The sequence below is a fragment of the Olivibacter domesticus genome (assembly GCF_900109575.1).
Classification (GTDB): Bacteria; Bacteroidota; Bacteroidia; order Sphingobacteriales; family Sphingobacteriaceae; genus Olivibacter; species Olivibacter domesticus.
On record NZ_FOAF01000001.1, the window covers coordinates 777662 to 835332 of the forward strand.

Sequence of the window (57671 nt, forward strand, 5' to 3'; positions counted from 1 at the left end):
GTTACGGAACAGGGTAGTGGCCTATATGGAGGAAGGAGAAAAAATATGGAACACCAACATTCCTGTGATCGTCCTGCGATTGGCAGACCTGACCAAATCCCAATATGCCCTTACCGATCTGGAAGAGAAGGACAATGAAAAGACAAAACGCAGGGGCCAGAAACCTGGCTAAGGCAGCCCCTTTTTTGAATTGAAAATAGAAGGTTAAAATCAGAAAACAGACATATGAATATTGAATTGAAAAATATCCAGCACACCGAGGAGCCTTATCCCGGATACCAACTGCTGCCTCAAAAGGGCGATCTTTACATCAACGGCACCCATGTGGGCGATTTTATCAGCACCGGCATAGGCCGTTCCTGCTTTTACAATGCCAAAGATCAGGAGGCTGCTATGTTAATTGAAGAGGCAGAAAAAGATTTCAACAGGCAACCTGAAATGTACTTCCCCTCCTTGTCTAATGACACCCGTGGCATCTATTTCCAGCCGTCCATCGAGCTGGAAATCATGAAGGAGCTCTTCAAGTTTAACCAGCAGGAAAGAGAAAACAGCACCCTTGAATATTGGGATCTGGTAGCCGGAAAACAGGCAGACAACATCGTGGTAGGTAATCCTGACAGCTCACTGGTCACCCACTCTCTCCCCAGGCCTACCGCCGTGTTGGTGGAACATCCCTCCCTGACACATATGCTGATGAACTTCATTGAGCACCAGGTCATGCCCACCCTTGGAGAGGGGGATCGGATATTAAATCACAATATCCCTGAAAAGACGTTGGAATGGTGCGGGTTAAAGCCCTATCAATATCTTTCAGCGATTGGTATAAAGGAAGATAATACCGGCCACCGCATGAAAATTGAAGCTAAAAACATCCAGCATGAAACGTTGTTGCCCCAAGGCCCTCGAGCATTTTGCTGTGATATCTACATTGATGGAATCCCTACAGGATATTGTTCCAAATATGGTACAGGAAAGCAAACCCATATCCTTCCCATAGTAACCGGGGATAAGGATGCAGTAGCTATGCTCAAACTGGCAGATGCCATTTGTAGTAAGCTGCCCACAGAGATTGCTCCACGCTCCTTAAATAATAGCAAAAAAGATTTTCCAACTGCCCTGGCTAGGTTTCTTGAAGGAAAGATCGGTGAGGTAATTGAACAACAGGAAGCAGCCAAGTTTGTCCTGGAAGAGCAGGTAGACAGCATCGTGATCGGTAGACCTAGCCTCCCCAACCTGTCATTTAAACTTTCAAGGCCAATTGATATGATTGTAGCAGACCCTTTTCAATGGTACCAGATCAGTGATGTGCTCCGCAGGAAAGTCCTTCCAAATATGGGAACAGATGAAAAGGTGTTAAACACCAATATCCCCGAGGCTGTTTTCAAATTGGCAGGACTGAAGGATGGACAATATACCCTATCCAATGGGCACCAAAAGGAGGACAAAAAGGCGAGGCACAGCAGTCAGAGACCTGGTTAAGGCATGTCCTTGCTAAGACAGAAAATTTAACGTGAACTTTTTGGAACGTGACATATGAAAATTGAATTGAAAAACATCCAGCATACGGAGGAACCTTATCCTGGACAACACCTGCTGCCCCAAAGGGGAGATCTATACATCAACAATATCCACGTGGGCGATTTTATCAGCACTGGTATCGGCCGTCCCTCCCTTTACTATGCCAAAGATGAAGATGCGTCCATTTTAATTGAAGAAGCAGAAAAATATTTCAATAGGCAACTCGAAGTCTTTCACCCCTCCTTGCCTATCGGCAACCGTGGCCTCTATGTGCAGCCGTCCATTGGAGTGGAAATCATGCAGCAGCTCGTTAAGCTCCACCGGCAGGAAATGGAAAACAGCATCCTCGAATATTGGGATTTGGTGGCCCAAAAGCAGGTAGACAACATCGTGGTAGGTAATCCTGATGGCTCACTAGTCGCCCACGCCCTCCCCCAGCCCATAGCCCTGTTATTGGGTCATTCCTCCCTGGTAGATACATTGCATTATTCTATCCACCGGGTCATACCTTATATGGGTGAGGGTGACCGGATAGTAAACGACAATATCCCTAAAGAGATGCTGGAATGGTGCGGGTTAAGGCCCCATGAATATCTTTCAGCGGTCGGTATCAATGAAGATAACACCGGCCACCGCATGAAAATCGAAGCGAAAAATATCCAGTATGAAACGCTATTGCCCGAGGGAGAAATACTCTACGCCTGCCACCTTTACATCGATGGTATTCATCTGGCCTATGGCTCCAATTTTGTGCCCGGAAGGCAAGCGTTTCTTTATCCTGTAGAGAAGGAAGCCATCCCCCAGTTGAAACAGGCAGATGCCATTTGTAAATGGCTTCCACAAAGCGTTCAATCCCCTGCTGCAGATCAAACCGAAGGAGGTCATCTGTCCGCACTTTGCAAACTGATGGAGGAACAGGTGAAAGAACATATTAACCAACAGGCAAGCGTCAGGTTTGTCCAGACCAATCAGGTAGACAGCATCCTGTTCGGTACTAATGGGGAACCTAGCTTCTCTGTTAAACTTTTCGCACCTGTTGACGTGATCCTGGCCGATCCCCAGAAATGGCATCAGCTTACTGATGTGCTGCACAACGCCGTGCTACCCTACATGGGTCCGGGTCAACGGGTACTGAACACCAACATCCCGGACGCAATATTTAAAAAGGCAGGCCTGCGGGATGCGCAATTTACCCCTTCAACGGCTGATCTGAATGCTACCCAAATAAAGAAGCGTGTAGGGATGAAACCCCGTTAACCCTTCGCCCTCGCCGCTATCGTTAAAGGCAGAACCTCCTTAAAATATGTGGAGGATTGCCTTCCGCTTTTCAAGGGTCTATTTTTGTATGAACATTTGTGTGTGTAAGGATTTAGTGGGTATGGAAAACAAATCAGAAATTAGCCTGCAAGCTATCAAGGAAATGAGAATGGTGGACTACTTAGCCAGCCTCGGCATCCATCCGGCTAAACCACCCAAAGGAGATGATCATTGGTACCTGTCCCCCCTCCCAGGACGCAAGGAGGAAGAGCCCTCCTTTAAGATAGATGATAAAGATAACTGTTGGTTTGATCATGGCCTCGGCATAGGCGGCAATCTGGTTGACTTTGGCATCCTCTACCACCGCTGTGACGTGAGTGAATTTAAGGCCCGGATGCAGGGGCCTTCTTCCTTTTCTTTTCATCAGCCGCCCAAACCATCCGAAAAAGATCGCAGAAAACCGGCACCGAAAATTGAAGTCGTTAACGACAAACCATTGAAAAGGTACCCCCTGCTGCAATACCTCCAGCAGCGCCACATCGATATCGAAATAGCCCGCCTTTATTGCCGTGAGGTGACCTATCGTTTAGGGGAGAAGGAATACTATGGAATAGGCTTCAAAAATAACTCCGGAGGTTTTGAAATCCGCAATAAATATGTGAAGGCGGCCAGCACTCCCAAAGATGTAACAAGCATCTCCAACGGCCATCCACTGGTCAATGTTTTTGAAGGTCAATTTGACTTTCTCTCCCACATGACCCTTACTAAAAACGACCCCCTGAGCCGACAGGATTTCCTTATCCTGAATGGCACCGGCATGTTCAAATATGCCCTCCCCTTTTTAGCAAGTCATATCCGTGGCCACCTCTTTCTGGATAATGGAACGGGAGGGGATCGCCTCACCCAGGATATCAAGAAAATATTCCCTGAATATGCAGACATGCGCCAGCTCTATAAAAACTACGGGGATTACAATGACTGGCTCTGTGAGGTAGGTATCGTCCAGCGGCAGCGGAAAGGGCTTAAACGATGAACGCCTTCAGCAATCTCCACATAGCCTGTCCCCCTCAAAAGCTTCAGCAATACCCTGCTGTAGCATTTCAGATTGCCAGCTCCTGCAATCGGCAAGATGTCCCGTTGGCTGCCAACGGAATCTTGCCCCGCAATGCCTCGGAACTCGGCGCGGGGGGAGCTGAAGCCCTGGAATGTCCTTAAAAACGTAAAAATGAATAGCTGATGAATGACAAAGTGAAGAACAGAGACCGACGGGTAACCATCCGGCTGACGGAGCAGGAATACGGAAAAATACACTCCCAATGGACAAACAGCACCTGCCGCAAGCTTGCCGATTTTATCCGGCGCAGGCTCTTCGGCAAAGCCATCGTAACGACCTATCGTAACCGCTCCCTGGATGATTTCATGGCCGAGATGGTGCAACTGCGCAGAGAGCTGAACAGCATCGGCAACAACTTCAACCAGGCCGTCCACAAACTGCACATGAGTGACACCGATGCCGAGGTGAAAATGTGGCTCCGCATCTTCAAGAAAGATCGCCTGACCCTGCTCAACCACACCGAAAAGATCAAGGAAAAAATCAACTCAATAGCCGACCAATGGTTGCAATAATCAATTCCTCCAAATCCTTTCACCGGCCTTTCAATTACAATGAAAATAAAGTGGCCGAAGGGGCTGCTACCTGCATTGCCGCTGAGGGTTATCCCAAGGATCTAGCTGATCTCAGCCTTTCCAATAAACTCAACCTGCTGCTGCACCAGTCTGCCCTGCATAAAACGGTAGAACGACCGGCCATTCATATATCCCTCAACTTCGATCCCTCGGACAAATTAACAGATGAGAAAATGACCAAGATTGCCGCCGACTATATGCAGCGCATTGGTTTTGGCGGGCAGCCCTACTTGATTTACAGACACAAGGATACGGCACACCCCCACATGCATATCGTAACGACCAAAGTCAAGGGCGATGGGATGCTCATCCCTACCCAATACATAGGCCGCGATAAATCGGAACCGGCACGTATAGCCCTGGAAAAAAAGTATGGCCTCGTCCCTGCCCAACGCGACCAGCTAAAGGCGCTTTACAGGCCTGAACCCGTGCAGGCAGCCAAGGTAATTTATAGCAAATCAAAAACACGCGCAGCCATACAGAATGTATTAAATGGAACGCTGAGCGAGTACCGTTACGCTGGGCTGCCGCAATTAAACGCCGTCCTCCGACAGTACAACGTGCAGGCCTTCCGTGGATCAGAAAACTCCCGCACCTATAAGCATGGCGGCCTCTATTACCGGGCGCTGCAGGACGGTGAACCGGCAGGGAAACCTATCAAAGCAAGCGACCTGTTTGTAGAGATGAGCAAAGAGGAAGATGCCTTTAATAATAAACCTACACTGGCCTATCTGCAGCACCGCTTTGAAAACTTCCCACCCACCCTCGCTGCTAAGTCGAGATTGAAAAAGACACTCAACCTGGCCCTTCACATGAAGGCTCCTCTTTCCTTAGAGCAGTTTGCCGAGGATTTAAAGAATGATAAGATAGATACCGTCATCAGACGCAGTGACCAGGGCCTTGTCTATGGGATTACCTACGTTGATCACCGTGACCGTAACCTATCGGTATTCAATGGCAGTGAACTCGGTAAAGAATACAGCGCAGCGGCAGTCATGGAAAAATGTTACCAAAACTGGCAGGAACTTGAGAACCGCATGAAGGAGGATTCGCCACGGCATCACAGCCCTACTATACACACCTCACAAACATCCCCGGCATCCGACAATGAACCGCCCCTACCACCGCTGGACCTTAGCCTGGTCCCCAATGAAATCATGTCACTACTCGAAACGCTTTTCGGCGCGGAAGACTATGAAGGCCCCGTGCCCTATGAGCATCGCCTGGATCGCAAAAAAAGAAAAAAACGTAAACGTAATAATCCGAACGATAACTAAATATTCAACGCTATGGGAATGCAAGGGGACAACGATCAAGCATTGCGCAAAATACTTGACATGACGCGAATGATAGCCGTCACCATTTTGTTAATACACTTTTATTACTACTGCTACAACGTGTTCCAGCAACTGGGATATACCACGCCGCTGACAGATCGCATCCTGGCGAATGTTGCTGCAACAGGTCTGCTACGGAACTTTCACCTATCTAAATGTTGGGCACTGGGATTCCTGCTCATCTCTCTGATGGGTGCTCAGGGCAAAAAGGGGGAGAAACATAACTACCGCACAGCACTTGCCTATCTGCTGACTGGCATACTTATTTACTTCCTCACCTTCCCCGTGCTCTACCTGAACCAGCCTGTTAAGCTGCTGGCAGCGCTGTACATCATCCTGACCTCCATAGGTTTTCTTTTGGTGCTCAGTGGAGGCACCCTGCTCACTCGCATCATCAAAGAGAAGATGGATGATACCGACATCTTCAATGACGAAAATGAAACCTTTCCCCAAGAGGAACGGCTGCTCATCGATGAGTATTCCTTTAACCTGCCTGCCCGTTACAAGCTGAAAGGAAAAATAAGGAACTCCTTCATTAACTGTTTGGCTGTATTCCGTGCTGTCATCGTCTCGGGCAGTCAGGGTTCAGGAAAAACAGCCTTCTGCATCCGGCACATCATCAGCCAGTTCCTGGCGAAAGAAGAGCCCTACACCATGCTGGTTTATGATTTTAAGTTCCCGGATCTATCTAAGATTGCCTACAACCATTGGCTGAAAAATAAACACCGATACAAGAAGGAATCCGGCTGCTTTTTTATCAACTTTGATGACCTCTCCCGCAGCCACCGTGGTAACGTGTTCGACCCCCTGGGAATGACCGATATTACCGATGCCACCGAATCGTCAAGAACTATTCTCTTGGGGTTGAACCCAGAGTGGAAACGTAAGCAAGGGGATTTTTTCGTGGAGAGCCCAATTAACTTTTTCACCGCCATCATCTGGTACCTGCGGCGCTACAAAAATGGGAAATACTGCACCTTGCCCCATGCCATCGAATTTATTCAGCTCGATTATAACAGCCTCTTCACACTGCTTCGTTCTGGCGTTGCCAAAGAGTGCGAAGTATTGATCAATCCCTTTATTACGGCCTATTTAGCGGACGTAATGGAGCAGCTCGAAGGTCAAATTGCATCCGCAAAAATAGCCCTCGCCCGCCTTGCTTCCCCGGCATTGTACTACGTGCTTTCCGGCAATGACTTCTCCCTGGACATCAACAACCCCGAAGCACCCAAGATCATCTGCCTGGGTAACAACCCGCAGAAGATACTAACGTATGGGGCTGTACTTTCACTCTATGTAAACCGCCTGCTGAAGATTGTTAACCAAAAGCGCAAACTCAAAACTGCCTTAATTTTCGATGAGTTTCCTACTTTGTCAATAGACATAATTCCAACCATTTCGACCGGTCGGTCGAATTTAATTTCAGTCATTTTAGGACTCCAGGATGAATCGCAATTACGTCGTGATTATGGCAAAGAACAGGCCGACGTGATCATGAATACCGTAGGTAATATCATCAGCGGACAGGTCACCGGAGATTCTGCACGTCAGCTCTCTGAACGCATCGGGAAAATCAACCAGGACCGGCAAAGCATCTCCATCAATTCAGGGGATACCTCTATCTCCAAAAACAAACAGCTCGAGTATGCCGTGCCCGCCTCCAAAATAGCCTCCCTCTCTTCCGGGGAGTTCGTAGGCATGGTAGCCGATACCCCGCACCAGAAGATCGCACTCAAAGCCTTTCACTGTGAAGTGATCAATGATTGGGATGCCATCAATGCCGAAGAGAAAGCCTATAAAGAAATACCTATCATCCGTCAGGTGGATCAGGCCATGGTAGACCAAAATTATCAGCAGGTACGTCAGGATGTGCAGGACATCGTGCAATCAGAAATTGAACGCATGATCAATGATCCCCAGCTCGCGTCCCTCATCATACGGAAACGTTAAACGATAGTGAACTGAGCGTATTGAAATCCAAAATTTTTGAAAGAAATGGAAAAAGAAGTAAATAAAATTTCAGGCGAAAAAATCGTTGCTGAAATCAGGAGCCAACAGTTGGAATACGACTTTGGATTGGAAGACCGGTTGTTCTACGCCCGTGCGGCTTTTTGTAGCTACCACGAACGGGAACTGCCCATTGCCCTGCTACGCCAGCAGGATCAGGAGCTGGACAAGTGGTTTAGGGAACCAACAACATTTGATCGGAAAAATCAGCCGCCAGCGTATACACCGCTACCCCCGGACTATCAGCCCATACTGATCGGTACCAAACCGGTTGAGGACGGTTTAGAGAATAGGAATGGTGTGATATATGGCTTTTCAACAATTGCCAGTGCGCTGATATCCGGCGCGTCAACCATCAGAGCCTATTTGCCGGAAGGAAGTACCTTGCTCCGTACCCTGTGGGAACAGCCGAATGAATCCACCAAAATCAGTGGTGAACAGATAGCAAGGGAAATAAATAACCGGTCAACAGAGTATAATTATTTAATGGAGGATAGTTTGCTGGTAGCAGGAGTACACTCCCGGAATTATGTGGAAAGGGAAATTTCAATCAATCTACTCCGCAAACAGGACAGCGCCCTTGAAAATTGGCTGAATGATCCATTGGAGGTCGCGCCAGCTGACCTTAAACCTTTTCATACCCCCCTATTCCCCGGCTATACCCCCATCCTTATTGGCACCAAAAATTATTGGGGCGACGAGGAAATGGTGGATGCTGTAGTAGATGGTTTTGCTCGGATAGCTAGTGCGTTGATCTCGGGCCACGATACGATAAGGGCCTATGTGCCGGACGACAGCCTATTGCTCAAAGAAGATTTGATGCGTTTAGATGAGCACTGTATTATTCCAGGTGGTGTCATTGCCGCACAAATAAAATGCATGGACGCGGAACCCTTTTGTGAGCTCGATGCCTTTCTTGATTTTTTCCGCCTAAAAGAGCAGCAATATATCCGGATGGAGTTCCCGATCAACCTGTTGTGTAAGGAGGATGAAATGGTGAACAGGTGGCTGGATCACCCGCTGTCTAAGCCCAATCTAAACACACCTGCTCATTGGCCCCCTTCCTCCGGTTACACACCAATTCTACTTGATACTGCCGGTGTTGAAGGTAGCGCAAATTGCAAGGCCGTTGTAACGAACGGCTTTTACCGCATTTCCAATGCCCTACACGCTGGGAACACACGTATCGACGCCTATGTGCCAGCAGGAAGTTCTCTGATTCCAAAGGCACTACAATTCCTGCAGGAGGAAAAGCAGGGTGAACAGTTAAATCGAAGAAAGAACAAAGGCAATCATCTTTAAATTATACGCATATGTCAGGCAATAAAAAGGAAATGTTAGTAGTAATTAGTGGAGACGACTTAAGCGCGTTTCAGGCTATCGTAAAGAAAATTGAGGACACCAACATTTTTCCCCATGTACTTCAGGAAGATGGTTTTGTAAAGGCAGGTGATTCCTTATATAGCAAAGCTTCGGAATATCACGAAAGTTCGGATCAATCCATTCAGGTGTTCAACGAAAATGGAAAATGGCAATATAAAAACCTGAACAATGATGGGGATAAGGGCAACCTCATCCAGTTTATTGCCAATCGCTGGAGCACACCCTTTCCGCTGATCAACAACGACAGCGTTACCATTATCTTGGCCGCAAAGGTTGCCAATACTTATTTTAACGATTACCTGAAAGCACTGAAAAAAGAGGTAAAGGAAAAGCCTGCAAAGCGGGCCACCTCTGCCCGGAAAAAGCGGAGTAGATAACATCTTTCATTGGGTACTTTTTTGTACATCGACTTCTTTCACCGGATAGTCAGCGGGAGAGCTTTAAGTTATGACCGGCAGAAGGAGGGTGGGTTAAGGGCGGGGTATTGGGCTGTTTTTTCTGAATTATTCCAAAAATTAAAAATAAAATGAGATTTCAACTAGTACATACTCGACTTCTTCCGTTCTTTGTAAAAGTAGCACATATGGAAAATAGGGATGATCACAATTGGATCATGGAACTGATGATTGCAAAACTCTCCCGTAATATTTCGAGGGATGAAGAACGTTACCTGGATGAATTGATAGCAACCGAAGCGCATATACAGGAAAGGTGGATGCAATTGGTTTCCCGGTTTTCAATTCGGGACATTATAGACAATTTTAAACGTTTCGACAAGCTTTTTAAAGACATGCCCCGTCCCTGGGAAAGATCAGTCCAATAGGGCTTTAAAGTCAAAAGTATGAACGCCGTTAAGGTGACTGATTTTTTCAAAGATAGGTGGAGGCAGCCTTCTGCCCACCTGTTTTTCCCACGATAGTATTACACGAAAAAATCCGTATTATTAATAAAAATAACTGTTCTGATGGAAAAGAAATGACCCGTCGTTGATAAAATTTGGCTACCTGCAATTATCGTTTTATCTTCACCGTATTGATTGTTCTTTTTGTTTAAAGGTTTCTGAAAAATATTCATGGGAACCACCGAAGGATCGGACTTCCAAATCCATCCATCATCTTTATATTCCTTGATCCCATTCCTCAAAATGAGCAGGAGCGCCCATTCAAAAGAGAAAATTTAGCACAATTGCACGGGTCATGTCTGTCCGTGATATAGGGCTATCTACCTCTTTGCTCAGCTGTACCCAATATACTTCGGCAGGTTTTACGGACTGCCGGACATTCGTACACACACACACATTACAAACCTATGGACATTCATTCAAAAGCGCAGTTGTTAACAGTGCTGGAGATGCAGCTTAACCTGTTGGAAACACCTGCACTGAAGCCCTGCAGCCAGAGCTTTCCCGCTGCACATCTTTGCTTAAAGCTGTTCCAGCATTTTGCCTACCGCCTGCAGGATCAGGGCGACATTGTAGAACTTGTAAAAAAAATACTGCTTCAGGAGCACCTACGGATTACCGGACCAATTCTGAAAATGATCTCGCTCAAAGCGCCCTTTGGCTTATCCATTGCAACCCACATCAACAGGGAGCTATTGTTAAGTGAAGTGTTGCGAAAAAAACATAACGCATCCCTCGACGGGCCAGCGTTTATCGCCTTCACCAAAAAAGAATGGGACGAATACAATGCCTTCATCCTTTTCCGGGCCGCATGGGAGTGTTTTACACTTCTGCTCTGGCCCGAGCTCGCCCCAGCCTCATCCAGAAAAGCGCCGTCTCCCGGACAAAATGGGGTAAACAAAGACGATGAATCATTCGATGTGTATCAAACACTCCATGAGGTGTCCACTGCCCTGGGACGCAAAGGGTATTATGTGAGTGATTGTTACCCGAAATTGAGGATCGATAGACTTCCCTTTTGCAGTTTATTTCCTGCCATAGTTGTCGAAGGGGCAGAACCTTGGTGTTCTGCCCCCATTTTGTGATGGCTTACTGTAATCGATAAAACGGAGAAGTACAAAGATTGTCCTTAAACCAAGTTCTGGTGGCCGTACCTACCGTGCTCGTACACAGCACACCCGTGGAGAATGGTACGCAGTTACCTGGTATAAATTCAGACCCTCCGCAACCTGGCAGACCTGTCTGTGTAAACCAACCAGAGGTGCTCCTTTCTTTTACTGCGGCGCTGGTCAGGGTTCCCAATACAGCCATCATGGCTACTACTCTTACTGGTGTCAAAATTGATTTGCTCATACGTTAACAATTTAAAATGAATAAAAAAAAACTAAAGCAATGGGCGATTTTTAAATTCCTTTTAGCGAATGAAGGATCTTCCGTCGGAAAATACCGACAGACAAATAATCGCGATTTACAGAGTAGCATATGGGAGTAGCAAAGGGGTTGGAGTAGCTTGTAAAGTGAGGGTATAAGGATTTTAAAAGAATACAGGTGGATCAGAGTGAAATCTGTAGTCCCGCTGTGATTGTACGCAGAGATGGATATACTTCTGCCGAAGCAGTTGTTTCGGGATCTCTGCCGGGATATCCCGTTATCGTAAACAAGTTAAGTCCCTGTAAATACAATTTACCACTTTTTATCCGAATCCGTTCCATAAATTTTTGGGGCAGGCTATAGGATAGTGAAACGGATTGTAAACGTATATAGGAGGCATCGCTAATCTGCCGGTCGCTGCGCATTGCCTGTCCGTAAGCCAAACCTGCTGCCGACGAATAAGAAGCAGTATAGCGTTGCCACCCTGCCAGGTCGCCCGTACGCTGCCACCTTCCCAAAACGTCCGAAGGCTGATTATTCATCATTCCAGGTGGCTGCTGGGAAAACCGGTAATCGTAGTTTTGCTGCCGAACAAAACGGAAAAGCATGCTTAGCTCCATATTTCCGTAAATAAAATGATGCTGAACACCACCATATACGGTAGGTCCCAACGCTTTGCCATAGTTGTAATCTTCCAGCGAAATACCGTCATTGCCCGCATCGGCAAATTGATAAATACCCGCCTTGGAATCCACTCCGAGTAGATGGAATCCCATCACCATATCCAAAGGCATCCCCTCTTGGTAATGAAATCGATAATTGGTGCGATCCAAATGGGGGAAACCGACTAACCTGTTTTTGGGTAAAGTGACATTAACATTGGTCGTCCATCCAAACTTGTCTTTTTTGATCAGTGATGCTTCGATATCCAGCTCCCACCCCTTATTTTCAACAATAGCTCCATGGTTGATGGGCACATAGCGATCCTCCGGATAGGCGGGAACCTGCAGGGTAAGCAGCTGGTTCTTACTGCGATTATGGTAGTAATTGATCGTAACCATTACCCGATCCTCTTTCAGCCCTACATCCAGTCCCACCTCCCGTTTACTTATTTTTTCCCAACTATATACCGGAAGCCCATACCGATCCATCCCCCACTGCAAATTCGCATCAGGAGCTTGGATATACGTGCCTTTATCATAATCCCGCAGGTAACGGTCATTCCCCGTCCGCCCTATACTGGCCCGTAGTTTGCCGAAACTGATCAGCTTACTGCTGCGTAACCACGGTTCACGACTAAAAATCCAGCCCAGTCCCACCGCGCCAAAGTAGGCAAAGCGTCGGCCCTGACTCAAACGTGTAGAGCCATCCCTACTGCCGGTTAAGCTGACCAGGTACTTATTGGCATGCCGGTATTCTATACGGCCGTATAAACTTTGAAAGCGGTCATAGTTATCAATTGAGAGCATGGGATTCACCACCGCTGCAGCTGCCGTATCGCTCAGCTCCGCATCTGCCCCATAGCCCAAGCCCATGTAAGTTTTCCTCACTTGTCCCTCCCCCTGAAACTTTATCCCCATTAGCAAATGGAACTGCTCCTGGCCGGCCACTGCCTTCCACCCTATCTGTAAATCGGCCAGCCAGTTACGGTACTGCGTAGCAGAAAAATAAGAATAGCCGGAATCGACACCGCTGGCGGGATTAAAGGCCTTCACAGGGTTGACTTGTACATCGTTTTGTTGCACGGAATTGACGCCAAAGGTGCTGCGGAATGTCAGATTCGGCAAAGGCTCGGCACTGACCTTCAGATAAGAGCCCAGTTGCTGTGATTTACTGGTATAGGTACGAAGCAACTGGCCGTAAGGATTAAAGAAAGTGCTGTCCTCAAAATTGAGATTGCCATTGCGATCATACACAAGCGGCGTATTCGGTGGCGTATTGGAAAGGATAGTCAAGTCGGTCTGTGGCAAGCGATTCCGGTCAGCAATAAAATTGCCGGAAATAGCTACTTTAAGCCGCTGATCACCGGAAGACAAATTGACCTGCACCCTGGCCCCTCCCTTCCGGTACTTGAAATCTGCCGAGGGATACACCGTCCCCTCCTCACGGAACATCCCGCTGACCCTGTAGGCCGCCAGTTCCCGTCCACCCTGAAGCTCCACACTGGCCTCCCTGATTGCCGCCGCACCGCCGATCATCTCCTTTTGCCAGTCCGTATAGCGGGTAGTGTCCCAACGGAGCAGGTCATAATCGCCCTTACCGGGCATACTGCCGTCATTGGAAATCCCCTCATGGCGCATCCGTAGGTATTCAGGCGTATTCAGATAGGAAATAAACCGACTGGCACGACCAATGCCTGCATTGTAATTCACCCGCAAGCCATTGCTACCTGGTTGTGGCAACTTACTGGTAATCAGGATGACACCATTAGCGCCCTGACTGCCATAAATAGCAGTCGCATCGGCATCTTTCAGGATATCCACGCTGGCAATATCATTAATCGAGAGCATGTTGAGCGGGCTGGCTGCCACATTGGCTCCCATGCCTGAACCACTCCCGACAAGGTTCAGCAGGTTTTCATTGAACGAGGCGGATGGGTACGGAATCCCATCTACCAAGATAAGTGGATCGCTGTCGCTGTCGATGCTGTTTTTCCCACGGAGGCGGATCTTAAACCCTCCACCGGGAAGTCCTGTTGTCTGACTGAGAAAAAGACCTGGTATCCTCCCCTGCAGGGCACTTAACACATTGGAATTGGGCTGGGCAGCGATTTCCTCTGCACGAATGCCACTGGTAGACCCTGTGAGCAAGGTGCGCAGAAATCCCCTTACCCGGACTTCTTTTAAGGGTGCAATGAGCTCTTCCATCCGTACAAAAACCGAATCCGGGTAATCCGCAAGCTCCTGTACTTTAAAACCGGACTGCCGTACGAGCAGGCGTACACCAAAAGGAATACCCGCCAGGTTGAATTTTCCCTCCTTGTCGGTATAGGTACCTTTTAGGCCGTTCTTTACCATCACTCCCACTCCTTCCAGCGGTATACCTGCTCCATTTACGACCTTTCCAATGACCGTTCGTGACATCACGGAAGGCAATGGTTCCGAATCAGACGTGCGGGGCCATTGCGGAATAATCGGAAATGTTTCTGCTTCTTCCCGATAGCGCCAAGTCAGCTGCCGATCGCTCAACAGCCATGATAATACCAGGTCAAGGGGCACATCCTTAAAATCAACGTTCAGCCGCTCATCACTGCTCAGCAGTTCATCATTGTAGAAGGCTTGCAACCCTGTCTGTTTGTATACGATGGCAAAAAAATCGGCCAGCCTGATATTTTTTCGCCTGCAGTTGACCAGCCGGTTACCCAGTGGCGTTGTAGTAGTTTTGATCAGAAAATTATCTGTATAATAGCCCCAGTACACTCCCCTTCCTTTAAGAATGGAAAGCAACACATTATCCAATGGCTCCTGATCGAAATTTACTTGGATTACTTCATCCAAGTTTACCTGTTCATGGTTAACAAATGGTGCAACATCGGTCTGTTTATCAATGACTTCAAAGAATTCTGAAAGCGTTATATTATTGGATTTGTAGCTCACCAGCCGCTTCCCAGGTGGGATGGTCTGCGCTATTAGCCCATGCGTGAGAGGCAGGGCCAAGAACATGAGGGAAGTCAAAAACTTGTACGACATATTCAGGGGCCTTTGGTTTTAGAAAGTTCCGTGGCTGCCACCTTATACTTACGTGCCGGATCACCGGCGGGTTTTGTAAATACGTTTTATGTCCTTTTACTGTCGTAGGGGGCCTTTTACGCCAATTTTAAATTCAGATGGGTAAACTAAGTAAAGGGACAATAGGCAGGGGTACGCCGCCAGTAAATACTGTTACGGGATAATCGGCAAAAAATAGGCAGATCGGAAATTTCAAAGTGGTATTTAGTGTCATAAAATCAGTAGTTGTACAGCTAGGGCTGAGCGCATGGTTAATGTTATTCCCTTTTTCTCGTCAACGTCAAAGCAAACACTTTCCCCTTCCGGGAGTATTTTAGATAGCCTATTTACATAAAAATCATAATCACGTTCGGCTAAAATATTCCGATACCCCCAGACCTGTTCCAGCATAATTTCCCTGCTGCAGAAGCTATTTGCATGCCTTGCCAGATAGACCAGCATGGCCCACTCCATATTCCACAACTTCAAGGTTTTTTCTTCCATCACGCTGCCAGGTTGTGGTCCCCATTTGGTCAAGTAGTAATTATTATAGGTCATCAACTCCATACAAAATATTTATGCTGCCAGCTGTGCCAATAATTGTGAATGAATGGCCTGAATTTTTTCTTCCGTTACCGGTTTACTAAAGGTTATACTGGCCCCGGCATCTAAGGCCCGCGCCACCAGGTCGGCGGGAAGAACGGAGGCCAGGAATACGATGGGTACTTTATGAATCCCATCTTCCCGCTTCAATTGCTCAATGAGCTCAATTCCCAACATATCGCCTAAACTGGATTCTACAAATATGACATCGTAGTGGAAGGATTTTGCCTTTTCTAGCCCCTCCCACCCTATTGTTGCCGTAGAGACTTCCATACCAAGACGCTTCAGAAGCGTACAGAGTAACCAGCGATTTTCTGCACAGTTTTCCACTACAAGCGCGTTTTTCATACAAAAGCTTTTATATAAACAATTATAACGGATACTTTTAAAGACCCCGAGTGGATACCCAGGGCGCTATTTAACCAACTATGCTGCCCCTATACCACTAGGCGACAACATAAGGAAGGATTCGATTTTATGGTGATAACACGATATCGCAGTACCTCCCGTAAAACTCGTCACTTCCTTTTAGAACATATCTTAGATTGGTAGACTTCCCTTTAATACCTTCAATGGTCATTTTATTAGCTTTTATCTGCGCATGTTTAAGGGGGGAGTTAACAAAAGCTACTCCCTGGTGCTCAGATTGAAAAAAGAACCAGCCCGAGAAGAATCAAGAGCCGGCCTTTCATTCATTTTAATTGTTAACCCCCAAAGGCCCCTAATTGTGCCCATAGTGGCTAATTAATCCGTTGTAGCCTGGATTATTTCACGTTGTAATGCTAAAAAATGGCCGCACCGAAAATCACATGAAAATCCTTTACGTAATAAGTACAATGCTCAGCGGGCAAATGGGTGGGATGCTTATAACATATTTATTTATGCGATATATTAAGGGAAGGAAATGACTAGGCTAGGTATTTCTCTATTGGTAAGTTTTTTACTTCATTTGATATACAGGGTATCGCTATGCCATTGGTAGTGAAAGGAGCTATCGTCCTGCTCCATGTTTTTCAGAAATTGTTCAAGGGTCACTTCTTTAGCGAAGACTACAGAACCGTCAAAGTTACGTCCCTGACTCGCCTCATCAACCACTACCTGAATATGGTAGTGATGACGCATCCGTTCGGCGATCTCGTCCAACCTAAAGTTTTCCAGTTGAACACCGGCCATAGCCTTCGCTGCGGCAGGTGCATGCGGTTTATCCAGTACAAATCTGCTTCCCCCTTTCGGCAATAGGGCCGTTTGTCCTGCGGTCAACACGACCGTTTCGTTCCCCACCGATAGACGTACCTTGCCCCGTATCAGTTTAGTACGGAATAGCGCGTTACGGGAGCTTACTTCAAAGCGGGTGCCCAGTACGGTAACATTTGCCTGGTCAGTGTGAACGATAAAGGTACTCCGCTTTTCGGGGGCTATCGTGAAGGTACCGCTCCCTTCCAGGTATACTTCCCGGTTGGTCTTTTCATGAAAGGAGGCGGGGAATTTCAGTTGGCTTTGCGGATCTAAGGTAATGGTGGAGGCATCCCCCAGTACAAGGGTGTACCGATGCCCATCCGGCACCTGCAGCACATGCCATCCTTCGGCTTTTTCAGGCATGGAAGAGAACAACTGTAGGGTATCCCGCCGAACCTGCAGGAGCCACTGCCCGGAAGGAAACTGCCAGTTGCTGTCTGCAGGCAATGCTATAGGTGCTCCACCTGCCAGCCGTATGGTAACGGCTTTTGATTCGGGTAATGATAAAATGCTTTCGCTGTTAAGCGATGGGCGCGGAAGTGCCAGCCACCAGGTAACTGAACCGACCAGCATTACAAGCAAACAGGTGAGCACACCCTTTCGTATGATACCTCGGCGCTTCTTCCTCTGTTCAAGCAATTGTTTGATCCCTTGCAAAGAGGCCTGAAGATTGTTTTCCTCCAGAGGGGCGTTCTCATGATTGTCCAGTAATGCCTCCCAGATGGAACGCACCTCCACATCCTGTTCAATCAGCTGTTCGAGATAATCGTTATCTTCCTTCCCTAGAAGGCCGTAGAGCTTTAAACAAAGCTTCTCCACCAATTCCGGATGGTTCATGTATCGCCAATAATGTAAATGGAAAAATTGTTAGCTGCTCAAAAATGTCGGATCAGGAAATCCTCAGCCAATTTCAAAGCTAACCGAAGGTGGTATTTAACGGTATTTGTACTTACGCTCAACTCCTGAGCGACTTCACGATAGCGCTTTCCCTGGATGCTCACGCCCTCAAATACCAACTTTTGCTGCGGGGTAAGTTTACGCCCGATCTCGTCCACCACTTCCCTGACCTCAAAATTTTCAAGTATATAGGAAAGATCATATACATCGGCAATGGCCTCATAGTTCTTTCTTCTGCTCTTTTCATTTTTCTGCGCCTTCAGCACATTCAGGCAGCCATTTCGGCACAGTAGGCTCAGATATCCCCAAAGTGACGATTCTACATGCCTCGCTAAGCCCTTTTCATAAAACCTTATGAAAACCTCTTGTACAACATCGTCACCTGCCTGTTTATCATTCAGATAGTAAGCCGCCATCTTAGACAGGGGCTCAAAATACTTTAGGTACAGTTGGTCAAAGGCCTCCTGCCGACAGGTGCTGGATCTTAGGTTCAACAGGATGCGTTCATCTTCCCAATATTGCATTCAGGGTCTGCTTTAAATGAAAATTGTAAAGCTCAATATAAACCCTTTTCCTGCAATTAACAAATGCTTAACAAAATCACACATAGGTGTGAGCACTCCCCCTAATGGGGACCGCAAAACACGGTCCCGCAGGGGAATTTTGGGGAAAAGATGACCTTATAACATCAACCTAACCTCTTATTATAGCGCCCATCGCATCCTGCCTGTTAAACCATTCACCATCAAAAAAGAAGGCGGGGCCAATAAAAGCCCTGCCGAGCTTATTAGATTGTTCTATTTGTTTAGGGAAACCGGAGCGAACCTATTTCCCTTGATCGGTGGTTCAAGGGCCACCGAAAAGCAATCGTGCCAACAGCAGTCCATCATGGACAACGTGGCTATTATCTTTAACGAACTGATCCTCTACCCAGCCAGGTACCCCCACCATAAATACCTGCCTTAGTGATCCACTGGCACCGATACCCCTTCGCAGAAATAAAGTGTTCCTGTCCTGCTAAAATAAAAGTCAATTCCACCGGTGCTTCGCAGTTCCATCAAAAATTCTTTCACGGGCCTATCCGTATGAAGCACCCCGCTAAAATGATACGCCCTGGATCTGACCTGGTTAAGATTAACCTTCACCTTATACTCCACTTCGATCACCCGCGCCAGCGCTTCCAGACTTTTGTTTTCAAAGCGGATGACCGGTTCCCGAAAAATGATCCGTATGCTTCCCTGCCGGAACTTGGCATATACCAAGCTACCACCCACCACTAACAACAGCGCCAATGCGCCGACAAGAACCATCTTTGACCTCCCCCAAAATGGAACTAGGCGTTCACCGGGGCAGGTCTCCTGCAACGAAGCGGCCAATGACCGGGCTTCATGGTTGCGCCTAAGCTCTAACCTGATATAGGCATTTTCTGCGCTATCCGTTAAACCATCCTTTCTCCATAGCAATAACCGAATAAAGGTTTCATGGTTAAAGGGTACTCCTGGTGGCGGCCAGCTCCGCTGGCGTGGGGCGAAAATCTTCAAGGGATATTGGTTTTAAATAACTCTCCAAAATCAGCTCCCGATTGAAAAATAGGTAAGATCAGGAATGATCCTACCGCTGGCCAATGTTTTTACTTTCTTATCGGCAACCGCTCAGAACGATTGCTTACCGGCTTCGTCTGTCAACCAAAACCGGCTTTTGAACCGGGCAGGTTCAGGAGCTCACCGCCCGCTGCAATGGAATACATAAGAATTTAATGTGCTATCACAATCAAAGGAAGGCTTAGGTAAATCACGACGGAACAGCGCTTACCTGTATTGCTTCCTATAAGAAATCAATACTTATAAGACCATTTTTCTCAAATGATGTACTATGTGATAAAGTATTTTTTTCAGGTTTAAATTAAAACGGTAGGAAGTGAAGAGTGTCTATCTGAAGTGTAAGGTGCTATCGGGGGAAAAATAATAATTGATACCCATGGTTTCTTTCATGTTCTCCAAAAATGCCTTTAATGGCCTGTTCCGGTTATAAACGCCGGAAAACAGCTTACCACGCAGGTGATCGCTGTCAAATTTCACCGCATGCCCTGTCCAACGTGGAAATTTCGTAGCCAAGTCCTCCAGCGTTACATCTGTCATATAATATTGGCCTTTTATCCAGCTCGTTACCTCTTCCTGGTCATACTTCCCCACTACCATGCCCTGCCCAACTGAATAGGTAGCCTGCCTCCCAGGCTTTAAAAGCACCTGGTCCCCCGCCACTTTAAAATTCACCGCACCATCCGACAGCGCCACCTTTAGGGTGCTGCCTTCGTAAGAATTTACGTTAAACTCTGTCCCCAACACTTGGATCGTCCCCTTTTCCAGGTCATTGTCAGTGATGGCGGGCAGCAGATGAACGATAAAAGGCTTCTGGGTGTTTTGTGCGATCTTTAGGTAGGCCTCCCCCCGGATGCTTATCTCACGGGTAGGGCCGTTAAAGGTAAAAGGGAACTGCAGGGACGTAACGGAATTGAGCCAGATTTCAGTTCCATCGGCCAGTAGCACCTTGAAATATTTCCCCGCCGGAACTGTGAGTGTATTAAGGCTGCCAGAGAGGGCACTATCGCCTTCCTGCACCTGCTCAATATAACTTAAGGTATTGTTAGCATTCCCCAAAAGGGCATTGCCGGCAGTAATGGTATCCGGGTGACGGCCAAGCGGAACGACTCCCCCACCTGCAAGTCTGAGCTCCACTTCCTTTTCCTGTGCACCTGCAAGTGGATTTATAACATTTTCTTTTCTATTGATCTGATAAACAGCGACAAAAATGCCTCCTATTATGGCAGCAATCATTGCCGCATAACCAATGATCCGCGGCCAGCGCCTACGCTGTGAATCTAGGATAAGATCGGGTAATGCTGTCCAGTTGGGATCTTCGGCTAGTTGGCTGAACACCACCCCCTGTTGCTGCAATTTACTTTCCAACTCCTCCAACTGGTTGCGCACTTCCTGCCTTTCGCTGAGCTGTTTGTCAATATACTCCAATTCATCCGGGTTGAGGTTACCGGCGAGTTTTCTGAAAAGTAGTTCGTTTATATCGTAATCGGGTTCCATTATCTATAATAAGACGCTAATTCGCGCTTAATGTACTATGACTAATAAAAGTTTTTAAGGTACCCGCGAAATATTTTAACCGCTTTACCAAGTTGATTTTTGACTGTATTGGGGCTGATCCCCATTTCGGAAGCAACTTCCAGACGACTTTTTTCCTCAAAGTAGACCAGCTTGAATACCTTGGCACTCATGGGAGGAACTTTGTCCATGGCCGCATTCAGGGCTAAATTAAGTTCATTGTTTTCAAGACGATTGGCAGGTAACTGATAGGCTTCCGGCCACAGCAGGTATTCGTGCTCCCGCTTCTGTAGCCGCTCTTTAGATTTCAATTTATTTAGGCAACGATTATAGAAAGCCCGATAGAGATAGCTGTCGAGTGCTTCGGCATGTTCGATTCGCAGAAACAGGCGTTTCTCCCAAAAATCCACGAAAAAATCCTGCACCAGGTCCTTAGCTTCTTCATCTGCCTCCCTGCCCAGTATAGACACGGCGAGTCCCTTAAGCCATCCCCTGCTTTTATTGTAAATCGCGCTGACCGCTTCCAAATCGCCGGACTTAAGCGCATTGAATAATTCCTGATCCACTTTGTTATGGGACATCTTACGCTAGTTGATTATATGTCCTTTAATACATCTCTTTACGAAAAATCGCTTCTCGGAGAAGAACAATTCCATGACTTAGGGTTAACTAGGACAAACATATACAAATAACAATACAAAAAGAAAGAATTAATATAAATTTTAATATAGAAAGTACACGCACTCCGATCCGGGATGGATTGAAATGTTCTAAATGTGAAATTTATGTTATCACAAAGGGTTTCCCAATAAGACCATAACTAAATTGCTTCCTGATCTAATATCCAATTATCGGGGCCAAATCTGCTACGATTACTTTGATAAATTTAACACAAATTGGGTATTTCAAATGTGAATCATCCGTTAACGGGCGCGTGAATACAACGTTAATGTAACCCGCAATAGCGGCTCAATGGCATCAGGATAGCCATAACAATTTTTTTTCTAATTCGACATAGTACATAACAAAAGAATAATGGTCTTATCATTAAGCATCCAGAGCATGTGAATGTTATCTGTTTGTTAACCCGACCAAGAGTATTTAAGAGATTGTAACCAACTATGTTTTCACTTATACCAAAATTAATGTGTATGGCACAACTTAAACCTACCTGGGGCTACGTCATTTACAAGCCTCTCCTCCTAATTATTTTCCTATGCCTCTGCAGTCTCAATCCCATACAGGCCAAAAGCAGGCAGGGTAAGAATGTCACCCTTTCGGGTGTTCAGATTTCCCTTAAAGAAATCTTCACGGCCATCCGAAAACAGACTGGCATGACCGTTATGTACAGCAATTCGGAGCTTAACATTAACCTGAAAGAAAGACTAAATGTAAATTTCAAAAACACACCGATAGAGGACGTGATGGATTTTATTCTGCGAAATAAAAATTACACCTACTCCATAGTCGATGACGGCGTTTTGATACTAAAAAAAACAAAGGAACCGGCGGCACCTAAAAGTAGGACAGATACCAGCTCAACCGTGTTCGCTCTTCAGGGAAAGGTCACTGATGCGGCGGGAACTCCTTTACCTGGAGTTACCGTGTTAATAAAAGGTACCCAACTAGGCTCAACAACAGATGGTAGTGGCATTTTCTCTCTTCCTGGAGTTGCAAACGGAATGACTTTACAGGTAAGAAATATCGGGTTTATCACGCGAGAAATTCCTATAACTGGAAAATCAATACAAGTTATTCTACAGATTGATGTGCAAAGTCTGGATGAAACGGTAGTCATTGCATATGGTACTACCACTCAAAGATTGAGCACGGGAAATATCAGTTCTGTAAAAGCCAAGGATATCGAAAAGCAACCAATAAACAACCCACTATTAGCGCTGCAGGGACGTGTACCCGGCGTATTTATTGAGCAGGCTACTGGGCTACCCGGAAGCGGAGTACGGGTACGTATACAAGGGCAAAATAGCATGGGAAATGGGAATGATCCTTTATATGTAATTGATGGAGTTCCTTTTACGAGTCAATTGTTACCGGGAATAAATCCAGAATTACTTGGAAGTTCTGGCAACTTCAACGTAATGGGGAGCCCATTTAGTTTCATTAACCCCTCCGATATAGAAAGTATTGACGTTTTAAAAGACGCTGATGCTACAGCTATCTATGGCTCACGTGCGGCAAATGGGGCAATACTGATAACCACAAAAAAAGGTAAATCAGGAAAAACACAAGTGGCAATTAATGTTCAAAATGGATGGGGAGAAAATACCAGAAAAATGAACCTCTTGAACACTGAGCAATATCTTAATATGCGACATGAAGCCTTAAAAAATGATGGAATTACATCACCTGGCACTGGGGATTATGATCTTAATGGTTTATGGGATAGTACAAAATATACAGATTGGCAAAAAGAACTGATAGGGGGAACAGCACAATATAGAGATCTTAAAGCTTCTATTTCAGGAGGTAATGATAATACGCAATTTCTTATCGGAACAGGATATCATAAAGAAACAACAGTATTCCCCGGTAATTTCAACGATGAGCGAGGCTCGGTTCACTTTAATGTTAACCATCTATCCAATAACAAAAAGCTGAGTATACAACTAATCGGGAATTATTTGGTAGATGGAAATAGATTACCAACAATTGATTTAACCTCAGCGGCCTTGCGCCTCGCCCCTACGGCTCCTCAGTTGCTAACTGAACAAGGTGAGTTAAACTGGATGCCCGGTCCTTCGGGAAATAGTACCTTTGGCCTAAATCCTTTACAATACATTGAAACAAAATATAAGAACACAACTTCCAACTTACTGAGTAACCTTCAAATTGGTTATCATTTAAACAAAAGCCTTGAAATAAAAAGTAGTTTCGGCTATAACTCACTTACCACAGATGAAACCTCGATTTATCCTTCTACCTCATTCATGCCAGAGCAAAGGCAATTCAATCCAAGAGCAGCGAGATATGGTTCAAACAAAATAAACTCATGGATAATTGAACCACAAATAAACTACAAGAGAAATATATTTGAGGGCGCTTTAGAGGTCTTATTGGGAGGCACATTACAAAAAAACAATAATACAAGTACACAATTAGCAGGAAGTGGTTATAACAGCGACTTGTTGTTAGAAAATATACAAGCAGCGAGTGCAATCAATGTTCTTTCACCTATAAACACCACGTATAAATACGCTGCCATTTTTGGAAGAATAAACTACAACTGGCAGAATAGATATATAATAAATCTGACAGCTCGACGGGATGGAAGTTCGAGGTTTGGTCCGGAAAATAAATGGCATACATTTGGATCTTTAGGAGCTGCATGGATCTTCACTGAAGAACCATTCTTCTTTCAAAATCAAAAAATTCTAACTTATGGAAAAATTCGAGCCAGTTATGGTACTACTGGTAGTGATCAAGTTGGCGACTACAGATATCTCAGTCTTTATAGTAATTATTCTGTTATATCTCCATACCAAGGGATAAGTTCTCTAATCCCAGATAGACTCAGCAACCCATATCTTCAATGGGAGGAAACAAAGAAGATACAATTAGGTGTCGATATTGGTTTGTTAAATGATAAAATACTACTATCTAGCACATACTTCCTAAACCGATCATCTAATCAACTGTTGAGTTACAACTTACCATTTACAACAGGATTTACTTCTATTGATAATAATTTTCCTGCAACTGTCCAAAATACCGGTATAGAATTATCGCTCAATATGACAAATTTAGCCAATTCTAAATTCACTTGGAATAGCGGATTTAACATTACAATACCAAACAACAAACTAATAAATTTTCCAAATATAGAACAGTCTCCATATTACACAAGTTATTTTGTTGGAAAACCAGTTAGGTTGACGCCGGTATATATATTTCGCGGGGTCAATTCAGAAACTGGCATATTTCAGTTTTTAGATAAAGATGGGAAATTAACATCATCACCAGATTTAGCTACTGATAGAAGTGAAGTTGTACAGCTTGATCCAAAATTTTACGGTGGATTCCAAAACTCCTTTAATTATAAAGGACTTCAATTAGATATCCTGTTTCAATTTGTAAAACAGAATGGTCAAAATTATCAATTTGGTCATATACGACAAGGTGCATTTAATAGTGGATATAGTAATCAGCCAATCGACGTACTTAATAGATGGATGTCTCCTGGAGACATAGCTGCTTATCAAAAATTTAGTGCTGGAACATCAGAAATTAGAGCAGCATACACTGCCGCAAGAAGTTCTGATGTTATGTATTCAGATGCTTCATATATAAGGTTGAAAAACATCTCTGTTTCATATGAAATTCCTAGTAATTGGAAGAGGCAATTGTCATTAACCAATCTCAAAATATATGCCCAGGGTCAAAACATAATGACGTTCACAAAATACTTTGGCTTAGATCCTGAAAGTAAAAGTTCTACTTCATTACCTCCTTTAAGGGTCCTCACTATAGGTATACAAGCAACATTATAATTTTTCTTGACCAATAAATTCTAAATATATGACACAACTAAATAAAGTATATAGAAGATACAAGGCAAAGCTTCTAAAATATATCTCATCCAGCAAACAGGCGTACAGTTTTTGGACACTTTTTAATTATTATTCGGGAAGTGATTTATACATAATAGTCTCATTTCTATTTCTATCAATTATAATATCATCCTGCGACAAGCTGATAGAAGTTAACCCGCCCGTAACAAATATAAACTCGGAAAATGTATTTAATAGTGACGATTCTGCTATTGGAGCGGTAACAGGTATATACGCTAAGTTAAGCAGTGAAAGTTTTCATTCCAGGGATTTAACAAGTACTTCATTCATACTAGGGCTCACCTCAGATGAACTTACATTAGATAATAGTATTAGTGACGAAACATATTTGAGTTATTATCAAAATTCACTAACAAGTGCAATATTTTCTGTAGGAAATCAGGATTTATGGAGTAAAATTTATCCAATAATTTACAAGGCAAATGCAGCAATCGAAGGACTTGAGAAATCATCACTTCTAACCTCTAAAGTAAAAGATCAACTAATGGGAGAAGTAAAATTTATAAGAGCCTTTTGTTACTTTTATTTAGTAAATCTATATGGAGACGTGCCGAAGATTCTTTCAACTACTTACACACAAAATACCAATATACCTAGAACACTTAAAAGTGATATTTGGGCACAAATTATTCAAGATTTAATAGATGCAAAATCACTTATGGTTGACGACTATCTCGACGCCTCTTTAACTTTTCCATCAACAGAAAGAGTAAGGCCGAGCAAATTTGCAGCAACAGCATTGTTAGCCAGATCCTATTTATATATGACAGAATGGCAAAAGGCTGATGCGGAAGCAAGTGAAATAATTTCGCATAGCGAACGCTTTACCTTATCGCCATTAAGTGACGTTTTTCTAGCCAATAGCTCAGAAGCGATTTGGCAATTGCAACCAGTATCGTCGCATTCAACAGAAGATGGAAGATTCTTTATAATTCCAGAAACTGGCCCTAGTGGAGATTGGCCTGTCTATCTAAACCGATCATTATTAAATAGTATTGAATCAATTGACCAGAGAGAAATTCTATGGATCAATAAAATTGTTGCTAATGGACAATCATACTATTATCCTTCTAAATACAAAAACAACCAAACCTATGATGGACCAATTTCCGAATACTCAATGGTGCTTAGACTAGGAGAACAAATATTGATACGCGCCGAGGCTAGAGCACACGAAGGTAATTTGAGTGGTGCAATTGCAGATTTAAATAATATTCGTTCACGGGCGGGTCTTAAATCAACTAATGCGACCACACAAGATGAGCTTATTAATGCAATTCTGCAAGAGCGAAGGATAGAATTGTTCTCTGAATGGGGCCATCGTTGGCTTGATCTAAAAAGAACAAATACAATTAATACTGTAATGGAATTTGAGACTGCAAGAAAAGGCGGGTTATGGAGTTCACATAGCCAGTTGTTTCCAATTTCTGCATCTGAAATTATATCTAATCCTAGCCTTATACAAAACGATGGCTATTGACTAATCACCATAAACAGCCATATTTTCAATTGATAATGTAATATGCAATATTTTGAATTGGAAAATATTACAGTTGACACATGGCTAAATTGCGGGTCAACAAGTCGGTGGAGGTATGAAAAATTAGACGATGGAATTAAACTAATGCCTTTCCCCCATTAAAACATGAAATGAAACTACGAATATAATCCTAAAACAGAACTATCATATAATATGGAAATTGCTCTCAAAAACAAATCACTGATTGGAGAATTTATCACAAGCATAACATTTATGTTTTTGCTCTCACCCGTAGGATACGCTCAACAACAATGGAAAATGCAGGCTTTACAGATGCAATCTAAATGGTCTAAAGAAGTTGACATTGAACATCCGCACAACGTTTACCCAAGACCCCAGATGATTAGATCTGACTGGTATAATTTGAATGGTCTTTGGGACTATACAATTACTAAATTCAGTTCACCATTACCAACAAATTACTCAGGGAAAGTCCTTGTTCCTTATCCTATTGAATCGGCTTTATCCGGAGTAAAGAAATCGTTATTACCAGATGAAATTCTTTGGTATAGACAGAGTTTTAATATGTCGAAGATCAAATTCAATAAACGACTATTAATACATTTTGGTGCTGTAGATTATAAAGCCACAGTTTATATCAACAATAAAGAAGTAGGAAGTCACGAGGGAGGGTATACAAATTTTTCGTTTGATATCACAAACTATATAATGGAAGGTGAAAATGAAATAATTGTAAAAGTACTTGACCCAACTGATGCAGGGGTAGGGCCGCATGGCAAACAGGTGTTAAGACCCGAAAACATATATTATACAGCCACAAGTGGGATTTGGCAATCTGTATGGATGGAATTTATACCAGAAATATCAATTTCATCGCTCAAGATTAAACCTGACGTGGATAATAGCAAACTTTACCTGCAAGTGAACCTTATGGGAAAAGCTAATGACTATAGCTTGGAGGCAATAGCAAAAGCCTCTGGTAAACTAGTCTGTAAGCATAGTTCAGGTACATCAAGGATAACAACAAATAAAGATACCAGTTATTCTTCCAGCTTTAGTTTACCTATCAAAAATATGCATTTATGGTCTCCTAATGATCCCTATCTATACGATCTTAAAATTCGGCTACTATACAAGGGAGAATTAGTGGATGAAGTAGAATCTTATTTCGGTATGCGAAAAGTTGAAATTAAGAAGGATTCGTCGGGTATAGACAGAATATTTTTGAATAACACATACACTTTTAATCTTGGAACATTGGACCAAGGATATTGGCCGGAGGGATTATATACAGCGCCTACAGATGAAGCACTTGCATATGACATCAAAATCATCAAAGAGATGGGTTTTAATACCATTAGAAAACATATCAAAGTTGAACCCGCTAGATGGTATTACTATGCAGATTACTATGGTATACTTGTTTGGCAGGACTTTGTAAATCCGAATCAAGGCTTGCCTCCCGGAGCAAAACAAGCTTTTGAAAAGCAAACTAAAGAAACAATCGATCAGCTATTTAATTATCCTTGTATCACAACCTGGGTATTATTCAACGAGCGATGGGGAGCTTACGATCAGCAGCGTCTTACTGAGTGGATTAAGAAAAATGATTCCACTCGTTTAATCAACGGCCATTCGGGAGAGATGCTGTATGTCAATGAACAATTAAGGCAGCCTTCAGAAAATCCATACGCATCAAGCGATATGGCTGATGTTCATTCTTATCCTAATCCAATGAATGCACCATATCTACCAAATAAAGCACGGGTGCTAGGAGAATTTGGAGGTATAGGCGTACCTGTTCCTGGACACCAATGGGATGACCTGACTGGCTGGGGTTATATACAAGCAACACCAAAGGAATTATTGAGTAAATATGAACATTTTATAAAACTTTTAGGAACCCTTGAGAAAAAAGGTCTAACCGCTTCCATTTATACGCAACCCTTCGATGTCGAAGGTGAAGAAAATGGCTTACTAACATATGACAGATCAATTATTAAAATCCCAATAAAACGCCTTCGCCAGTTACACGCAACCCTGACTAATTTGGACACTTCATCAATAGATATTTCAAAATTAGTTTTGCCTAAGACCTTAGATATCAACGATACAGATGAACGATTTCCACACCTTCTTCAAGAATTCAAAAGTGGTCGACAAGATTCGTGTTTTCTAAGAAGGTTGGTCTTAATGGCTCTGAGGTTGAAGGATCAGGAGAATGCAACATTAGTCGGCAACCAATATTTAAATTCATTAACCAATGTATTTCTAAAAGACAATTTAAACTTTATTCAACATATAACATCGACATCTCGTGATTCTGGTTTTAAAATGTTTTCAACTGACTCAATAAAAATCTCTAAGATAATTGGAAGGGCATCAGTTATCTCAACGCTTAAAAAAGTGATAATATCAGAAGAAATTTCCCCCTTTTTAAATAATTTGTCAGATAGTACAAGAGAAATAATAAATCATAATATACAACAAAAATATAGCGAATTTGGAAGACAATTATTAAACGAAGAACTACTGGGACATTATTGGAACGTAAAGGACTGGGATAATTTCTCAAAATACTACGTAATATATTTTGGCGAATCAAAGCACAAAAGCAAATATAATATTAATAATGCATCATGGCAGTTATTCCAACATTGTAATGATCATAGGGTTCTACATTTCGCTGCAGAAATTGCAAAATATAATATAGAAAGATTTGATAAAAGCCCAAACTCTTTAGATACATATGCGAACATTCTTTATAAAATAGGTAAATCACAGGAAGCACTTAAATGGCAAGAAAAAGCGGTAGTGGCTTCAAATAATAACAAGAAAATTTTAAACAATTACAATAAAATGAAAAAAGGTGAGCCTACTTGGTCTAAATAGAAAAAGCACATCATTATATGTTGGCATCACAACATAGGTTTTTAACTGAAACTAGGATGCAGTATAATTTGGTACCTTGAAAAATATATCCCAAGCTATTCTGAATATGAATGATTTAATCAAAAAATTGGCAATCCTCATTTGCATTATTTTATTGGCAGATCAGGTAAATGCGCAAAAACCGAGTTTAAATGTTAAAACTGATTACGCGGAATGGCCAACTTTGGGATTAGCCGCACTAAGTAACGACGGAAAATTCGCTGCATTTACCTATCAAAATGTTCCTATCAATAGTCAAACTTTAATAATCGTTTCAACAGATTCAAATTGGAAATTAGAAATACCTAATGGATCTGATATATTTACTACAAGGATAACAGAAGATAGCAAAACTGTTATTTTTACTTTGCCACATGACAGTATGGGCATTGTTTCACTTGGTAAGTCTGCAATAAAATATTTACATGGAATATCCTCCTTCCAGGTTCCTGAAAATGGAGATGGTAAATGGATTGCTTATCAAAAGAATGATTCTACAAAAACTTTAGTCATAGAAAATCTTCATAGTGGCCAAAACTTCTTTTATTTAGGTGTATTGAATTATAAATTTTATGATATGGGCAATACCTTGATCGTTACAAAACAGATTAAGCGTGATGATGGTATTATACAGCGTATCAGTCATATAAATCTTAAAACAAGAAAGGAAATAATAATTTGGGAGGGCACAGAAATAGCTGGTACATATTTCGATGAAAGACATAAACAATTATCGTTCCTTGCAATCCATTCAACGAATCCTGAACCAAATATATGGCTTTGGAAAATTGGCGACAAAAATGCCGAAATGTTAACAAAATGTGATATTAGCTTAGGTGGAGAAAATTTTAAAATAAAAAGAATTGCGAATTTTTCAAATGATGGGCGCCGATTGTTTCTTATCCTAAGAAAGGAAATCAGAAATGAAAAAAAACTTGACAACATTGCTCAGTTAAATGTTTGGAACTACAAAGATTTAAAACTACAGACACAACAATTAGAAGAAATAAAAGAAGGCATTTTTGATCAGGAGTTTTTAGCTACAATAAATTTAAAAGATGATAAAATCACGCAAATAACGAGAGATAATGAAACTTGCCTTGCAATCCATAATGAAACAGCATTTATCCAAAACACATATGGAGATATTGGTTTTGGCGAAAGAAAATGGCGTAAAAAAAAGGAGAACAATTTAACCCTTTTATCTCTAGTTGACGGAAGGAAACAGTTTGTACCAAATGGAATTATATCTCCTAATGGAACTTATATAATATTCTATGATGATGCAAAAGATATCTATAAATACTATAACATCTCAAAAAAAAATACTCGAACAATTCCAAGGAGTCTTAAATCTTCAGGATGGAAATTTGGACCAAGGGATGTTTATTATTCTGACCGAGGTATTGCTGGTTGGTTAAGCGATTCCCTTGTGTTAATTTATGATCGTTTTGATATATGGAAGATTGATTTAGCAGGAAAAACATCAGCAATAAATATAACGAATGGTTATGGAGCGCGAAATGAAATTATATTTAATTTGGTAAGCCAAAATACAAACCAACAACTTAATCCCGCTGATACTAATATTCTCCTATTAGCTTTTGATCCGAATAAAAAAAATAATGGAGTTTTTTATGCCAACCTAATGACTAAAAGAGATCCAAAGCTCCTTCATTTTGGTCAATTTTTATACGATTTTCCAGGAATAATTGGGGGAAGACAACCTTTGAAAGCGAAAAAAGCAGAAACTTATATTCTTTGTCAAAGCACTGCTCATGAAAGCCCTAATTACTTTTGTACCTCAGACTTCAAAAACTATAAGAAATTAAGTGATTTATATCCTGAAAAACGGTTCAATTGGATAACATCTGAACTAATAACTTGGAAAATGAAAGATGGAACCTCAAGAAATGGAATATTGTACAAGCCAGAAAATTTCGACTCGAGTCAAAAGTATCCAGTTATCATAAACTATTATGAACGAAATTCAGACCGTTTGCATTCATTTATTAAACCAGCTAGCCTATCTAACGGAGGGCAAATCAATATCCCTATGTTTGCAAGTAATGGTTATTTGGTATTTACTCCAGACATATATTACAACATTGGATCACCAGGAGAAAGTGCCTTAGTTTCGATTGAAACAGGAGTTAAAAGCCTCTTCAATTTACCATACATTGATACAAATAGATTAGGCCTACAAGGTTTTAGTTTTGGAGGATTTGAAACAAATTACATCGTTACACATAGTAACATTTTCTCTGCTGCTTGTTCTGCCGCAGGAATATCTAACATGATAAGCCTTTATGGTTCTCTTAGGGAGGGTGGATCATTTCAGGGAATATGTGAGGAAGGACAAATTAGAATGGGAAAAACTCTCTGGGAATCTCCAGAAAAATATTTAGAGAACTCTCCCATAATGAGAGTTGATAAACTTACTACACCTATATTAATTATGCATAATGTGAAGGATGATGCAGTACCATTTTCACAATCAGTTGAATTTTTTACTGCATTAAGAAGATTGAATAAAAAATCCTGGCTTTTATCTTATGATGATGGAAAACATGGTTTGAGAGGAAAATCCGCCATTGATTTTAATATTCGAATGTTTCAGTTTTTTGATCATTATTTAAAAGACGAAGCAGCGCCCAAATGGATGACAGAAGGCATTCCTGCAATACGAAAAGGCACTGACCTTGGGTTAGAAATTGACTCGAACTATAAAAGTAATAAGTAATTTTCATAAAAGAACTACTGTAATATTCAACAAAGATATCTAACTTATTATAGTGTTTCATTGAAAGAGGTACTCAAACCCCCTTCAATGAAACATATATTTGTTTTAAGTTCATCAAAGACTTGCAGTTACGCAGATTACCGGACAGGTAGTTGTAAGGTGTGTAGTGTGAAGCCTTGTTGTTGTAGCAGGCTCTATCAAGCAGTTAGCTGTTCTCAACGCTCTAACAGTTGCAACATTACAAATGTTATTAGCACCAGGTTTAAAAAATGTCTGCTCTACTCTTAGTTTATAACTATATACGACTCCCAATCCTGTAAAGAATGCCATTATTGACAAAAGTATTCTAATTTTTTTCATACAGAAATTTTTAAGATGCAATAAATTAAGCTCCTAACTTTACTTCCTTTTAAAAGACTTTTAAGATCTATCTTAGTCATTAATCTAAAGAGCAGCAGTTAATCGAATAAGAGGACAGGGGCCCGTAGTTGCTGCAACCGAAAGCCGGCGCTGTATAATATTAGTATCAGTTGTTGGGTACATCATCTTGGTGGTAGCGACATTACATTGTCCATTTGCGTTTTCTTTATAATAGACGTATTCCACTCGAACTTTGTACGCTAATGTTGTCCCAATAATACCAAAAATCCCTAAAGTAGTTAATAGAATCTTTGCACTTTTCATGGTAATAGGTGCTCTTTTGAAAAAAGCCAACTTTAAAAGTTAAGAATTCGAATTTCAATAAATAAGCATCCACCTTATTCCAATAGGGCTAACCAATATGGTTAGCCCTAAGATTTGAGTTGTTATAACAAAATTCTACTAAAGGGAAGATGTAACTGTTATAACTGGACAGGTCGTAGTTAACTGAGTGGTTGCAAGACTTGTTGTAATTTGATTGGGTGAAGGAGGAGCAAGTGTCAAATTCCTCTGAGTTTCTACATTACAAATTCCTTGTGCGTTTGATTTGTAGAAGGTATTCTCAGTACGAACTTTAAATGCCAGAGCTGCACTTACAAAACTAACAACACCAAGAGCTGTCAATAAAATTTTTGCACTTTTCATAATAATGGTGCTTTTTTTAAAAAAAAGCTAAACTTTTAATTAAATAAATGCCTACTCTGTTCAAATGGTTTTCGGCTTCCCCATTTTTTGACCGCACATACTTGCAAGGCAGAAACGGTCCGTTGCGCAACATTTTTTATTTTGTTAGGTTCAAAATTTGTTCACTTGAAATATTACCAATAAATACATTTTGAAGCTTTTGATCTTTACGGTAAATTGATATAAATGGAACAGCATCCACGTTAAAGTAATTTTTAAAAGTCTTTTGATAATCGACTAGGAAAATGACATTTTCTTTCATTTTATTAAATCCGAATTCTTTAGCTATTGAATCGTATTTATCTCCCCCAGATATCAATATGTAAAATTGAATACCTTTCAAGCGTTCGAGATTCTCCCTGACTTCGTTTAATTGCTTACTGCAGAATGGGCAGCCAGATTTGACATACAAAAACACAATCGGCTTATTAAAAATAGATGAGCCAGTACTTATTTTCGTAGTACTTTCAACAGAAAGGAAATTAAAAATTGGCATCTCCTTCCCTTCTAGGCCAGTAATTACAGGTTGATTTATGTAAGACTTATTCTTTAAAATAGTAGCATCTAGTAAACTACTGAGGCAGAAGTATAATCCTAGCGAAATACCTATAAAAATAATTGGCCTAAAAATATATTTCGCTCTCATATTCAATCTATATGACATTGGAAAAATATTTTTTATTGAACATTTAACTTCTTCAAATCTATAAATGAACTCTCTAAGTCATTGATAGTACTACTCCCCTCGCTTTTCTTTGCTTCCTTTATCATGTGATCGATGATTAGAAAGTTTATGGACAAAAGGCATATAATCGGAAATAGTTGAAACCTGAGAGCAATAGGTGATGCAAATACACTGAATCCAAAGTTGACAAACCATAATGCCATGGTCAATAAAATCACTTTCCACAGCGCGGGTCTATGCTGATACCCCTTTAAGATCACGAAACTGATAAAGCCGAATAAAAATATAACGTTAACTGCACCAGCCAATATTGGATAATAGTTAAGAATACTAACTTTGGAATCTTTAAAATGGCTTTTAATTTTATTGGTCTTGTATCCGAAAAACACCTGTGCAATCTGATGCACACTGTCAACACCTGTATTATACTTCTCCAAAAACTCAACTGGAGGGGCATAATATTTCAAGGCATTGGGAATTATATAATATTTCACGAATACTCCTGGGTATTCCTGGATTATGTAAGCACCATACTTTGCATACAACGGCGCTACAGTTGACCATTTCTTTACCTCCCCTGCCAATGAATCTTTCTTAAAACGGATCGCCTTGTATTTCTGAAGCGGTGATATGGCATCCCACATATATACCGTGCTAGCCACCATTAATTCCTGAGGATGCTTCCGAGTATCCCTTGTTGTATCAAAATAAGTCCTAACCATTTCATCCAGTTGGCGGAACCTCTTGGGTACTGGTTTAACGTTCACACTATCAACATACCGATATGCGTACATGGCATTGTTTGCCATTTGCCAACCGGTAAATGGGGAAAATTGCTTCTTCCCTGAAACTTCCAGATATTTATTACTTGTAAATTGGACAAATGCAGATATCATTATAATTCCCAATCCAAATCCAGCAAGTTTGAGCATAAGCCGCTGCCTCGATAACAGGATTACTAGGGCTCCAATAACAGGATAATAAAGGGCATTGTATCGGACAGTGAATGCCAAAAACAGGACTACGGCATTGAGAACGATCAATTTTGCTGATGGCCTATACAAGATCCAAATTAACTGCGTAAACCAGATCAAGCTTAAAGACAGAAAGAATGAATCACTTGAAACATAGTTCGCTAGGTATAGTAAAACGGGATTGAACAAAGTAACACTGAATAGTAGTATTTTGGTAAGCCTAGCAGGTTTGAAAAAATAAAATAATGAGAATACAAAAGCCAAAGAGCTTGCCTGTAGAAGGAAATATTGAAAGCCTACTAATAAGGTGTCAGACTTTGTAAAAACACTGAAAAGTCTTAGGAACTTTGAATAGCCTATTGGGTACGTGTTAATATCAAAATTATGATAGGCAGTTTCCAGGTACACATAGGAATCCCCATTGATAAAACTTGCAAAGGGATATAGAAATTTAAATATCACGAACTGCAGAATAATTCCGAGGATACCTACTCTTAAAAACCATGTATAAGATGGATTCCTAAAAATATAATCCTTTAAGCTCAGCTTTTCTTCATTTAAAATAGTGGGCTCCGGAGTAAATACTGATCCTTTTGCACCGGATTCGGATTTCTCTTCATGGTAATCCTGCTCAGTATTGATCGCCCAGATATTCTCCTTAGCAATAGATCCAGCTATAATATTATCGACAGCTACCATGGCGGTCAGCATCGAATGGTCAGAATTATTGTATTTATGCATCCCGTTCCGTCCTACAAGGAAAAGATTTTTAAAGCTATCAATGAAATTTCTTATTACATCAAAACGGTTATAAGTACCGAAATACGCCGGATAAGTCTTCTCCATTCTGAGCACCGTGGAATCCATCACATTAGCTTCTGCAGCCAGCCCTATTTTTACTAGCTCGTTTATCGCCAGTGCTCTGATATCCTCATCCTTCATATTCCAGAAGGAATCGTTAGAGTTGCAGAAAAACTCCATGCCCACCCATACCGTATCCGGGTCCTTTACCATATAAGGGCTCCAGTTATTAAAAAGTTGTAACCTTCCCACCTTTACATCCTTCTCCTGAATATAGATCCAGGTGTCCTTCAGCTCAAGTGCTTTCCATTCGCCAGTTTTCTTGTCCTGAAAGGACAATTTCTTTAACAAAATACCTACTGTAATAAAATCCCGGTATTGGAGGCCCGCCGCAACTTCCTTCACATCTTCAGGTATGGTGCCGTCTAGGCCTCCTATCAGTTCCTGGACTGGCATTGTCGAAAAGAAATAATCGCCTTCCAGGTAACTGGTTTCACCGGTTATATTGTTGATTGCTGCTATAGCAGTTACTTGATCCCCAGAATCTGACGTGTATATCCTTTTTACATCATGATGCATCATAATCTTACCACCCATGGCCTCTACCTGCCTTGCCACTTCCTCCCACAATTGACCTGGACCAAATTTTGGGTACAGAAACTGTTCTATCAGGCTGGTCTCGGTATCCTTCTGAGTGATGTCACCCTTAGTTTTATTTTTCCGTTTTGTAGCCGTTTGAATCGCATGCTGGATAGCTTTGCTGATAGAGACACCCTTAATGCGTTGGGCTCCCCACTCTGCAGATATCTCATGGCAAGGAATGCCCCATACTTTCTCAGTATAATCCCTGAAAAACAACATATATAAAACCTTCCCAAACCTGTTAACCATAAAATCTTCCAGATTACTTTCTGGCTTACGGGGAAACAGCTGCGCCTTCAGATAGGAGAACATGATTAAAATCGTCGTCCAAAACCCCAATTTGGTAAGGGTATCAATCGATAGCTGGATGGGATAGGTAAAGAATTTTCTCAGAAAATAAATGCGTGATAACCGTTGCCGAACAAGCATAACTTTGTCATTGTCCTCTCCCGCCCTTTCATCTGACTTAATGGAACCGGTAATTATATTACGTGATTTGTTCTGATAACTGATATTGAGTAGATCCTGGCTATCCGATTCAACCGGTAAAATTTTAAACCACCAGTCCATTACCCGATCTGACTTGGAAAAGAAACGATGCCCGCCAATGTCGATACGGTTACCTTTATAATTGACAGTTTTTGATATCCCGCCAATATCACCGCTCTTCTCCAATATAATGGGGGTAACATCCGTTCTTTTTAATAATTCATATGCTGCGGTAAGACCGGCGGGACCGGCCCCAATAATGATGGCTGTTTTCTTCATAACAGACTACTTTTGAGGGAAAGGAATTATTTTAATTTTCAAGAATCACCCAACACGGGAAATGATAGTTTATCTGGTTTAAGCCACCTGGCTAGAAAATAAGTTATGCCTATATTTCCAGTCATAAAATCCGGTGTTGCTCTGAAATGATCCGTTAGCCAGTAATATGTATTTTCTTCCGATTTTTTCCTCAGATGATAAAGGGAACCTGCAATCCAATCTGCCCTTGTCTTCCATTCTTCACTTTCCAGAACTTGGTAGGCCTCTAAATATACCTCACCTAATCCGGCAATACCCGACGCCTGACTTGTGTTCCGATATATGACCTCCGATTTATGACTTTTCAGGGCGCTCTCACAAATCTGTCTGTAAACCGGCTTTCTGAAAATCTGGTATGCCTTTAAAAAGGTCAGTGCGATTCCGGCAATACCGTTATTAAACCAGGGATCAACCTCTTTTCTTTTTGAATCGGTATACCAGAAAATACTTTGGCCCCTTTTGCCCGACTGCCTTTGGAGCCATTCCAGCCCACGTGTGGCCGCTGTCAACGCTTTCTCTTCTGCATAAAATCTGCCGAAGCAAAGAAGGAAATAGACGATTCCACTTACACCGGTTACAATTCCGGTCTCTATTCTTCTATCGACTGCTGTTTCCCAGCTTCCATCCCTGGACTGATGGGTTAACAGCTGGTCCACGATATTACCAAGTTGCTGTTTTAAAAAATTTGACGGTAGAAAACTTGTACATTGTAACAACCCGATACCTGCGCCGGCAATTCCCGCAGAAAGGTTTAAATTCTTTGAACTTTCATGAAAACATGCTTCCATCAGGGCTAGGTTTCCATCGTTCTTTTCAAAATATCCGCAGGATATTCCTGATGCAAGCAAGACCCCTAGCCCACCCTTGCCGTTATACAGACCGGGAGACATCTCCTGCAACCTGCCAAAACCTTCCCGCTGCAAATATTCCAAGTTTGCACCTGCACGTTGCTTTAAAATCTCCGAACATTGGTAGCCTGCTTCCTTTAGTCGGAACAATCCATAAAATACTCCCGCCGTACCATTGTACAAGTCTGGTAGGTGCCCATATAATGCATTTTGTTCGCTGACCTTGGAAAACCACAACCCATGTTTATCGGTTAGGTGGATGCTCGATAGTGAGGCAATGGTCAAATCAACGAGAGAATTTGCTTCCTTACGATTGAGGACCTGACTTTCAGAGATTATTTCAGGTCTGGTTTTATCGTGAGTATGCTCCTGTATATTTTTCAACCTCTCCTGTACCGTTTCCAGCTCCGGGCGAAGCGCTGGATCAGATTTCATACAGGCACTGATTAAATCTGCTATATCCCGGTCTTTAATAAAGTGATACAAGCTATCGCATAAATCCTTGCCGGAAGACGCCTCGAAATCCTTTGGTAACAGTCCTGTGAAAATCACAATCATCAGCCCCCCTAGGCCGTAAATATCCTCCTTGATCGTAGGCTTGGAACATTTTTGCTGCTCAGGGGACATATATCCCATCGTTCCTAATGAAAAAGGAGGATAGGGCTCATTAGTTATAAGAGAGTAACACAGCTCAAGGTCAATCATCTTTACGGTGCCGTTCTTTAGGATTAGAAAATTGGATGCTGTTATATCCCTATGAACTATATTATAACTGTGTAGAACAGAGATGATACGTATGATCTTCATGAGATAATCGGTGAGCAACCTGCGAGTTTCAGCGTTCAGACCTGTCCAGTTGGAACCATCGTAGATTATTTGCACTTTGTCTTCCAGTGCAACACTATCAATAAATTCCATAACGAAATAGGCATCGCCTTCGTCGTAAAAAAAATCTATAATATTGGGCAGCGGAAGGAACGATCCTAATTCCTGGTGCAGCTTCAGCTGCCATTTCAACCGGTCCTGTATATCTCTTCCGTGCTCGTCTGAACACATATACTGTTTTCCCTCCTTGATTATGCAAGGACTGAAACTAAGCCAAGATTTGACGTATACGGCCCTATATACGTTTCCTCGGAAATCGTCTTTTATCAGGTTTGCAAATTTGATACGCTTTTTATATAATCGCCTTGCGGAAATATCAGAAATCTTAAGGATAGGGCTAAATGGCCAGGTCAAACCACTGGAGGTATTCAGCATACGGGGATTTTTCTTGCAGGTCTCGTAGAGTTTAACGATATAATCTTCCCCATCAATATATTCATGAAAATGTCCGTAGCTTGTGAAGACCGGGCCAGATAGCCTAATACCATCGAGTATGGCGGGGCCTTTATAATCGGCCGTAACAGCAATTAGAACGTTAGCCAATTCCAGGGCTTCGTTATCGCCTTTAGGATATATACAGACTACCCTATTTAGGTATTCAGGCCCGTATTTACCATCCAATAGCCCCTCTGCGGCACGCATATCTCTGGCAATCCTAAAATATACTCCGGCCTTCTTCAGCACAGGAATTATCTTTTCGACTAATGCTGAAACCTGTGTTAGAATAACAGAAACATACAATTTCCAGCCATGGCCGGTCAGCGGCTCACCGATTTCTAAGTAAAAACTGTCCAATTTATAATCCAGTCCATTTTCTTTAATGATCTCGGTAAAATCAGCGGTCATCGTGGCAACAACTTCGTTATGCATGATAGTCGTTTAAATGATTGTTTATTTTCCTGAAGATTATCAAAAGGTAATTCCTATGGAAAGTGAAAGTTGGGACATGGAACTCCCATCAATAAATGATGGACAGATGTGAGCCCATAGAATATGTGGAATTACAAAGTACAATAATCTGGCTGTTAGTGAGAGCTTACGATTTAAACAGTCGTATATCAACCCAGATGGTAAGTATCCATTGGTTCGATGAGCAGTCACCAATTATTGCTTTAAACTATATTAAAGAAGATTCTATCCGTAAACAAAGGTTACAGTTGACATGGTTCAATGGCATTATGAGGGTTCGTAATTATCCATTCCGGTCTATCTGGTTAACTGGGAATGACCAATTCTTTGCTATTTAACCGATCGTTGTTAAACCAAAGCTAAACTATCTAACTGCAATTTACATGCAGTAATAATTTTTTTTAAAACTTTTAAAAAATTCCTGTTCGAGTCGATATAACCAAGTCCTGCGACTGCAATACTGCAGCAGGGAAAACATTGAACTTAGAATACCTGAACATATTCCCTCAAAATGAAACTGTTTATCTTACTTATCATTATTACATTATGCACTATTGCTTCTCGCGCTCAGGGAATTAAAGAGATAATTATTACTGGAACAGTAATCGATAAAGAAACCAAGGAACTGCTACCCAAAACGACCATCACGATACTAAACCTACCCGACTCGATTGTCATAGCAACGTTTCAGACAAATAATCAAGGGCAATTTAGTATTACTATAGGAAGTGATAAGGCCCTATTGCTATCATTTCGATACATCGGCTACCGATCATTAAGCAAGGAACTAAAAACTCAATCTGAAAACAGGAAACAAAACCTTCACATTATTGAGCTTCAAAAAACAGGACTTACTTTATCTGTGGTTGAAATCAAAAGTCCTATAATCGTTAAAAAAGACACGATAGAATTTGATGCCAGCTATTTCAATACCAGAGATAAAGCAGCGGTAGAAGAATTATTGAGAAAACTCCCAGGAATCACTGTTGACAGAACAGGCAAGATAATAGCCCAGGGAGAATCGGTTAGAAAAATCCTGATCGATGGAAAGCCATTCTTTCTGGATGACCCAAGCCTTGCCACCAAAAACCTAACTGCTGACCTTATTTCAAAAGTGCAGGTAATTGATCAAAAATCAGATGAGTCACAATTTACCGGAATTGATGATGGAAAGAGAGAAAAGGTAATCAACCTGACTATCAAAGAGGAAAAAAGAAACAAAATTAACGGAAATATATCTGCCGCTTTAGGCACTGACAATCGCTTTACCAGCAACGCCAACATCAATCGCTTTGGCAAAGGTGAGCAGATGTCACTTATTGCAAAATCCAACAACACCAACAATTATCCAGACAACAGGACAAGTGAAAGTCCGCCTGGTTTAAATACCATCTCCAATGCCGGCATAAATTACAACAAGGATATAGGGAACAAAATTTCACTTAATACAAGTTATATAGTCGATGAAAACAAGAACACTAACACCATACAAACTTTTAGACAAAACTTTCTGGAGGACGGTACATGGACATATGATCAGTATGCAGAATCTCGCAACAGGACGTTTGCGAATAGATTCCAGCTGGAAGCCAAATATAAAATTGACTCCATCCAGGAACTTGAATTCGCTACTAACGGATTCCTTAATAGCATCAATAACCGCAGTACAAATATATCAGAATCCAGGAACCAGCTAGACCAGTTGATAAACAATGGACATCAGAATTATCATACATCTGGCAGAACCTCTAACATATTCTCCTCTTTTTCTTACCGGCGAAAGTTAAGAAAACCTGGTCGTGCCCTTTCAACCGCAGTCAGTTTTGGCATTACAAATGGAAATAATCATAGCTTCAATAATTCAATAAATACCTATCATAAACAGGGCGGTGAAATTACTTCCGATAGTTTAGATCAACGGAATATATTGAAATCAAAAGAAAAGTTCCTGCAATATTCATTTGCCCTTACTGAATCACTGCTAAAATCCAGTAATCTGAGGTTTTCTTACATTTTTACCCGGTATGACAATTCCCCTTCTAAAGAAACAAGCGACTATAATTACCTGGTTAAAGACTATACCAATTCCAACGATAGCCTGAGCAATAACTTTAATAACCTTTCCAGTTTCCATGTATTTGCCTTAAAGGTCAGGACCCAAAAGCCGAAGTACGATTACGGACTTGGCATAACCTATTTATATAACGGCATGAAAAACGCCAATTATACCAGGAAGACAAAACTCGATAAGGATTATAAGATCCTTTTCCCTTCAGCTTCCATCAACTTCCCCTTTTCAGGAGGCCGAAACCTGCGTTTTGATTATTCGGTAAATATACAGCAACCCACCATCCAAGAACTTCAACCGGTTCCCGACAATGCCAATCCCTTATACATTCTGGAAGGAAATCCCGACCTAAAGCCTGCACGTACAGACAAGCTGAACGCCAGTTATTCTTTAATAAACCCACAGACTATGCGCAGTTTATCCTTTAAAATCACTGCGGATCTATATTCCAATAGAATAACTTATTCCAATTACTTCGACTCACTAGGCAGGCAGATTAGTCGCCCCCAGAACGTCAACGGCGCTTGGAATATCAACTCAGGGCTAGATCAAAGCTTTCAGATAAAATTCATGAATGCAAAAGTAAGTTCCAGTACTGCGGTAGGTTACCTTAGAAGTGTGAACTTAATTAACGGCAAAACAGGTTACACCAATAATCTCACTGCAGGCCAAATGTTGGCATTTAATGGAGATGCAGGCAAAGTTATGACCTTGGGGCTGGACTTGGGCATACAGTTCAATAATCTTACCTACTCTCTGCAGGATGAAAGTAACAGGAATTTTTCATACACTGTTACGTTGAACACAACTTTTCACTTACCCTATGGTATATCACTGGATATTTATGGTGATTACAGACAGCTCACTGGGCTCTCAGCAGGTTACAATGCGGATTTTCTTCTGCTTAACGCGGGTATATCTAAATCTTTACTTAAATCAAAAAAAGCATTGATCAAACTTTCAGGCTATGACCTTCTTGACCAGAATCTAAGCGTTGTAAGAAGTGTTGGGGAGGGCTACATTGAAGATTTAAGAACTTCTGTCCTTCAGCGTTTTTTTCTGCTGAATTTTACTTATTTTTTCTAACCTAGAACCATCGGACTATTGGGCGAAATAAAAGTCATTCTTTTGCATTTCACTACAGTTACAGGGGAAACCTTTTTTTATCTTTTAATAGTTCAAACACTGTGGCAATATTAACATTCTTTACTTTCTCATTATCCATTAAAATTCCTAATTGCTGATCTTCAAATTGGGATTTAAATTGTCCCGGTGTAATATTTTCTACTCTTTTAAATGCCGCGATAAAACCGGATTTATCGGAAAATCCAACCTCGTCAGCTATGTCATCAATACTCCAGGTACCTGATTTTAATAAAAGTTTAGCCTTATCCATACAAGCTCTTCTTACAAACGAAGCAAAACTGAGGTGATGTACTTCGCTGAATCCCCTTTTTAAACTACTGATACTCATTCCATGTTTTCTTCCAAAGTACCTAATCCTACAGTTTTTAATGTGCGGATTTCTGCGGATCTCATCTGCTATTATGGTAAATTTTTCTTGCCTTGAATGTTCCATCTCTCAAAGTTTCATCCACTTCCGAATTTTCCAGGCATATTCCTAATAACATCCTCAAGCGCTACAAATTCTGCTTTGCCTGATATAATTAGATCCCAAGCTCTGTCAAACGACTTTATATCTTCCTTTTCTTCGTCGGCCATTAGTTCTGCATCTTCTGGAGAGACTACAGGTAACTTCACTAATTCCTCTTCTATATTACTTTTCAGTTTCATACGGGCGTCCGAGAACGTTTTAAATCTCTTTTTGCTTCTGGGCTCCTGAATGTATAAATGTATTACCCGTGTAACACCCTCTTGGAACTGAAATATATTTTCCCCAGGACTTACGCTGAAAAACCTGGCATTTTCCGCCCGAACCTTTATTTCAACACCTGGACGCACACCTACAACAAAATCGTTTATCAACGCTGTCATAAATGCGTAATGAATGCTATTTGGAATAATATGGATAGAGCAGGACCTTTCCAGCCTTGAAACAAAATTCCATACAGGCTTTTCTCCTGACCAGGTGGTCTGCAGCAGCAAACAGCCTAAAGCACCTTTCAATAGAATGGAGTTGCACCCTACTACCGCACCTGCTTGAATTATCGGTTCTGAAAGATATTTCAACCATTGTAGGTTAAACTGGAAACCAACTGTTTTTTCTTCAAAAGCTCTCCCCTCTTCCTGATTCCGGATGGCGAGCGCAAAAAGATGAACCACTTCATATTTGAAAGGACTATTGTCATCCATACTGCCCTGCAGCGTGTATTGATATAAAGAGTTTACGATTTGATGTATTTCATTACTTATACTTCCAGAGAAAGGGCTTCTCCCATCCATTTTTGATATGATCTGCTTCCGGTGTATTGACCAATAGTTGTACAGATATGGTTTTAACAGGTCCATAGCTGCTGAAGCAATATAAAGCTCTACAACAGTGTAATTACCTCTTGTAAATTTTATCTTCTCGCCATTGGTTTTCATGGCTACAACATGGTATTGCCCCTGTTCTAATTCAATGGTTCGTTTGGAGGATACATGGTAACGGTTGCTACCTTGGTATTGCACACGAAAGCAAACGGCTAATCTGTTCAATTTATATAGCAGCGTGACTTGCTCAGCCTCGATACTGTACGAACAAAAGCGCACTAAAACCCCATCTTTAGTAAGAACCTCTAGGCTGCTCATGTTCCATCCATCACCTTTTATTTCCTTTGAGATAATAAGCGGTTTCCCGCAAGTAAGTTCCTGGGGAAGAACGATGTCAAAATGGTGAGGGACCACATTTTGATCTGCAACAGTAACGTGCAATAACATTTTATCCCGGTCAGTATAATAATGATCCATAGGACACATTTCAAGGGAATTACAAATTTGTGTCTTAATAAAGTTAAGAGATTTGGGTGCTATACCTTCGCAGTAATTTAACTAATATGGATAAATTGAGGTAGATATCTGAATGACTCGAAGTATGCTCCTCCTAGAGGATATGTGTAGGTATTACTATTAGCAAAAAATCACATTCTTCCCTCAGCCACTTAATTTGCTAGTGCTTCGACTCTGCGCTCTGTTGGAATAATGGGCTGTGTGTCATCCATCTTCGCATCCGTACAAGTTGTAACCTCGTATTTAGGGGGTTACTTTCTTCTCGCATGCTTATGAAATAAAGAAGATATCGCGCGAACCAGCGATCAAACGTCGATACATCTCTACCGGTAAAAACAGCAGCAAGTTTTTTACGCCCATCTCCGCTGTAACTATAAAGATCTGCAATTCCTATAGAATGTTTATCAGCAAAATGGGGTAAATACTTCAAATAGTTTGGTGAAATGCAATCTTGAAGTCTCAACGTGTTTCCACCATTCCTATTCCTGCTTATCCTCCAATTACGATCTGCAGCATATTCATAGAACATGGTGAAAATAAAAACTGAAATAGGAAACCAAACACTCATTTCGCTAAACCTCCTTTTTAAGTCTTGTAGATAAGCTTTTCTGAACATAATAGTAAAGATTCAGTCATTAGTCTGTCAACAGGAACCTTTCAAACAATAAAATTCAGTTTAATAGATAAACAATCCAATGAATAGTAAGCCCGCCTTACACAGGGATCGGCATCAACCCCCGTAAAAAGGTAAGCCTCTCCCCGTGCGCTCTTAGACGGACGTTAAAATTATTATCATTGAGATGCCACCATTAGCTATAAAACGTGTAAAAATGAAAAGTGTACTATAATCCTAAAATATATTTGTTTTTTTAATGATTAGACAATGACAGGGAATCATTCAGCTAGTCAGTATGAATTTAGATGCTACTTTTGTTAACCCAAATCGGACTTTAATACCATACAATAAGAAATTTGCAAAATCGAAAAAATAGCTTTATTTCGCAACGCGTTACGTCCTATCAACCTATTTATTTTAAAATTCTTTTATTCCAACGTATTTGTGTTTCTAAATTTTCTACTATGGAAAATATATTACTGAAAAAAGGGATTAAGGTTGTAACCACCATGGATGATACCACCCGTTTGAGGTTTTTCTTTACCGATAAAATGTTAGCTACTAAAACTTTTATTGTTGTAGAAGACGATACGGTTTTAACAACACTTGATAGCGATTTCCTTTTTGAAGAGATTCCTGAAGAAGAGACCTCGGAAGGTGAGATGACAGGATTATCCCTGAAAGAATTCTTAGAAGACAGAAAGGAGGAAGAACCCGTTAAGGATGATTTGATAAATGAAATAAGTGTAACATTGATTACCGCTAATAGGTTATTTGCCAATGAATTTGCTCTTTACTACAATGGCCTTATAAATGACGTTAGACCGGTTGCTTTTCCCTTAGTTCTGTATCGGCTCATACTTGACGCCGTCGAGCTAATTGATAGCGCCGACCCTCTATCTCTTCAGGCTACATACAGTCAGATTTCGACTGGTTGCATGAATACTCAGATCGTTGGAGATCTCGATTCTAGGAAGCAAATACAGAAGCATGTAGAGGAGCGAATAGAAATGGCTTTAAACTTAATTAAGGAACAAAATCCCGATGTCGGGAAGGCAGATAGGTAATGCAACATAATTCTTGTGTCACCTGACAAAAAGTGTTTTTTTTGGAAAGCATCATAAAAAGAGCCGAAATAAGGTGGTTTCAGATTTACCTATTACCGTAAATAGACTAACTCACCTTTCAATAGCCATTCTAATGCTCATGTTTCATTGATTGTTCTATTAATTCAATCGCTTTGCCAGCTTCGGCATCCTGTCCATTCATGATGCCCTGTAAAGAAAAATTGACCGTGTAATCAGGTAATGTTCCTCTCCCTACATTAACTGTTGGCTTTACAGCTAGGTAATACGCCTGTAGAGGGACAGTCACTAAAAGGCCGGTATTTGATATCGGCTCTTCGGGTAACATACCACTGTTGTTGCCCTGATAGCCTCCCCCCGTTTCCTGGCCTATAAAAATAGATTTTCGGTTATGAGCTAATATGGCTGTTACATTTGCACAAGAGGACATGCAGAAGCCATTGATCAAAATATAGGATTTTCCTTTGTAATTATTTTTGGCATTCTTCACCACCGCAAATGTGTTCAGGTCCTTCACCCTTCCGTCCTGCCAATACCAAAGGCTGTCCTTTTGTACAGGCTTCTTATAGAAAATTCGATAAATGCCTTTTATTTGCTTCGCTATTTCTTTGGTTACCAACGTCTTGTCTCCGTAATGAAAGGACTGATCAAAAAAATGACTCGTGAAATAAACGGCGTTGGGGTCCGAACCGCCTGTATTATCGCGCAAGTCAACGACCAAGTGCTTAATCTTTTGCTCACCGAGCGCTGTAAAAGCTTGATCAATGAATTTCCTGAAATTTTGACCTGCCCTTTTAATGTCAGTCTTGGCAAAGGAGTGAATGGCGAGAAAACCGATATTGTTCTCGATCCGGAAATCTAAAACTTTTTCCCGCACAGGTTCTTTCAGAAACCAGTTACCCGCCAGTTCGGGAAATTTCCTCCCTTTTAAGGCAATCTTAAATATTTTGGAATTGCGCTTTACAACAAGATCAAAATGTTCAGTGACATTAATAGCGTTCCTATACCACAAAGGGAACTGCAGATACATCGCCCTATACTTTAAGCTCCTGTTAAATCCATCAGAAGGAATAACCGCTATTAATTGATTTATTATCTCCGGGATTGGACGTTCATTGATACTTAATAATTCATCGCCCTCCAAGAGATCAGTGTCCGCAGAAAGGTTTCGTACAATAAAAGCTCGGGCTCCGGCAACATATACCTGCAAGGGTAATAAATTGGGATAACTGTTCAATTCTTCCGACTGACTATCAGATAGTCTTAAATCGGTATGGAGGCATTTTGTTTTCGTGGTTATCATTTTGAGCTTACGGTATAGCTCAATCAGGGTAATAGAATCATTCACTGATTCTTTTATGGAGTCCGTAAACCTGGAAAACTCTTCTTTACTATTATATCTGTATATCCCAGGGTGGGATTTCTTTAGTTCCCCTACCAGGTCATCAATGAGCAGGAATGCAGAATCGATCGGATATTTTTTGCGGAGGGACTTAGGAAGTATTTCATCTGCAGAAGCACTGATGGTTAATGAGGTAAGCATAATGAGGGTTATAATCTTTTTCATGTTATAAAAATAACTCTTGTACTCAAAATATTTGTAGCTGAAATAGTTAAAATGAGTTAAATAATTCAGGCTTAATTATATACTGGACTTTTCGGATTGAAGAGAATTTCTTTGCAAATTTTCGTATCGCTGCCCTCATGTGGCACTGGTAGAAATATTTTCGAAGGGGTGGATCAGGGCATAGTCTCCTGAAAAAAACCATAAAATTGTAGATAAGCTTTTAACATCTCCTATGATAAAAGTATCTTTAGGGTAGAAATATTCTAATTGAAAAATGTGGCAAACAATGGACTAAAATTACCAAAAAACTTAAATAGAAAAAGAGCAATAGAAAATGGAAAAATCTGAGAAATTTTGGGACAGAAGCGCAAGTAGGTATGATAAGGAGGAAATGAAGGATAGAAATGTACGGATGAAGATCCTTGAAAAAATTGAAAAGTTCCTAGCAAAGCAGGACGCTGTTTTAGATTATGGATGCGCGACCGGAATAATTGCTGGTGAAATTGCCAGCTCTGTAAATTCAGTATTGGGCATTGATATATCCTCTAATATGATCCAAATAGCTCAGAGAAAATCTAGTGAGCACAAAATTCGGAATGTACGTTATCTGCAGGCTACAATATTTGACGCTGGTCTTACTGCGGGGAGCTTCGATTTAGTCCTCGGCATTTATTTGCTACATCTATTAGATGATATGCCCAGAGTACTGAGCAGAGTGCATGAGCTGTTAAAGCCCGGTGGGGTGTTCATTTCTGTAACACCATGCTTAAGTAAATATTCATTTACAGGAATAGCTTTGTCATTTGCTAACAAAATTGGATTAATTCCACATCTTAATTTGTTGAAGTTCGCTGAACTGGAAACGGAAATTAACAAAGCAGATTTTAAAATTATCGAAACTGAATGCATAAAAACAAGCGGCCAGCAACAATTTATTGCCTCTAGGAAATGAAGATATCCTCCCGGTGGACTTTTGTGTATATCAAATTCTAACTTTCTTCTGGGAATTTTTTTATTTTTCCTTTACCAGTAGTACAAATTAGTAAATGTACTGTATTAAATAGGAGACTCAACGTTAAAATTAAAATTATTAAAGCGGCAAAACGCTAACAGCCGAAACCCCAGAATATTTATCTCTTAACAATATTTAAACTTTTGTGCAACCATTTTTTTTAACCCGAAGTATAGATAGAAAAGGCAGGGCTGCTACTGGTGTAGTAGCCTCCGCTTTTTATGCTAGTTTTCTATTAATTTGGAGATAGCTATGGACAGAAAATGAAAGCGCTCAGTTCAGTAACTCTTTATCTTTCATAATCTTTCAAGGATAACCCGTCCTGTCTCTAATATTATCGCCTGGTCTGCCCATCTTTAGCATCATCCCCCACTCTCTGATTTCTACCACTTCGTCCTCCCCTGCACAATTGGCTCCCTGTTTAGTCTGAACTCTCCCTTTCTTTTTCACTAGCCTATAAATTCTTATCCGCAGAAAGTTTGATAGGCGCAATCTCCATATTTTTAATTTTAACATGTGTATGGTGGAATTTTGACGGTTAGCCGCCTGACACAAGGATCAGCTCAGACCCTCGCTTATAAAAGTCCGGCTTCTCCCTGTGTTGACTAGACGGGTTAATATACATCAATTGGGGCGAAGGCCCCCGGCAATTAAATCGCACAGGAGGGAAAAACGTACTAGTCACCTTTAGAATTTTTTCAATTTTAATAAAACTCTTTTGGGAAATCGATTGCTGCATAGTACGATTCGTCCGGTTATGCGTTATAGCAGTAGTCCTTACCTAAAGCATGGCAAGGTATATATAATCTTTTTAAGTAATTGAAATCCTCTATGAAGTCTGTACATCTTCTTTTATTGTGCCTACCAATCCTATGTTTTTCATGCACCCAAATTATCGGAACCAATACTTCCGATGCCAAGCTTATTTCAAAAGCAAAAGATTATGTTCTCGGGACTTTGTTCAAGGCGAATAATCCACATCCATTGAGGGAAAGCATTAATCTCACGGTATCAAACATTGATTGGGATAGTGCCGTGGTTCGAAATCTGGGTTTCGGCACCGTTGTCGCCGTGCCGGTCATCATACATACCAGTTGCAGAATGGCCCAAGAAAAACACCCATTTCTAAATGCAAAAAAAAATGCCCTTTTAGTCATTAAGGAAAATTATATAGGAAAAATGAAGGCTGAGCTGATGGTGGAAACATCAGAAAGTCCGTCTCTAACTGAAAAATCAAAAGGTAGCTTATTTTTTACTGACTCGTTTGGCAATATAAAAAGAGCCTATAACATTGGCGCCGACAATAACCTGGAGCCTTTAAGAGTAAATGATCTTTTGTCCTCTGCTTCACTTAGTCATTTACCCGATTACTATTCTGAATCTTACTCCTGGTAATAGCAATTTATAAATCCCTAAACAAAATCTTTATGAAACGTTTCCTACTATTTTTAACAATACTACTTCTCTTCCTTGCCTGCAGGAGCGCCAGAGAAATGAGCGGAAATAGCGATCTGGGTTGTACCTACCAACTGCAGCGCTTAAAAGCCACCTCATCGGATAGCGCCTTAATTTTCGGCAAAATATTACTACTAAAAGACCCTTCCGATACCGACAACTTTGAAAAAGTGGTCAGAATCGATGACCAGGTGTTCAAAACCAATATCTATGGCGTATACAGGATCAAGCTTGCCCCAGGAATTTACCATATTACGGGTGTTGCTATGTCATACAATCCTATGGAAATTCCCAATGTACACCTTCAACAAGGGGATAGTATAAAGATCAATTTTGCAATAACAGCAAACACGGAGCCCTTACACGATTGATCAGTCTTTACACTTATTCATAATATACAATGGCCGGATCTCAAAACAGGTCCGGCCTATTTTTCCAGGATACCAGCGACACTTCTTATTCTCTTATTAGGAAAGAGATAACGGTTTATTTTTTAACACGTTAAGCCTGTCAAATTCATTGGGAAACCTTATATTTAACCAGTTTAATGGAACAGCCAAATGTTTATCAAATATGTTCAATATTCCGTGGTTACAGGGCGCAGGACGGATTTCAAATTTGCCCGTAACCTTGGTCATGCCGATAATCTTGTACAGGAGTTGATCGCGGACGAGCTTCCCGGTAAAAAAATGCTGGAAATATCGTTGGTAGATGAAAAACAGACCCACACTCTTAAAATTTATGATCTCAATGATCTGCGTATCGTAAGAGATGAAAGTATCAAAAAGGCAAAAATTATCAGAAAAATGAAACGCGGCTATTAAAATCTATGACCACATTTTTTACCCCCGATCTCACTATACCTGGATGTCTATCTCCTACTTTTAATATGCCCATCGACTTTAGAAAGTAGAGCTATTACTTTTACTATTCTCGCGTTTATATCAGTCTCCTCCCCATCAATTTTGCCACTAGATTGATGCTCTTCAAGATAGCTCCTTAATTGACCAGGTGAAATACGATATATTCTTTTAAATGCTGCCATAAACCCTGCTTTGCTATTAGAAAATCCAAGTTCTCTGGATATTTCACTTATTTTCATATTGGTGGTCAATAACAGTTTTACCGCTTTTGTCATACACTGGTCCCTTACATACATAGCGAAGGTTACTCCATAGTATTCCTTAAATGAGCTTTGAATTGTAGCCTGACTGACACGATACTTCTTGCAGAAATATTTGATAGAACAGTTAATGATATGAGGATTTTTTTGGATTTCATCACGGATATAATAAATAGTAAAAATACTAGTCGAAGCCATGCCACGGGGATTTTCGGGATAAGAGAAATTGTTCTCCTAAATATATAAAATATGCCCGAACTTTTTTAAAGTCCGGGCAATTCAGTACTGCGGAAATTCAATACAAGCTAGGAGTAATCGTGCAAGCTACAACAGATGACTATTCTGTCCTACTTTGTTGATACTTAAGGTAAACCTGTAGAAATAATCCGACGATACCTATGACAAGCCCTATGATACTATTTATTGCCAGTCTGTCTATCAATATTTCAATGATAGCGGCTATTAATACGGTAGTGAAAAGTAAAAAATAAAGTCCATTTCTCATATATATGACGGTTTTAAGATTACTTGGCTATTATTCAATATGTTTAAGGGTTATTAGAATTGTTGCTTGGGGTAATCTATCCTTTAATATAATAGTATCCCAACTTATTCTGTAGTCTTCCAGTTTTGAATCGATGTAGAAAATTTTCATGGAATATTCTTTCCGAAGCGGATCATATACTGGAAAGCGAAATTCGGTGACTTTTAAACTTCCATCAGCTCCCACATTCCCCACGTCCACACCTAAATTCCATCCTTCCATCATTAACGGGATGGTAGACTTATTGCCTATCATTATTTTAATTGAATCGTTACGTTTTGCGCCTATAACATAAATATTTCCAATAAAGCCGGGGTATAGACTATCTGCAGCTGCCCCTGTCCTTTCATCTACCACGGAGACTACCTTGTATTTTTGGTTTCCGATAAGTCCGGTGATCCGGTCCTGTTCAGTTCCAAAATCTGGCGAACGGTATTCTGAAGTTACCATTGGATCTACACTTGCGGCAGTGGGTAGTTCAAATTTGCTACAGGCAGCTAGAAATGGGAGGAGTAAAATAAAATACTTCATGGTACAATTTAAGATGATACCATAATAACGAATGAAGTACCTAAAGGTACCATTTGATATCTTAATTTTTTGTCCTTTAGTATTGCTTATGCAGAGTGTATACACCTACCACTTCTTAATACGAAAGCCATAATACCTTCATGGCTGCAGGCATTATCATAACAGGTAGGAATAATAAAAATCAATCCTTACAGGAACTTCCAGAGTCCCCCAGGAACGATAATTACCTCAAAATCTTTACTTTTTTACATATAACAGCACATGCTAGGTATGCTTATTCAGCTGAGGTTCGGCTCTACGCTTTTCCCAGAATACTTACAACTCGGATCAAATTGGTGGGAAAAATCCCCTTCCCCACTGTCTTGATAACTAACTGAAATTTCTAGGAATTTACTTGGGGCTGAATTTCCATCTATAAGACGATCATATCTTTTAATCACCACAGCATCATACGGCATAAACTTATTGAATACTTTTAATACATTAGGTGATTGAAGGATATCATTAATTAAGAGATCGTTACCTTTTCTTTTTATAATAAAACATTCTTCAGATAGGTAGCCCATATCTTTCAGGGAATCTATTAGAAGATTGCACCTTCTTGATTGACTAAAAAAAAACAAGCGGAAAAAGTAAAACAGTTGTTTCATAACTAGATATTTTATGTTTACGTAATTTTTTAGATTGTGTACACTAATCCAAGCTGAGCCCCTAACCGCCAAAGATTAAATCTTTTGATCCTTTTATGTTAAACGTTTTTTTAATCTATTCAATCTGACATTTAGAAGCACCAGCCGTATATAATACAGGGATTATGGCAAAACGTACCATTCCCAAAAGAAATACTCTTTCAATTCAAAGCTAAATTTCCAGTTTAGATTTTGGAAGGAGATTGGTACTAATCTTGCTAGTGAATCATAACCCATTTACGAGCTATGATAAAATTGTTTACTTTGGCTTCCTCGATTAATCATCCATTGGCAACGGTAGATTTCATGAATAATACTGATCGTATTTTTGACTTTTTTATTCTTGACAAAGGTGAGGGCAAGTTTCTTGATTATACTACTCCAACAGCCATGGCACAAACGGGATATTCCAAAAGAAATATTCATAACTCAGATTATGTTAAAGCAACCATTGGTATCCCTATCTTTTCTGAACGATTTGTCGAAAGTATGGCGATTGAGTTGAAGGATGATTTACAGTTTTATAAATGTTTCATTAATTGCCAAGGTGAGCTCTTTACATTTTACCTGGGTAAGATCATTAAAAAAGCGGAAATAATCGATCTTGATAAGTCTGATTTTCGAAGTCTTACTGACGGTTCCAAACAGCTAGTCAGAGCTCGTTATAGCACTAAGCCATTAGATCAATTTCATATAGCCAGAGACTTCCATTATCAAACGAGAATTTATGTTTCAGATACTTTTGTTAAAATGATTCAATTCAAAGGATTGAGCATCGAATTTATACCTGCCTAATAAACCCTTATCTGTGAGATCTGGTATTAACCAGAGGGTTAGCCTATAATTTACACAGGGAGCCGGAGCCTGCAGAGGTTAGCAGGTTTCCTCTCATTTCATTCTCCTAAACAATTAATTGTCGAATCACTTGGTTGAAATTGATAATTTAAATCCCTAATTTCAGCGGAGTCAAAAATTAATAAAATGGATGGTTACATTAACTAGAAAAGAAGCCCTAGCGCTATTGTCCTTTCACTATCTGATTGGATTAAAAGAGGAAGAAAGGGAGCACGTATTATTGGATATGATAAGCGATTATGAAGAAAACCGAAGAGATACTCCGGAATATAATACTTATATTCTATCATATTATCACGAAGTAAATCTGGGCGTAAGGAACGAATACCTTGTCGAAGAAATTGTAAAGATAATCGGTGTTCAGGTGCAGATAGTGGGGCGAGAGGAAGAGTTAAACGGATGCCCGTGTTGTGGTTTTAAGACTTTGAAAACTCGGGGGGCTTATGAGATTTGCCGGTTATGCCATTGGGAAGACGACGGAAACAGAGGACAGGATGAATATAGCAGCGTCAATAGATCTACACTAACCAGTGCCCGAAAGTCATTTACAAATGAGCAGGATAAACATGAGGGAGACATACGCTTCCGCAAGTTTTTGGTCGACAAGTAGGATCACCGGTGAGCCGACGCGGTTGCCCGCTATACTATTATTTCGTGAGTAATTTGTTGTTGTCCTCTTGGCTGGCGACTTAGCATCGCAAAAGGGCTCCATATGGATAATTAAAATCATTAACTTTAGCAAGCTTGAATTAACACTCTATTAATTTCTATTTTGCCATGAAAAAATTCAAGTAAAGACGTAAAAAACCTATAACCTTTTATAATGGAACACAAAAATGATATCTTGATATCCCAATTGACGGTGAGGCTTTTTGATATTCAATCTGAGGAAGCTTGTGGTACAGGTGTAATTTATAAACCCTTAAACAATAAATATAGTATTTACATTTTCACCGCTGCTCATTGCTTGTTTAGGGAGCCAGAAACATTATCAGAGCCGATAACTAAAATCGGCATTGAGTTGTTTCAATCCAACACCAATAGCTATATCCGTATTGAACATTCCATAAACCATAGCCTAGTTAGTACCGATGTTGACAAGGATGTAGCCATTTTGATATTAAACAGAGATGAGATTGAGAAACAGCTTTCTACAATCCCAATTGTTCGCGTCACTAATACTAGGCAATCAGCCACGCAGTTCATTGTAAAAGGATTTCCTCTTGCAACGCAGGGTAAAGAACTAGATAGTATCAGCCCTACCTGGTCACAAGAAATGACAGGTGTCCGTAAGTTCCAGCTCAAATTGGATGCAGACTATGCTGATTGGGCAACCAAAGGTTTTTCCGGCAGTGGCATTTTCCTGCACACAAAGACAAATATCTATCTTTTTGGAATATTTGCGCGTATCAGGGTTGAGGGGGCCGGGAAAATTATTTATTGTCAATATATGGACACCATTAATGAATTACTCGAGATAAATTATTTACCACCAATATCCTTTTCATACCTGGCTGACCATGGTCTGTCTCCAGATTTTTTCACAAAACATATTGATCTTAAAATTGCCGACTTGGGGCCTCGCTTTAATCCCGATCTTAATTTTTCCCTTCCTATTGTACAGGAATTCCATACTATCACTCGGGATTCTCAGTTTAGGACCAAAACTACTAAGGTTATTGATACCTTTCTTTCGGCCCGCATCGATCTCTCGTCAAAAGAGGATAATGTCATACTAAAAGCTGAACAAGATTATATTGATTTTCAGAAGTGGGTTGAAGAATGGTACACTCTCCTGAAATGGGAACCAGAATGCAAAATAAACATTAAGCAATTGAATGACAAACTCGACTCCCTTAACACGGAGTTAGACACCATTCGGTTAGAGGTATATAAGAAACAAGGTGAACGACTACGAGAGATAAAGGAAAAAGGAGAAGAATACGATAAGTATCATCCACCATTTAGTGCCGCACTGAGCAGGTTAAACGACCTCTTTAAAAATTGCGATACTTTTTACACAGGACTTAATAGAATCGATTTCGACCTAACCAACAAGCCGATTTTTATAATCAAGGGAGAAGCAGGCTCAGGAAAATCACATTTACTTGGAGATATTGCGACAAGGTGGCAACATGATGGCAAACCAGTAATTCTCCTTCTCGGACAGCAATTTAAGAAGGAACAGTCTCTCTGGAATAACATTCTTTCCCAGCTAGACCTACATTGCACAAAAAATGAGTTTTTGGAATCATTGGAGAATATCGGCAAACAACTCAGCATGCGTGTACCCATGCTGATTGATGCATTGAATGAAGGTGGTGGAGCGGATGTTTGGTACCACCAGTTGGCCGGATTTGTAAAGGAAATTTCACAATATCCATATATTGCATTGGTACTGACCGTTAGAAGCACCTACTATAGTGCTATTATTCCTGAACAGATCCGTTCTGATCAAAGCATCAAAAAGTGGACACATCAAGGCTTCAAAGGAAATGAATATGCAGCACTTCGTTTGTTTTGTGAGCATTTTGGCCTTCAACAACCAAATTTTCCAATTCTTGCACCGGAATTTACGAACCCCCTCTTCTTACAATTGGTTTGTGCCGGAGTTAAAGAAAGCGGTCAGAAAGCTTTTCCTAAAGGCTTTCTGGGATTTTCTTCAATATTCGCACATTATCTCAAAGCGATAACAGCGAAGATCATTCCCAGGAGGCCTGAATACAAATATCGAACCAATTT

Annotated in this window: 48 protein-coding genes (1 of these 48 cut by a window edge); 26 read left to right on the forward strand and 22 right to left on the reverse strand. The window is 41.1% G+C overall.

The annotated features are described in order from the left end of the window. Nucleotides 1-225: 225 nt before the first annotated feature. The 10 genes from BMY50_RS03290 to BMY50_RS03345 all read left to right on the forward strand — a co-directional run bounded on the left by BMY50_RS03290 (nucleotide 226) and on the right by BMY50_RS03345 (nucleotide 11174). Nucleotides 226-1479, forward strand: a complete 1254-nt coding sequence (locus BMY50_RS03290; RefSeq protein WP_093318303.1) for a hypothetical protein — start codon at nucleotides 226-228, stop codon at nucleotides 1477-1479. A gap of 54 nt (nucleotides 1480-1533) precedes the next feature. Continuing rightward, on the forward strand, nucleotides 1534-2775 hold the full coding sequence (locus BMY50_RS03295) for a hypothetical protein (protein ID WP_093318305.1): 1242 nt from the start codon (nucleotides 1534-1536) through the stop codon (nucleotides 2773-2775). Between the two features lie 121 nt (nucleotides 2776-2896). Continuing rightward, entirely contained in the window at nucleotides 2897-3808 is a 912-nt protein-coding gene (locus BMY50_RS03300) for a toprim domain-containing protein (protein ID WP_162276522.1), read from the forward strand. Nucleotides 3809-4011: 203 nt separating this feature from the next. After that, a complete protein-coding gene (locus BMY50_RS03310) occupies nucleotides 4012-4401 on the forward strand; it encodes a plasmid mobilization protein (RefSeq protein WP_093318310.1) in 390 nt (129 codons plus the stop codon). Further along, a complete protein-coding gene (locus BMY50_RS03315) occupies nucleotides 4389-5738 on the forward strand; it encodes a relaxase/mobilization nuclease domain-containing protein (protein ID WP_093318313.1) in 1350 nt (449 codons plus the stop codon). Before BMY50_RS03310 ends, BMY50_RS03315 begins: the two co-directional genes overlap by 13 nt. Before the next feature lie 12 nt (nucleotides 5739-5750). Continuing rightward, nucleotides 5751-7748 carry a conjugal transfer protein MobC gene (gene mobC, locus BMY50_RS03320; protein WP_238383652.1) on the forward strand — a complete coding sequence of 666 codons (1998 nt, stop codon included), beginning with the start codon at nucleotides 5751-5753 and terminating at the stop codon, nucleotides 7746-7748. Nucleotides 7749-7886: 138 nt separating this feature from the next. Next, nucleotides 7887-9107 (forward strand): hypothetical protein, encoded by a 1221-nt coding sequence (locus tag BMY50_RS03325; RefSeq protein WP_139202190.1) that lies wholly within the window; start codon nucleotides 7887-7889, stop codon nucleotides 9105-9107. Between the two features lie 11 nt (nucleotides 9108-9118). After that, nucleotides 9119-9565: a hypothetical protein gene (locus BMY50_RS03330; RefSeq protein WP_093318318.1), complete on the forward strand. Its 447-nt coding sequence runs from the start codon at nucleotides 9119-9121 to the stop codon at nucleotides 9563-9565. 149 nt (nucleotides 9566-9714) lie between these two features. After that, nucleotides 9715-10011, forward strand: a complete 297-nt coding sequence (locus BMY50_RS03335) for a hypothetical protein (protein ID WP_093318321.1) — start codon at nucleotides 9715-9717, stop codon at nucleotides 10009-10011. A gap of 485 nt (nucleotides 10012-10496) precedes the next feature. Continuing rightward, nucleotides 10497-11174, forward strand: coding sequence for a hypothetical protein (locus BMY50_RS03345; RefSeq protein WP_093318325.1), 678 nt, complete (start codon nucleotides 10497-10499; stop codon nucleotides 11172-11174). A gap of 4 nt (nucleotides 11175-11178) precedes the next feature. Here the strand turns inward: BMY50_RS03345 and BMY50_RS27900 are convergent, their stop codons facing one another. After that, nucleotides 11179-11442, reverse strand: coding sequence for a hypothetical protein (locus BMY50_RS27900; protein WP_139202191.1), 264 nt, complete (start codon nucleotides 11440-11442; stop codon nucleotides 11179-11181). 16 nt (nucleotides 11443-11458) lie between these two features. Here BMY50_RS27900 and BMY50_RS28545 point away from each other — a divergent pair, with 16 nt between their 5' ends. Beyond that, nucleotides 11459-11581 (forward strand): hypothetical protein, encoded by a 123-nt coding sequence (locus BMY50_RS28545; protein ID WP_262496873.1) that lies wholly within the window; start codon nucleotides 11459-11461, stop codon nucleotides 11579-11581. Nucleotides 11582-11642: 61 nt separating this feature from the next. Here the strand turns inward: BMY50_RS28545 and BMY50_RS03350 are convergent, their stop codons facing one another. After that, on the reverse strand, nucleotides 11643-15056 hold the full coding sequence (locus BMY50_RS03350) for a SusC/RagA family TonB-linked outer membrane protein (RefSeq protein ID WP_162276523.1): 3414 nt from the start codon (nucleotides 15054-15056) through the stop codon (nucleotides 11643-11645). 39 nt (nucleotides 15057-15095) lie between these two features. Here BMY50_RS03350 and BMY50_RS28290 point away from each other — a divergent pair, with 39 nt between their 5' ends. Next, nucleotides 15096-15257 (forward strand): hypothetical protein, encoded by a 162-nt coding sequence (locus BMY50_RS28290; RefSeq protein ID WP_202907729.1) that lies wholly within the window; start codon nucleotides 15096-15098, stop codon nucleotides 15255-15257. 141 nt (nucleotides 15258-15398) lie between these two features. Here BMY50_RS28290 and BMY50_RS03355 read toward each other — a convergent pair whose 3' ends face one another. The 7 genes from BMY50_RS03355 to BMY50_RS03385 form a co-directional block, all read right to left on the reverse strand. Next, nucleotides 15399-15734 carry a helix-turn-helix domain-containing protein gene (locus tag BMY50_RS03355; protein WP_093318330.1) on the reverse strand — a complete coding sequence of 112 codons (336 nt, stop codon included), beginning with the start codon at nucleotides 15732-15734 and terminating at the stop codon, nucleotides 15399-15401. Between the two features lie 9 nt (nucleotides 15735-15743). Continuing rightward, nucleotides 15744-16100 (reverse strand): response regulator, encoded by a 357-nt coding sequence (locus tag BMY50_RS03360; RefSeq protein WP_162276524.1) that lies wholly within the window; start codon nucleotides 16098-16100, stop codon nucleotides 15744-15746. Nucleotides 16101-16715: 615 nt separating this feature from the next. Beyond that, nucleotides 16716-17843, reverse strand: coding sequence for a FecR family protein (locus tag BMY50_RS03365; RefSeq protein ID WP_093318332.1), 1128 nt, complete (start codon nucleotides 17841-17843; stop codon nucleotides 16716-16718). A gap of 38 nt (nucleotides 17844-17881) precedes the next feature. Beyond that, nucleotides 17882-18427, reverse strand: a complete 546-nt coding sequence (locus tag BMY50_RS03370) for a sigma-70 family RNA polymerase sigma factor (protein ID WP_093318333.1) — start codon at nucleotides 18425-18427, stop codon at nucleotides 17882-17884. Between the two features lie 438 nt (nucleotides 18428-18865). After that, entirely contained in the window at nucleotides 18866-19366 is a 501-nt protein-coding gene (locus BMY50_RS03375; protein ID WP_139202192.1) for a DUF4974 domain-containing protein, read from the reverse strand. A gap of 465 nt (nucleotides 19367-19831) precedes the next feature. Beyond that, nucleotides 19832-20998 (reverse strand): FecR family protein, encoded by a 1167-nt coding sequence (locus BMY50_RS03380; RefSeq protein WP_093318336.1) that lies wholly within the window; start codon nucleotides 20996-20998, stop codon nucleotides 19832-19834. A 41-nt stretch (nucleotides 20999-21039) separates the two neighbouring features. Further along, nucleotides 21040-21597: a sigma-70 family RNA polymerase sigma factor gene (locus tag BMY50_RS03385; RefSeq protein ID WP_093318338.1), complete on the reverse strand. Its 558-nt coding sequence runs from the start codon at nucleotides 21595-21597 to the stop codon at nucleotides 21040-21042. 570 nt (nucleotides 21598-22167) lie between these two features. On the opposite strand from BMY50_RS03385, the gene BMY50_RS03390 reads away from it, so the two are divergent. From BMY50_RS03390 to BMY50_RS03405, 4 genes are all read left to right on the forward strand, one after another. After that, nucleotides 22168-25524, forward strand: coding sequence for a SusC/RagA family TonB-linked outer membrane protein (locus BMY50_RS03390; protein ID WP_162276525.1), 3357 nt, complete (start codon nucleotides 22168-22170; stop codon nucleotides 25522-25524). 28 nt (nucleotides 25525-25552) lie between these two features. Beyond that, nucleotides 25553-27085: a RagB/SusD family nutrient uptake outer membrane protein gene (locus BMY50_RS03395; RefSeq protein WP_093318343.1), complete on the forward strand. Its 1533-nt coding sequence runs from the start codon at nucleotides 25553-25555 to the stop codon at nucleotides 27083-27085. Nucleotides 27086-27298: 213 nt separating this feature from the next. Further along, nucleotides 27299-29998: a glycoside hydrolase family 2 protein gene (locus BMY50_RS03400; protein ID WP_093318346.1), complete on the forward strand. Its 2700-nt coding sequence runs from the start codon at nucleotides 27299-27301 to the stop codon at nucleotides 29996-29998. Nucleotides 29999-30104: 106 nt separating this feature from the next. Next, nucleotides 30105-32780: an alpha/beta hydrolase family protein gene (locus BMY50_RS03405; RefSeq protein ID WP_093318349.1), complete on the forward strand. Its 2676-nt coding sequence runs from the start codon at nucleotides 30105-30107 to the stop codon at nucleotides 32778-32780. Between the two features lie 822 nt (nucleotides 32781-33602). Here BMY50_RS03405 and BMY50_RS03415 read toward each other — a convergent pair. From BMY50_RS03415 to BMY50_RS03430, 4 genes are all read right to left on the reverse strand, one after another. Then, on the reverse strand, nucleotides 33603-33845 hold the full coding sequence (locus BMY50_RS03415) for a hypothetical protein (RefSeq protein WP_093318354.1): 243 nt from the start codon (nucleotides 33843-33845) through the stop codon (nucleotides 33603-33605). Between the two features lie 136 nt (nucleotides 33846-33981). Further along, complete coding sequence (locus BMY50_RS03420; RefSeq protein WP_162276526.1) at nucleotides 33982-34530, reverse strand: TlpA family protein disulfide reductase; 549 nt, start codon at nucleotides 34528-34530, stop codon at nucleotides 33982-33984. 32 nt (nucleotides 34531-34562) lie between these two features. Further along, nucleotides 34563-37754: an NAD(P)/FAD-dependent oxidoreductase gene (locus BMY50_RS03425; protein WP_093318366.1), complete on the reverse strand. Its 3192-nt coding sequence runs from the start codon at nucleotides 37752-37754 to the stop codon at nucleotides 34563-34565. Between the two features lie 38 nt (nucleotides 37755-37792). Continuing rightward, nucleotides 37793-40396: a lanthionine synthetase LanC family protein gene (locus BMY50_RS03430; protein WP_093318368.1), complete on the reverse strand. Its 2604-nt coding sequence runs from the start codon at nucleotides 40394-40396 to the stop codon at nucleotides 37793-37795. A 95-nt stretch (nucleotides 40397-40491) separates the two neighbouring features. On the opposite strand from BMY50_RS03430, the gene BMY50_RS27905 reads away from it, so the two are divergent. Next, nucleotides 40492-40773 carry a hypothetical protein gene (locus BMY50_RS27905; RefSeq protein WP_139202193.1) on the forward strand — a complete coding sequence of 94 codons (282 nt, stop codon included), beginning with the start codon at nucleotides 40492-40494 and terminating at the stop codon, nucleotides 40771-40773. A gap of 173 nt (nucleotides 40774-40946) precedes the next feature. Continuing rightward, nucleotides 40947-43589, forward strand: a complete 2643-nt coding sequence (locus BMY50_RS03435; RefSeq protein WP_093318372.1) for an outer membrane beta-barrel protein — start codon at nucleotides 40947-40949, stop codon at nucleotides 43587-43589. 58 nt (nucleotides 43590-43647) lie between these two features. Here the strand turns inward: BMY50_RS03435 and BMY50_RS03440 are convergent, their stop codons facing one another. The 3 genes from BMY50_RS03440 to BMY50_RS03450 form a co-directional block, all read right to left on the reverse strand. Next, complete coding sequence (locus BMY50_RS03440; protein WP_093318376.1) at nucleotides 43648-44082, reverse strand: helix-turn-helix domain-containing protein; 435 nt, start codon at nucleotides 44080-44082, stop codon at nucleotides 43648-43650. A gap of 11 nt (nucleotides 44083-44093) precedes the next feature. Continuing rightward, entirely contained in the window at nucleotides 44094-45413 is a 1320-nt protein-coding gene (locus BMY50_RS03445; protein WP_093318398.1) for a hypothetical protein, read from the reverse strand. A 199-nt stretch (nucleotides 45414-45612) separates the two neighbouring features. Continuing rightward, nucleotides 45613-46068, reverse strand: a complete 456-nt coding sequence (locus tag BMY50_RS03450; RefSeq protein ID WP_093318408.1) for a hypothetical protein — start codon at nucleotides 46066-46068, stop codon at nucleotides 45613-45615. A 464-nt stretch (nucleotides 46069-46532) separates the two neighbouring features. Here BMY50_RS03450 and BMY50_RS03455 point away from each other — a divergent pair, with 464 nt between their 5' ends. Then, on the forward strand, nucleotides 46533-47135 hold the full coding sequence (locus BMY50_RS03455; protein ID WP_093318411.1) for a hypothetical protein: 603 nt from the start codon (nucleotides 46533-46535) through the stop codon (nucleotides 47133-47135). Between the two features lie 130 nt (nucleotides 47136-47265). On the opposite strand, the gene BMY50_RS03460 is transcribed toward BMY50_RS03455, so the two are convergent. After that, the gene (locus BMY50_RS03460) at nucleotides 47266-48720 is read right to left on the reverse strand and encodes a S41 family peptidase (protein WP_093318414.1); all 1455 of its coding nucleotides are present in this window, start codon (nucleotides 48718-48720) and stop codon (nucleotides 47266-47268) included. A gap of 334 nt (nucleotides 48721-49054) precedes the next feature. Between BMY50_RS03460 and BMY50_RS03465 the strand changes: the two genes are divergently transcribed. Next, a complete protein-coding gene (locus BMY50_RS03465) occupies nucleotides 49055-49672 on the forward strand; it encodes a class I SAM-dependent methyltransferase (protein ID WP_093318416.1) in 618 nt (205 codons plus the stop codon). Nucleotides 49673-50038: 366 nt separating this feature from the next. Here BMY50_RS03465 and BMY50_RS28090 read toward each other — a convergent pair whose 3' ends face one another. Beyond that, complete coding sequence (locus BMY50_RS28090; protein ID WP_093318417.1) at nucleotides 50039-50248, reverse strand: hypothetical protein; 210 nt, start codon at nucleotides 50246-50248, stop codon at nucleotides 50039-50041. A 315-nt stretch (nucleotides 50249-50563) separates the two neighbouring features. Here BMY50_RS28090 and BMY50_RS03475 point away from each other — a divergent pair, with 315 nt between their 5' ends. The 3 genes from BMY50_RS03475 (at nucleotide 50564) to BMY50_RS03485 (ending at nucleotide 52011) form a co-directional block, all read left to right on the forward strand. After that, the gene (locus tag BMY50_RS03475) at nucleotides 50564-51127 is read left to right on the forward strand and encodes a hypothetical protein (protein ID WP_093318418.1); all 564 of its coding nucleotides are present in this window, start codon (nucleotides 50564-50566) and stop codon (nucleotides 51125-51127) included. 32 nt (nucleotides 51128-51159) lie between these two features. Further along, nucleotides 51160-51558, forward strand: coding sequence for a hypothetical protein (locus BMY50_RS03480; RefSeq protein ID WP_139202194.1), 399 nt, complete (start codon nucleotides 51160-51162; stop codon nucleotides 51556-51558). 189 nt (nucleotides 51559-51747) lie between these two features. Further along, nucleotides 51748-52011 carry a hypothetical protein gene (locus tag BMY50_RS03485; RefSeq protein ID WP_093318420.1) on the forward strand — a complete coding sequence of 88 codons (264 nt, stop codon included), beginning with the start codon at nucleotides 51748-51750 and terminating at the stop codon, nucleotides 52009-52011. A 47-nt stretch (nucleotides 52012-52058) separates the two neighbouring features. On the opposite strand, the gene BMY50_RS03490 is transcribed toward BMY50_RS03485, so the two are convergent. From BMY50_RS03490 to BMY50_RS03500, 4 genes are all read right to left on the reverse strand, one after another. Then, a complete protein-coding gene (locus BMY50_RS03490; RefSeq protein ID WP_093318421.1) occupies nucleotides 52059-52508 on the reverse strand; it encodes a helix-turn-helix transcriptional regulator in 450 nt (149 codons plus the stop codon). A gap of 139 nt (nucleotides 52509-52647) precedes the next feature. Next, nucleotides 52648-52815: a hypothetical protein gene (locus BMY50_RS28095; RefSeq protein WP_162276528.1), complete on the reverse strand. Its 168-nt coding sequence runs from the start codon at nucleotides 52813-52815 to the stop codon at nucleotides 52648-52650. A 30-nt stretch (nucleotides 52816-52845) separates the two neighbouring features. Beyond that, complete coding sequence (locus BMY50_RS03495; RefSeq protein WP_093318422.1) at nucleotides 52846-53385, reverse strand: hypothetical protein; 540 nt, start codon at nucleotides 53383-53385, stop codon at nucleotides 52846-52848. A 278-nt stretch (nucleotides 53386-53663) separates the two neighbouring features. Then, nucleotides 53664-54035 carry a hypothetical protein gene (locus BMY50_RS03500; RefSeq protein ID WP_139202195.1) on the reverse strand — a complete coding sequence of 124 codons (372 nt, stop codon included), beginning with the start codon at nucleotides 54033-54035 and terminating at the stop codon, nucleotides 53664-53666. 285 nt (nucleotides 54036-54320) lie between these two features. On the opposite strand from BMY50_RS03500, the gene BMY50_RS03505 reads away from it, so the two are divergent. From BMY50_RS03505 to avs2, 3 genes are all read left to right on the forward strand, one after another. After that, on the forward strand, nucleotides 54321-54869 hold the full coding sequence (locus tag BMY50_RS03505) for an imm11 family protein (RefSeq protein ID WP_093318424.1): 549 nt from the start codon (nucleotides 54321-54323) through the stop codon (nucleotides 54867-54869). A 190-nt stretch (nucleotides 54870-55059) separates the two neighbouring features. After that, the gene (locus BMY50_RS03510; protein WP_093318425.1) at nucleotides 55060-55539 is read left to right on the forward strand and encodes a CPCC family cysteine-rich protein; all 480 of its coding nucleotides are present in this window, start codon (nucleotides 55060-55062) and stop codon (nucleotides 55537-55539) included. A gap of 213 nt (nucleotides 55540-55752) precedes the next feature. After that, on the forward strand, nucleotides 55753-57671 hold the start of the coding sequence (gene avs2, locus BMY50_RS03515) for an AVAST type 2 anti-phage system protein Avs2 (protein ID WP_093318426.1). The gene runs 2818 nt beyond the window's last position; 1919 of the gene's 4737 nt are visible here — the first part of the coding sequence; its start codon is at nucleotides 55753-55755; its stop codon lies off the right edge, out of view.

Excerpts from the sequence above, each read along its gene's own strand:
- BMY50_RS03290 (WP_093318303.1), top strand. The coding sequence starts at position 226 with ATGAATATTGAATTGAAAAATATCCAGCACACCGAGGAGCCTTATCCC.
- BMY50_RS03295 (WP_093318305.1), top strand. The coding sequence starts at position 1,534 with ATGAAAATTGAATTGAAAAACATCCAGCATACGGAGGAACCTTATCCT.
- BMY50_RS03300 (WP_162276522.1), top strand. The coding sequence starts at position 2,897 with ATGGAAAACAAATCAGAAATTAGCCTGCAAGCTATCAAGGAAATGAGA.
- BMY50_RS03310 (WP_093318310.1), top strand. The coding sequence starts at position 4,012 with ATGAATGACAAAGTGAAGAACAGAGACCGACGGGTAACCATCCGGCTG.
- BMY50_RS03315 (WP_093318313.1), top strand. The coding sequence starts at position 4,389 with ATGGTTGCAATAATCAATTCCTCCAAATCCTTTCACCGGCCTTTCAAT.
- mobC (WP_238383652.1), top strand. The coding sequence starts at position 5,751 with ATGGGAATGCAAGGGGACAACGATCAAGCATTGCGCAAAATACTTGAC.
- BMY50_RS03330 (WP_093318318.1), top strand. The coding sequence starts at position 9,119 with ATGTCAGGCAATAAAAAGGAAATGTTAGTAGTAATTAGTGGAGACGAC.
- BMY50_RS03335 (WP_093318321.1), top strand. The coding sequence starts at position 9,715 with ATGAGATTTCAACTAGTACATACTCGACTTCTTCCGTTCTTTGTAAAA.
- BMY50_RS03345 (WP_093318325.1), top strand. The coding sequence starts at position 10,497 with ATGGACATTCATTCAAAAGCGCAGTTGTTAACAGTGCTGGAGATGCAG.
- BMY50_RS27900 (WP_139202191.1), bottom strand. The coding sequence starts at position 11,442 with ATGAGCAAATCAATTTTGACACCAGTAAGAGTAGTAGCCATGATGGCT.
- BMY50_RS28545 (WP_262496873.1), top strand. The coding sequence starts at position 11,459 with ATGAATAAAAAAAAACTAAAGCAATGGGCGATTTTTAAATTCCTTTTA.
- BMY50_RS28290 (WP_202907729.1), top strand. The coding sequence starts at position 15,096 with ATGCGTGAGAGGCAGGGCCAAGAACATGAGGGAAGTCAAAAACTTGTA.
- BMY50_RS03355 (WP_093318330.1), bottom strand. The coding sequence starts at position 15,734 with ATGGAGTTGATGACCTATAATAATTACTACTTGACCAAATGGGGACCA.
- BMY50_RS03365 (WP_093318332.1), bottom strand. The coding sequence starts at position 17,843 with ATGAACCATCCGGAATTGGTGGAGAAGCTTTGTTTAAAGCTCTACGGC.
- BMY50_RS03370 (WP_093318333.1), bottom strand. The coding sequence starts at position 18,427 with ATGCAATATTGGGAAGATGAACGCATCCTGTTGAACCTAAGATCCAGC.
- BMY50_RS03380 (WP_093318336.1), bottom strand. The coding sequence starts at position 20,998 with ATGGAACCCGATTACGATATAAACGAACTACTTTTCAGAAAACTCGCC.
- BMY50_RS03385 (WP_093318338.1), bottom strand. The coding sequence starts at position 21,597 with ATGTCCCATAACAAAGTGGATCAGGAATTATTCAATGCGCTTAAGTCC.
- BMY50_RS03390 (WP_162276525.1), top strand. The coding sequence starts at position 22,168 with ATGGCACAACTTAAACCTACCTGGGGCTACGTCATTTACAAGCCTCTC.
- BMY50_RS03395 (WP_093318343.1), top strand. The coding sequence starts at position 25,553 with ATGACACAACTAAATAAAGTATATAGAAGATACAAGGCAAAGCTTCTA.
- BMY50_RS03400 (WP_093318346.1), top strand. The coding sequence starts at position 27,299 with ATGGAAATTGCTCTCAAAAACAAATCACTGATTGGAGAATTTATCACA.
- BMY50_RS03405 (WP_093318349.1), top strand. The coding sequence starts at position 30,105 with ATGAATGATTTAATCAAAAAATTGGCAATCCTCATTTGCATTATTTTA.
- BMY50_RS03415 (WP_093318354.1), bottom strand. The coding sequence starts at position 33,845 with ATGAAAAGTGCAAAAATTTTATTGACAGCTCTTGGTGTTGTTAGTTTT.
- BMY50_RS03420 (WP_162276526.1), bottom strand. The coding sequence starts at position 34,530 with ATGAGAGCGAAATATATTTTTAGGCCAATTATTTTTATAGGTATTTCG.
- BMY50_RS03425 (WP_093318366.1), bottom strand. The coding sequence starts at position 37,754 with ATGAAGAAAACAGCCATCATTATTGGGGCCGGTCCCGCCGGTCTTACC.
- BMY50_RS03430 (WP_093318368.1), bottom strand. The coding sequence starts at position 40,396 with ATGCATAACGAAGTTGTTGCCACGATGACCGCTGATTTTACCGAGATC.
- BMY50_RS27905 (WP_139202193.1), top strand. The coding sequence starts at position 40,492 with ATGATGGACAGATGTGAGCCCATAGAATATGTGGAATTACAAAGTACA.
- BMY50_RS03435 (WP_093318372.1), top strand. The coding sequence starts at position 40,947 with ATGAAACTGTTTATCTTACTTATCATTATTACATTATGCACTATTGCT.
- BMY50_RS03440 (WP_093318376.1), bottom strand. The coding sequence starts at position 44,082 with ATGGAACATTCAAGGCAAGAAAAATTTACCATAATAGCAGATGAGATC.
- BMY50_RS03445 (WP_093318398.1), bottom strand. The coding sequence starts at position 45,413 with ATGGATCATTATTATACTGACCGGGATAAAATGTTATTGCACGTTACT.
- BMY50_RS03450 (WP_093318408.1), bottom strand. The coding sequence starts at position 46,068 with ATGTTCAGAAAAGCTTATCTACAAGACTTAAAAAGGAGGTTTAGCGAA.
- BMY50_RS03455 (WP_093318411.1), top strand. The coding sequence starts at position 46,533 with ATGGAAAATATATTACTGAAAAAAGGGATTAAGGTTGTAACCACCATG.
- BMY50_RS03460 (WP_093318414.1), bottom strand. The coding sequence starts at position 48,720 with ATGAAAAAGATTATAACCCTCATTATGCTTACCTCATTAACCATCAGT.
- BMY50_RS03465 (WP_093318416.1), top strand. The coding sequence starts at position 49,055 with ATGGAAAAATCTGAGAAATTTTGGGACAGAAGCGCAAGTAGGTATGAT.
- BMY50_RS28090 (WP_093318417.1), bottom strand. The coding sequence starts at position 50,248 with ATGTTAAAATTAAAAATATGGAGATTGCGCCTATCAAACTTTCTGCGG.
- BMY50_RS03475 (WP_093318418.1), top strand. The coding sequence starts at position 50,564 with ATGAAGTCTGTACATCTTCTTTTATTGTGCCTACCAATCCTATGTTTT.
- BMY50_RS03480 (WP_139202194.1), top strand. The coding sequence starts at position 51,160 with ATGAAACGTTTCCTACTATTTTTAACAATACTACTTCTCTTCCTTGCC.
- BMY50_RS03485 (WP_093318420.1), top strand. The coding sequence starts at position 51,748 with ATGTTTATCAAATATGTTCAATATTCCGTGGTTACAGGGCGCAGGACG.
- BMY50_RS03490 (WP_093318421.1), bottom strand. The coding sequence starts at position 52,508 with ATGGCTTCGACTAGTATTTTTACTATTTATTATATCCGTGATGAAATC.
- BMY50_RS28095 (WP_162276528.1), bottom strand. The coding sequence starts at position 52,815 with ATGAGAAATGGACTTTATTTTTTACTTTTCACTACCGTATTAATAGCC.
- BMY50_RS03495 (WP_093318422.1), bottom strand. The coding sequence starts at position 53,385 with ATGAAGTATTTTATTTTACTCCTCCCATTTCTAGCTGCCTGTAGCAAA.
- BMY50_RS03500 (WP_139202195.1), bottom strand. The coding sequence starts at position 54,035 with ATGAAACAACTGTTTTACTTTTTCCGCTTGTTTTTTTTTAGTCAATCA.
- BMY50_RS03505 (WP_093318424.1), top strand. The coding sequence starts at position 54,321 with ATGATAAAATTGTTTACTTTGGCTTCCTCGATTAATCATCCATTGGCA.
- BMY50_RS03510 (WP_093318425.1), top strand. The coding sequence starts at position 55,060 with ATGGTTACATTAACTAGAAAAGAAGCCCTAGCGCTATTGTCCTTTCAC.